Origin of the sequence: Rhodococcus sp. NJ-530, from assembly GCF_003860625.1 — a bacterium.
Taxonomy (GTDB): domain Bacteria; phylum Actinomycetota; class Actinomycetes; order Mycobacteriales; family Mycobacteriaceae; genus Rhodococcus_F; species Rhodococcus_F qingshengii.
The window spans coordinates 1-57671 of sequence record NZ_CP034152.1; the positions used below are offsets into that span (position 1 = coordinate 1).

Consider the following 57671-nt stretch of genomic DNA (forward strand, 5'->3'; position numbering starts at 1 on the left):
GTGAACGACGATCCCAACGCGCTCGCACGGGTCTGGGTCGACGTGGTTGCAGAACTCACGAGTGATGACCCCGGAAGTAATCTTCCGGCTTTGAGCAGCAAGCAGAAGGCATTTGTCCGTCTGGTGAGGCCTCTCACACTTGCTCAGGGTTTTGCACTCCTCTCGGTTCCATCGCCATTTGCTCAAGAGACGATCGAGCGCGATCTACGCGAGCCGATCCTGCAGGCACTCGGACGCCACCTCGGCGGCCAGGTCGAGGGACTCGGTGTCCGCATCGCACTCGAAGACGATGCCGACGCACCCGCCGAACCGGTCGAGGAGCGCACGGGCAGCCGTCAGTTCGAGTCGGTCAACTCATCGGGCGCATACCGTCGGCGCAGATTCACCGAAGGCGACGGCGAACCTTCGGACTCCGAGACTGCCGAGACCGAAGAAGTCGACGACGACCGCGAAGCACTCGCGAGCGTTCACGAATCGTGGCCGTCGTACTTCACGAAGCCGCCCGCTACTCCTTCTGCTTCGGGGTCCGGCGCCAACAGCCTCAACGCGAAGTACACCTTCGACACTTTTGTGATCGGATCGTCCAACCGATTCGCTCATGCCGCTGCCGTCGCGATCGCGGAGGCGCCGGCGCGTGCCTACAACCCCTTGTTCATCTGGGGAGCTTCGGGCCTGGGCAAGACGCACCTTCTTCACGCCGCCGGCCACTACGCACAGCGACTGTTCCCCGGCATGCGGGTCAAGTACGTCTCGACCGAAGAATTCACCAACGACTTCATCAACAGTCTTCGTGACGACCGCAAGGTCGCGTTCAAGCGTCGCTACCGGGAAACGGATGTCCTGCTGGTCGACGACATCCAGTTCATCGAAGGCAAGGAAGGTATTCAGGAGGAGTTCTTCCATACCTTCAACACCTTGCACAACGCGAACAAGCAGATCGTCGTTTCCTCGGACCGTCCGCCCAAACAGTTGGCAACCCTCGAGGAGCGTCTGCGGACGCGCTTCGAATGGGGCCTGATCACCGACGTTCAGCCGCCTGAGCTCGAGACGCGTATCGCGATTCTGAGCAAGAAGGCGAGGATGGATCGCCTCGAGGTCCCGCACGACGTCCTCGAGTTGATCGCCAGCCGTATCGAGCGCAACATTCGTGAACTCGAGGGCGCGTTGATCCGCGTCACCGCTTTTGCCTCGCTCAACCGCCAGCCGTTGGATCTGACGTTGGCCGAGGTGGTCCTGCGCGATCTGATGCCCGATTCGTCGAGCCTCGAGATCAACGCGGCGACGATCATGGCGGTGACGGCCGAATACTTCAACATGTCGATCGACGACCTGTGTGGGCCGGGTAAGGCCCGGCCACTCGCTCAGGCCCGCCAGATCTCGATGTATTTGTGCCGTGAGCTCACTGATTTGTCCTTGCCGAAGATCGGTCAGACGTTCGGCCGTGACCACACGACGGTCATGTACGCCGACAAGAAGATCCGTAAGGAAATGACGGAACGCCGCAAGGTGTACGACCAGGTTCAGGAGTTGACCGCAAGGATCAAGCAGCGCTCCAAGCGTTGACCTGCACTTATTTCGATCGATGCCGCTCGAGGCAGAGGTTCCCTCGAGCGGCATCGGTGTATTCGAAGGGTTCCACGTGCGGTCCCCTCGAGGGCGGTTGTCCACCTCGAGGGACGACACGCCGGAGTCAGACACGCCGATGAGAACAAACTCTTCGTTTCTTGTGAAAAGTATTCACATCTGTGGATAAGTGTGTTGATAACTCCGAAAGTCTGTGGAGTTCTCGAGGAGGAATCCGAAAACTTTCAGAGAGTGCACAGAGGGGGTCGATTGGTCCTCGAGTCTGTCCTCGAGAAGTGCACAGGCCCTCGAGGGGACCTACCAGCGTCGACAACCGTTGCTCCACAGATTGCACAGGACTTATTACTACTACTGAGAATTTCCTAGGAAAAGCTCTTTGAAAATAGTTCTGGGGACAACTCCTGTTGAGAACCTCGCCTCAGGCTGCGCTCGCCGCGGCTTCGGCTTTCCACTTGCGCCCTCGAGGGCATACGGTGGGCATCGCTTGGTCTGTGTCAGACTTCAAGTGAGCTGATGCAGATCCGCAGCAGACGAACATGCCTACCGAGAGGAATAACCCGGCGATGGAGCTTGGAAGCCTGAAGTTTCGCGTTTCCCGGGAAGAGTTCGCTGATTCAGTAGCGTGGGTTGCTCGTAGCCTGCCCTCGAGGCCGCCCGTGCCGGTTCTCGGCGGAGTTCTTCTCGACGCAACCGAAGCCGGCCTCACCGTTTCCGGGTTCGACTACGAGGTATCCGCGCAGGTCCGCGTCTCGGCAGATGTCACAACTGCAGGTCAGGCACTCGTCTCCGGTCGCCTCCTTGCCGATATCACCAAGTCGCTTCCCAACAAGCCGGTCGATGTGACCCTCGAGGGCACTCGCGTGCTCATCTCGTGCGGAAGCGCCAAGTTCTCCCTGCCCACGATGCCGGTCGAGGACTACCCCCAGCTTCCGACGCTTCCGCAGCAGTCCGGGTCCATTCCCGTCGACCTGTTCTCCGAAGCCATCAGCCAGGTAGCTGTTGCAGCCGGCAAGGACGACACCCTTCCGATGCTCACGGGTATCCGTGTCGAGATCGAACAGAATTCGATCGTCCTCGCCGCTACCGACCGCTTCCGTCTCGCCGTACGTGAACTCGAGTGGACTCCGGCCAATCCCGACGTCCAGGCTGCTGTTCTCATCCCGGCCAAGACTTTGTCCGAGTCCGCGAAAACGCTTGCCGGCAATGCAAATTCGCCGGTCGAGTTGGCTCTCGGCTCCGGTACGACCATCGGAAACGACGGACTCCTCGGCATCGTCAACGACGGTCGCCGCACCACGACGCGCCTCCTCGACGCCGAGTTCCCGAAGTTCCGTCAGTTGCTGCCTGCTCAGCACACCGCGATGGCAACGGTCGAGGTCACGCCTCTCATCGAGGCCATCAAGCGTGTAGCACTCGTCGCCGAGCGTGGCGCACAGGTTCGCATGCAGTTCTCCGCTGACGGCCTGCTCCTCTCTGCGGGTGGCGACGACGCCGGCCGCGCGGAAGAGACGCTCAACGCGTCGTTCCAGGGCGAAGCACTCACCATTGCGTTCAACCCCGGTTACCTCATCGACGGGTTGAATTCGCTTCACAGCGAAAATGTTCTGTTCGGCTTCACCACTCCCAGCCGTCCGGCTGTTCTCCGCCCCGCGGCCGAGGAAGAGCCCACGGCAGACGAGTCCGGTAACTTCGCTGCGCCCTCGAGCGAGTACACGTACCTGCTGATGCCGGTTCGCCTTCCGGGCTGAGTGGAACCCCGCACTTCAGTTCGCGCCTGACCAGGGAGAACAGTATGAAGATCGGACTCGTAGGTCTCGGCAAGATGGGCTTCAACATGCGTGAGCGCTTGCGCGCGCATGGCCTCGAGGTGATCGGATACGACCCTCGACCGGAAGTCACCGATGTCGGGTCTCTTGCCGAACTCGCTGCATCCCTCGAGGGACCTCGAGTCGTCTGGGTGATGGTTCCGGCCGGTGAAATCACCCAGAGCACCATTGCCGAACTGGCGGATGCCCTCGAGGGCGGTGATCTGGTCATCGACGGTGGGAACTCGCGTTACACCGACGACGCTGTCCATGCCGAGCTTCTGGGTGCCCGTGGGATCGGTTTCCTCGACTGCGGTGTCTCCGGTGGCATCTGGGGCCGTGAGAACGGCTACGGCCTGATGGTGGGCGGATCCGAGCCCGACGTCGAGAAGGCAATGCCGATCTTCGACGCCCTTCGCCCCGACGGTGAGGCTGCAGACGGCTTTGTCCACGCCGGTCCCGTCGGTGCTGGTCATTACGCGAAGATGGTGCACAACGGCATCGAATACGGCCTGATGCAGGCGTATGCCGAGGGGTACGAGCTCCTCGAGGCGGAAAGCCTGATCGCGGACGTTCCCGGTGTGCTTCGAGCTTGGTCGAAGGGAACCGTCGTACGTTCGTGGTTGCTCGATCTGCTTGTCGACGCCCTCGAGGAGGATCCGGAGCTTGCGCAGATCACGGGCTATACCGAGGATTCCGGTGAGGGCCGCTGGACGGTCGAGGAAGCTATCAAGCACGCGGTCCCCGCTCCCGTCATCTCGGCTGCTCTGTTCGCGAGATTTGCTTCACGACAGGATGATTCACCGGCCATGAAGGCGGTGTCGGCCTTGCGTAATCAGTTCGGTGGTCACGCGGTCAAGAGCGCTTCGCCCAAGAATTCGGCTTCTGGAAGCTAAGTGTTCGTTCGTAGATTTTCGCTGCGGGACTTCCGATCCTGGGATTCGCTGACGCTTGACCTCACGCCGGGAACAACCGTGTTCCTCGGTTCCAACGGGCACGGTAAAACCAACGTGCTCGAGTCGCTCGGGTATCTGTCGACGCTGTCGTCACATCGAGTGTCCGCGGATGCACCGATGATCCGCAGCGGTTCCGCCAGTGCCTTTGCCGGTGCAACGGTGGTCAACAACGGGCGCGAACTGACCATCGACGTCGAACTGATCGAGGGAAAGTCCAACCGCGCCAGGATAAATCAGTCTCCGACGCGTCGTCCGCGGGAAGTGCTGGGGATTCTGCAGTCGGTGATGTTCGCGCCGGAAGATCTGTCGTTGGTTCGCGGAGATCCTGGCGATCGTCGACGCTATCTCGACGAGTTGTTGACGTCCCGGATACCCCGAATGGCTGCTGTCCGTGCGGATTACGACAAAGTTCTGCGTCAGCGCTCAGCCCTACTCAAAACTGCTGGTGCGGCTTTGCGTCGCGGTTCTCGTGGTGGTGAGTCCGACAACGTCCTCTCCACCCTCGAGGTGTGGGACGGGCATCTGGCCGCTCACGGCGCACAATTGTTGGCCGGGCGCCTCGAGTTGGTCCATGATCTGGCGCCCCACCTGGCGGAGTCGTATCGTTCCATTGCACCCGAATCCCGCCCGGCGTCGATTCGATACAAGAGCAGTCTGGGGTCCTCGTTGGATCCCGAATTCACCGATCCTGCAAGGATTTCCGGTATCGACGACGTTGCATACCTCGAGGAGAGATTCCATCTCGAGTTGGCGCAGATGAGGTCGAAGGAAATCGATCGCGGAGTGTGTCTGGTCGGTCCGCATCGGGACGACCTGGAGCTGATTCTCGGCGACAGTCCGGCGAAAGGTTTTGCAAGCCATGGTGAATCGTGGTCTTTTGCGCTTTCGCTGAGACTGGCAGGTTTTGCTCTGTTGCGCGCGGACGGCAGCGACCCGGTCCTGATGCTCGACGATGTCTTCGCGGAATTGGACCGTCGTCGCCGTCGTGCGCTCGCCACCGTTGCCGCCACCGCAGAACAGGTACTGATCACAGCTGCTGTTCCCGAGGACGTACCGGACGAACTCGAGGCGGCCAAGTTCGGCGTCGAAGCCTCCGATACCGGAGACGGTCGGATATCCCGGATAGTGCCCGTAGGCTCGGCAGATCAGGAGGTCGAGTTCGATGACTGAAGACAGCAGCGCGGCCCCGGAGCCCGAGCTCAAGGGGATCGATCTGGCGCGCCGTGCCCTCGAGGAGGCACGCGCGACAGCCAAAGCCAACGGTAAGGCCGTCGGGCAGGGGCGCTCGTCGCCCAAATACGGAAGCGGCCGCCCGCGTCGACGCAGCGGTTGGTCCGGCCCCGGCCCGGATGCGCGGGACCCTCAGCCGTTCGGTGCTCTCACCAGCGCTATCTCCAAATCGCGTGGGTGGTCCCCCAAGGTGTCCGAGGGCACGGTCCTCGGTCGGTGGCCGCAGGTCGTCGGAGAAGACATCTCCGCGCACGCCGAGCCGATTTCTCTGAAAGAAGGTGTTCTCAGCATCTCCGCCGAGTCGACGGCGTGGGCTACCCAGTTGCGCATGATGCAGTCCCAGATTCTGGCCAAGATCGCTGCTGCCGTCGGTGACGGCGTCGTGAAGACACTGCGGATCACCGGTCCGAGTGCGCCTAGCTGGCGCAAGGGAGAAAGGCATGTGAAAGGCCGCGGACCTCGCGATACGTACGGCTGAGGAAAACTCAACCAGGCCCTGGTTCTACCTATTACTTCGTGTTACAGTTAAAACTCGCTAGTGAGTGAACTGTGTCACAAGGCTGTCGTTCCCCACCGATCGGCAGGCATGAAGGAGTAGCTAGATGTCGCAGAAGATATCGACACCCGCTTCGTCGTTCGCCGAGCCGGATCACATCCTGTTGCAGGCTCGCAATGTCGAGTTCGACTGGTCCGATCTGCCCATGCACTGGATTCCGGGCGATCCGTTCAGCACACACGTTCTCAACGTGCTTCACCTTCTCCTCCCCGCCGGTGAGGAATGGTTTGTCGAGACCTTCAAGGAAGCTCTTCCTCTGATCGAGGACGAGAAACTCCGTGAGGACGTCGTCGGATTCATCGGCCAAGAGGCGATGCACTCCAACGCGCACTCGGGTGTCCTCGTCCATCTCAAGGAAAACGGCCTCGATCCGACGCCGTACACCCAGCAGATGGAGTGGGCATTCTCGAAACTGCTCGGACCGCGCCCGATGACGGGTCTGCGCGCCGAGAATCACCTGGTGGAGCGCTTGGCGATCATCGCGGCCATCGAACACATCACTGCTTTCCTCGGCGACTGGGTGCTCAACGCCAAGGGGCTGGACAAAGCCGGCATGCACCCGACCATGCTTGATCTCCTTCGCTGGCACGGCGCCGAAGAAGTCGAACACCGAGCCGTCGCGTACGACGTCATGCGCTACTTCGACAAGCGTGAGACCCGCCGGATCCGTACCCAGATCCTCGTCACGCCCGCAATCGTGTGGCTGTGGATTCGTGGAACCCGGTTCCTGATGCGCAACGATCCCGAACTTGCCGCTCAGGCCCCCAGCCGTCGACGACCCCACCTGTCCGATTTCATCGCGGCCGGAAAGCGTGGCACAGTTCCCACGTCGTTCGAGCTGGTCAAGCGGATGTCGACGTACTTCAGCAAGTCCTATCACCCCAGTAACGAGGGCTCGACCGCCCAGGCGGTGCAGTACCTGGCGTCGTCACCCGCAGCCCAGGCGGCCGCACGGTGATTTCACTCTCGAGGGTCAAGGACGTCATCTCCGGGCACGACGGGTTGCCGCGGTTTCCGGCGCCACCCGATTTGTCCGGAAAGAACCGTCCCGACCGTGCCATGCGCATCACGGAGTTATTGGCGGACAAGTACCTTCGGGTGTTGACGGCCTACGACTACAACCCCGAGATCGCTGGCCACAACCCCGACACGGCCATGAACATGGTGGTCAGTACGCGTGAGGTGGTGGCGACCGACGAGAACGTCGTTCGCCTGCGCTTCGAATCCGCAGACGGCTCACCGATTCCGCCGTGGCATCCGGGTTCGCACCTGGACTTCCATCTACCTTCGGGTCTGCGGCGTCAGTATTCGCTGTGCGGCGACCCTGCCGATCGCACGGGGTACAGCGTCGCGGTGCGCCGGATCCCCGACGGCGGTGGCGGTTCCATCGAGATGCACGCTCTCCAGCCCGGTGAGCACGTCACGGTACGCGGACCACGCAACGGCTTCCCGTTTGTCGGAGAAGGCAGCGCTCTGTTCGTTGCCGGTGGCATCGGCATCACGCCTATCATCGCAATGGTCCGTGCGGCAAGAGAATTGGGGATGGACTGGTACTTCGTGTACTCGGGCCGCTCCCGTGAATCCATGCCGTTCCTCGACGAGATCGCAACCTGGGATCCCGAACGTGTCTTCGTGCGCCCGGACGACGAGTTCGGATTGCCCACCACCACAGACCTTCTCGGACGAGCGCCGGTCGGCGGCGCCGTGTACTGCTGTGGCCCGACGCCGATGCTCGATGCCGTCCGCCGCGGTTTCCGCGATACACCCTCCACCGCTTTGCATTTCGAGCGGTTCGGGGCTCCGCCGGTGATCGACGGCAAGGAATTCGAAGTGCAGCTTGTCAATTCGGGTCAGGTACTCACCGTGCCCGCCGACGAGTCCGCGCTCGACGTCATCAAGAAGACATTGCCCGGTGTCGGGTACTCGTGTCAGCAGGGTTTCTGCGGAACCTGTCGTGTGAAGGTACTCGCGGGTAAACCCGATCACCGCGAAAGGCGTCTGACCGACACCGAACAGGAAACGGAGATGCTCATCTGCGTATCCCGTTCCGACGGTGGACGTCTCGTTCTCGATCTCTAGATATTTCCCGACTCCGAAGGGTTCGACAATGTCGAAGCACTCTCCTGTCCATGCCGTGACCGCGCGTCGCGTGACCAACGGTTCCGTCAGCCTGGCCGTGTTCGAGCAGGGCAAGGCAGACGGCGAGACCATCGTCCTGGTGCATGGTTGGCCCGACACCCATGAATTGTGGAACCTCATCGTGCCTTTGCTGGCAGACGACTTCCGCGTCGTCAGCTACGACAGCCGCGGGGCCGGTGAGAGCACAATCCCCTCGAGGGTGCAGGACTACCAACTGAGCGCACTGGCCGGCGATCTTTTTGCCGTCATCGACGCGGTCAGCCCGGGCAAGCCGGTGCACGTCCTCGCGCACGACTGGGGATCCGTCGAAACGTGGGAAGCGGTCTGCGAGCCGGGTGCCGAAGAGAAGATCGCGTCGTTCTCGTCCATCTCGGGCCCCAATCTCGATCATCTCGGCAAGTGGATCCGGGCGAGCGCGTCCAAGCGTCGTTTCCTCGGCCCGGCGGCGCAGGGAATTGCGTCGGCCTACACCGTTCTGTTCCAGATTCCCGGGCTGTGCACCCTTCCGTTGCGTCTGTGGTTCTCCAAGCACTGGCCGGCGTTTCTGGGCTTCTTCGACGGTCTGGACCCCCGTGTGGTCAACACCGCGCCCACCATTGCCGACGACATGGTGAACGGACTCAAGCTTTATCGCGCGAACATCCGGCCGTCTCTCGGCAAGCCGCGGGATCGGTACACGGACGTGCCTGTTCAGCTCATTCTGAACAAGTACGACAAAGCCGTTCGTCCGGTGGGATACGAAGACACCGAAAAATGGGTCTCCGACCTGCAGCGACGTGAAATTGCCGCGGGACACTGGTCGCCGTTTTCACATCCGGATGAGGTTGCCGAACATGCGCGGGCATTTATCGCGAGCCTGAGAGATCGTCGCTCGGAGAAGCAAAGTTCCTAGCGTTTCACCTTCCGGGGATCGTAAAAATTCGTCTGCGGCGCAGCCAGGGGTGTCATTGGCCGCTTCTAGTCGGTGCTTACCAGTAAGATGGTCAACGGTAACTAGCGGCAACATTCTCGAACCCGCTCCGACGACACCCGCAAGGGCTTGCTGACGGCTGCGCTCGAGTATTGACGGAGAAGGAGAGCTACCCACCCGTGGCTGCCCAGAAGTCAGATACAAGCACTTCCAGCAAGGACTACAACGCGTCGTCCATCACCGTCCTCGAAGGACTCGAGGCGGTACGTAAGCGTCCAGGCATGTACATCGGTTCCACCGGTGAACGCGGTCTGCACCACCTCATTTGGGAGGTCGTCGACAACTCGGTCGACGAGGCGATGGCCGGACACGCCACCAAGGTCGAGGTCACCCTCCTCGAAGACGGCGGAATCCGCGTCATCGACGACGGCCGTGGCATCCCGGTCGGCATGCACGCCTCCGGAGTACCCACCGTCGAGGTCGTGCTGACCCAGCTGCACGCCGGCGGCAAGTTCGACTCCGACTCCTACGCCGTCTCCGGTGGTCTGCACGGCGTCGGCATCTCGGTGGTCAACGCGCTCTCGACCCGGCTCGACGTCGACATCAAGGTCGACGGCTACCGGTGGCAGCAGACGTACACCGATTCCAAGCCGGGAGAGCTCGTACAGGGCGACCCGACGAAGGAGACCGGCACCACCGTCAGTTTCTGGGCTGATCCCGAGATCTTCGAGACCACCCGCTACAACTTCGAGACCGTTGCGCGTCGTCTGCAGGAAATGGCCTTCCTCAACAAGGGCCTGACCATCACGCTGACCGACGAGCGCGCCGAGGTCATCGACGACGAAGCTGCCGAGGTGGCCGAGGCTCCCAAGTCTGCTGCCGAAGAAGCCGAAGAAGCTGCTCAGGCAGCGCCGCGTAAGTCCAAGACCCGTATCTACCACTACCCCGGTGGACTCGAGGACTACGTCCGGCACATCAACAAGAGCAAGACCCCGATCCACAACTCGGTCGTCGGATTCACCGCCAAGGGCACCGGCCACGAGCTCGAGGTCGCAATGCAGTGGAACTCCGGATACTCGGAGTCCGTGCACACCTTCGCCAACACCATCAACACCCACGAGGGTGGTACCCACGAAGAGGGCTTCCGCGCCGCACTGACCGCAACGGTCAACAAGTACGCGCTCGAAAAGAAGCTGCTCAAGGACAAAGATCCCAAGCTCACCGGTGACGACATCCGTGAAGGACTCGCGGCCATCATCTCGGTGAAGGTCGGTGAACCCCAGTTCGAGGGTCAGACCAAGACCAAGCTCGGCAATACCGAGGTCAAGTCCTTCGTGCAGAAGGCGTGCAACGAGCACCTCGCGCACTGGTTCGAGGCGAACCCGGCCGACGCGAAAACCATTGTGAACAAGGCTGTTTCGTCGGCGCAAGCCCGCGTCGCCGCACGTAAGGCGCGTGAGCTGGTCCGCCGTAAGAGCGCGACCGACCTCGGTGGCCTGCCAGGCAAGCTCGCCGATTGCCGCTCCAACGATCCGGAGAAGTCCGAGATCTACATCGTGGAGGGCGACTCCGCAGGCGGCTCGGCCAAGTCCGGCCGAGACTCGATGTACCAGGCGATCCTCCCGCTCCGCGGAAAGATCATCAACGTCGAGAAGGCGCGTATCGATCGCGTCCTCAAGAACACCGAAGTCCAGTCGATCATCACCGCGTTCGGCACGGGCATCCACGACGAGTTCGACATCGCCAAGCTGCGCTATCACAAGATCGTGCTCATGGCCGACGCCGACGTCGACGGTCAGCACATCGCAACGCTGCTGCTCACGCTGCTGTTCCGCTTCATGCGGCCGCTCGTCGAGCACGGCAAGGTCTACCTCGCGCAGCCGCCGCTGTACAAGCTCAAGTGGCAGAAGGGTGCGCAGCCGGAATTCGCGTACTCCGACCGCGAGCGCGACGCGATGGTCAAGGCCGGCCTCGAGTCCGGCAAGAAGATCAACAAGGACGACGGCATCCAGCGCTACAAAGGCCTCGGCGAGATGAACGCCAAGGAGCTGTGGGAAACCACGATGGACCCGACGGTGCGCGTTCTGCGTCTCGTCACGCTCGACGACGCGGCTGCTGCCGACGAGCTGTTCAGCGTGCTGATGGGCGAAGACGTCGAAGCACGACGCAGCTTCATCACCCGCAATGCCCGGGACGTTCGTTTCCTCGACGTGTAGGCCTGCGGCCCTGTGCGTGGTTGAGGAGTCCCCGGGCTCCTTTTCCGCGCACAGGGGCTTGCCCCCTCTTTTAAGAAAGTGAGCTCATGACCGACACCACGTTGCCACCGGACGGTCCGCAACACGACCGGATCGAACCGGTCGACATCCAGCAGGAAATGCAGAACAGCTACATCGACTACGCCATGAGCGTCATCGTCGGTCGCGCTCTGCCGGATGTCCGCGACGGACTCAAGCCGGTGCACCGCCGCGTGCTCTACGCGATGTACGACAACGGATATCGCCCCGACCGCGGATACGTGAAGTCTGCCCGACCGGTCGCCGAGACCATGGGTAACTACCACCCCCACGGCGACTCCTCGATCTACGACACGTTGGTCCGTATGGCCCAGCCTTGGTCGCTGCGTTACCCGCTCGTCGACGGTCAGGGAAACTTCGGATCCCGCGGCAACGACGGCGCAGCCGCCATGCGTTACACCGAGTGCAGGCTCACGCCGCTCGCGATGGAAATGCTGCGCGAAATCGACCATGAGACAGTCGATTTCACACCGAACTACGACGGTAAGACGCAGGAACCGACGGTTCTGCCCAGCCGTATCCCGAACCTTCTGATCAACGGTTCCAACGGCATCGCCGTCGGTATGGCCACCAACATTCCGCCGCACAACCTGCGTGAAGTTGCCGAGGCCATCTACTGGGCGCTCGAGAACTTCGAGGCGGACGAGGAAGCCACCCTCGCGGCCGTCATGGAGCGCATCAAGGGACCCGACTTCCCGACGCACGGGCTCATCGTCGGTGGACAGGGCATCCAGGACGCCTACACCACCGGCCGTGGCTCCGTTCGTATGCGCGGCGTCGTCGAGATCGAAGAAGATGCCAAGGGCCGCACCACGATCGTCATCACCGAGCTGCCCTACCAGGTCAACCCGGACAACCTGATCACTTCCATCGCGGAGCAGGTTCGTGACGCCAAGATCGGTGGCATCTCCGACATCCACGACGAGTCCTCGGACCGCGTCGGCATGCGCATCGTCGTCACCGTCAAGCGTGACGCCGTTGCCAAGGTCGTGCTGAACAACCTTTACAAGCACACCCAGCTGCAGACCAGCTTCGGCTGCAACATGCTCTCCATCGTCGACGGAGTGCCGCGCACGCTGCGCCTCGATCAGATGATCCGTCTGTACACGACGCATCAGCTCGAGGTCATCGTTCGTCGTACCAGGTACCTGCTTCGCAAGGCACAGGAGCGCGCCCACATCCTGCGCGGTCTGGTCAAGGCCCTCGACGCTCTGGACGAGGTCATCGCCTTGATCCGTGCGTCGCAGACCGTCGACATCGCTCGCGCCGGATTGATGGAACTCCTCGACGTCGACGAGATCCAGGCCGACGCCATCCTCGGCATGCAGCTGCGTCGTCTGGCCGCCCTCGAGCGTCAGAAGATCGTCGACGAGTTGGCCGAGATCGAACTCGAAATCGCGGACCTCGAAGACATTCTGGCTCGCCCGGAGCGTCAGCGCGCGATCGTTCGTGACGAGCTCAAGGAAATCGTCGACAAGTACGGCGACGACCGTCGTACCCGCATCATCGCCGCCGACGGAGACGTCAACGACGAGGATCTGATCGCCCGCGAAGACGTCGTCGTCACGATCACCGAGACCGGTTACGCCAAGCGCACCAAGACCGACCTGTACCGCTCGCAGAAGCGCGGCGGCAAGGGTGTTCAGGGTGCCGGCCTCAAGCAGGACGACATCGTCTCGCACTTCTTCGTCACGTCGACGCACGACTGGCTGCTGTTCTTCACCACGAAGGGCCGCGTCTACCGCGCCAAGGCTTACGAACTGCCCGAGGCGAGCCGTACAGCTCGCGGTCAGCACGTTGCCAACCTGCTGGCATTCCAGCCGGACGAACGCATCCAGTCCGTCATCCAGATCAAGACGTACGAAGACGCGCCTTACCTGGTGCTCGCCACTCGCAACGGTCTGGTCAAGAAGTCCAAGCTCACCGACTTCGATTCCAACCGCAGCGGTGGCATCGTCGCCATCAACCTGCGCGGTGAAGACGAACTGGTCGGCGCTGTCCTCTGCTCCGCCGAAGACGACCTCCTTCTCGTCTCGGCACAGGGCCAGTCGATCCGCTTCTCGGCCACCGACGAGGCACTGCGTCCGATGGGCCGCGCCACTTCCGGTGTCCAGGGCATGCGTTTCAACGGTGACGACGAGCTGCTCTCGCTCAACGTCGTTCGTGAAGGAACGTTCCTCCTGGTCGCCACGTCGGGCGGTTACTCCAAGCGAACCGGCATGGAGGACTACCCGGTGCAGGGTCGCGGCGGCAAGGGCGTGCTCACGATTCAGTACGACAAGAAACGTGGCACTCTGGTCGGTGCGCTCATCGTCGACGACGACGACGAGCTGTACGCGATCACCTCGGGCGGCGGCGTCATCAGGACGGCTGCCAAGCAGGTTCGTAAGGCGGGACGCCAGACCAAGGGCGTGCGTCTGATGAACCTCGGCGAAGGCGACACACTGCTCGCGATTGCGCGCAACGCCGACGAGCCCGAAGAGCTCGCTGCAGAGACCACCGACAACGCAGACAATGCCGATGGAGCTAAGGAGTCCTAGTGAGCACTCCCAACCAGCCGGGCAGTGACCAGAAGAGCGAAAGCACTTCAGGTTCGACGCCACCGAAGCCGGAGCAGGCAACTGCTCCGGCGGGGCCGCAGACCTCGAAACCTGCAGCTCCAGCGGACGGCGGACCCAAAGCTTCCGAGGCAGCTCCGGCGCCCAAGGCACCGGAGCCGCCTCGCGGCCCGTCGGCTCAGAAGCCGGCGGGTGGGGCTTCCGACGCCGCGGGTGCGGCCAAGGGTCAAGCTCCTTCCGCTCCTTCTGTGGCTCCGGCTGCGCCGGTAACTCCGGCAAAGGGTGACGGTCAGGCTCCGCCGCAACCGGTTGCCAATCAGGCTCGTGGCAGCCAGGCGCCGCCGTGGCAACGCGGACCCCAGCCGTCGGGTCAGCCGCAGGGGCAGCCAGCTCAGAACCCGGCTGCTCAGAACCCGGCGTCCAAAGCCCCGGCGTCGAAGACTCAGCCACCGCAGAATCAGGCGCCGCAAAGTCAGCCGCAGACCAACATCACGCGCCCAGCCGGCGCTGGTGCTCCTGCGGGTCGACCGGCAGCTCCTGCCGGGGGTAAGCCGCCTGCGGGTCCGCAGCGTCCTGCAGCGGCCGGCCCGGCGCAGGGTGGTCCGGCGCAGGGTGGTCCGGCCAAAAACCCCGCGCAGGGTGGTGCGCCGAAGGGACAGCCGCAATCGGGTCGCCCCGCTGCCGGTGCACCGACGGGTCGTCCTGCCGGCAACCCGTCGGCACGTCCCGTCGTGACGGGAACGGCGGCTGCCGCAGCTACCGGTGGCGTCGCCGGCGCGGCAGCAGCCAAGGCTGTTACACCCTCGGGCGCAAATCCCAAGGCTGGAAACGCCACGGTCGCCAATCCCACGGTCGCTAATCCGAAAGCAAAAGCCGCCGCGATCGACGGGCCGACTCGGCACATCGATCGCAAGGATCTACCGAAGGACATGCCTGACCTCTCCGAGGCCAAGCATCCGTTGCCTGCTGCGGTGAAGGGTGAGAAAACTCACGCCGTATCGGCCTCGGTCGTGGACGGTGCGCCGCTGCGCGCAACGGTCCAGATCCGTCGTATCGACCCGTGGTCCACGCTCAAGATCACATCCGTGATCTCGGTGTCGCTGTTCTTCGTGTGGATGGTGGCCGTCGGACTGCTCTACGTGGTTCTCGACGGCATGGGCGTCTGGGATCGCCTGAACAACGCGTTCACCGACATCGTTGCCGATGGCGGCTCCGACGGTCTGGTGACGGCCGGCCAGGTGTTCGGCTACGCCGCGCTGATCGGCATCGCGAACATGGTGCTTTTCACGGCACTCGTCACGATCGGATCGTTCATCTACAACCTCTGCAGCGACCTGGTTGGCGGCGTAGAGGTAACTCTCGCCGACCGCGACTGACCTGCGAAAACATTGCTCCGCCGGGCCCGTTTTGGTGTCAGCGGCCCGGTGGGGTAATCTTTGGAATCGGTTCAGGGGCCTATAGCTCAGGTGGTTAGAGCGCTTTACTGATAATGAAGAGGTCGGAGGTTCAAGTCCTCCTAGGCCCACTCCCATGTGCCGAAGAAGGGTTGCTGGAATGAAGGTTTTCCTGCTTGTCGGGGCCGGAATTCTGGTAGCTCTCGGGGTCGCCAAGCTGATCAAAAGTCAGCGCGGAGACAAGGTTTGGCACGATTTGGAAACAGGATAGAACCTAGGTACTCTGACTCCGGTCAGAAAACCGAACGGGGCCTTAGCTCAGTTGGTAGAGCGCTGCCTTTGCAAGGCAGATGTCAGGAGTTCGAATCTCCTAGGCTCCACAGTAAGAAAACACCCTCCCGGGATCCGGGAGGGTGTTTTTGTATGCCGATGTACCCGATCTCTGCTCGCCCCGGCCGGTGCCCGACTTGTGTGGTTCCACCCCACCCCTTCTTGAGCGAACGGCACTTTCGGCGCACTGGAGGCGATGAACATGCCGTTCGCTCGGAGTGGGGTGGCCGGAACCGCGCCCACTATGGACCGTTCGTCCCGAATTCTCCGGAAAGTCTAGTGGTCATAACCAGCCGGGCGTAGCGTGAGGAGAACCCAATTTCAGGAGGTTCGTAGTGCTTCACAACGACATTCCCAGCCACGGTGAAATTGCCGCACTCGCGGAGGTGGAGGGGCCCACCTGCATCACCATCGTTACTCCGACTGAAGATGCGCCGCAGGATTACGACAAAGCGCGCATAGCCTTCAAGGACCAGGTCCGCTCGGCACTCGCATCGGTGGAGGATCCGGCCGAGCGCAAGCAGTTCGAGGCCGAATACGCAGAGCTCGACGACGACGACGATTTCTGGCGCTTCCAGTCGCGCTCATTGGTCACGTACGCGACGCCGGAGCGTCTGGTGACCTTCCGCCTCCCCAACCGTCTGCAGGCGCTCGAAACGGTCAGCGATCGGTTTCATCTCAAGCCACTGCTCCGTTCGGTGACGTTCCCCCAGACGGCGTTTGTTCTCGCTCTGGCAGAGGGTTCGGTGCGACTGATCGAGATCGCTGCCGATCAGCCGGCCGACGAGGTCCGTGTTCAGGGAATGCCGAAGAATGCTGCGGATCACGCGGGCAAGTCGTCGATCAACAGCCGAACCGAAGCGGGTCGGTTGTCGGGGTCGGACAGCCGAAAGTTGCGCGTCAATCAGTACGCCCGCGCAGTCGATCACGAGGTCCGCGGTGTGCTCGCCGGCCGTGACGTCCCCTTGATTCTGGCCGCTGCGGAACCCATCGCGTCGGTGTATCGCTCCGTGAATTCGTACCGCCACCTGGTCGACAAAACCGTCGAGGGAAACCCGGAAGCCTTGTCGACGCAGGAAGTGGCGGACGGTTCGCGTCCGGCGCTCGACGACTTCCATGCCGAGCAGCTGGCGGCGGTGCGGGACACCTTCAATGCGCGCACGGAACAGGGACGCACTCAGACGGACGTCGCCGACGTGGCAACAGCCGCGACGTACGGACAGGTCGACACCGTTTTCATCGACATAGATTCCGTCGTACCCGGAAGTCTCGATCCCCAGACGGGCGCTCTCACGACCGGTGAGTCGACTAACGGAAGCACCTACGGGGTCGTCGACGAGATCGCTCGTCGTGCGCTCCTGACGGGTGCGCGGGTGCTCGCTGTTCGCGCGGAGGACATTCCGGGCGGCGGCGCAGTTGCCGCGATTTTGCGCTTCGCCCCGTAAACAGACTGGACGCGTGTGCGCCTCGTGACCTGATTCGGGCACGGGGCGCATACGATTCCGGCATGAAACGTGTGTGGGAACGGCTGCGCCTCTATTGCAAGACGCTGCACCCGGTCGGGCTTGCCTTTGCTCTGGTCTTCTTCACCTGGTCGATGAGTCCGTCCCTGTTGCCGCGCGCGTGGTACCTGCAGGGCGTTGCGACGGGCATCTCGCTCGCCATGGGATACGGCGTCGGCGTGACGGTTGCCTGGATGATCCGCAAGTGCGGCGTCGAACCGCAGTGGTCGGATCGCACCAAGAAGATCGGCTGGCGAATCCTGTTGGTCGCGGCCGTCATTCTGGTGCCGACGTTCTTGGTCCTCGGTTCGTGGTGGCAGCAGATCGTTCGCGATCTCGTGGAAGCTCCACGCACCAATCAAGCGAATTATCTTCTGGTGCTGATGATTTCGCTCGGAATCTGGTTCATCCTGCTCGAGGCAGGCCGTGGTCTTCGGTTCACCACCAACAAGCTCACCGCCGTCGCACTACGGTTCGTTCCCCTCGAGGCGGCGAAGGTCGGCAGCTTGATCGTCATCTTCGCCCTCGGCATCTTCATCGTGAACGGTGCGCTGTACAACGGGCTGATCGCCTTCGCGAACTGGAGTTTCTCCGGTGCGGATCACGAAACACCGGACGGCATCGAACAGCCCATGATTGCAGAGCGGAGCGGTTCGCCGATGTCCGCCGAGGCTTGGGATTCTCTCGGTCAGGAGGGGCGCACCTTCATGGGTAGCGGTCCCACTGCAGCCGAGATCTCTGCATTGACCGGACGTGAAGCGAAGCAACCGATCCGGGTGTATGCCGGACGTGAATCCTCGGACTCGATCAACGGTGTCGCACAGCGGGTCGTCGACGAGTTGGAGCGCACCGGCGGATTCGACCGCGGAACTCTCGCAGTTGTCACGACCACCGGTCGCGGTTGGGTGAACGAGGACGTCGCGTCGGCGTTCGAGTACGTCGAGGGCGGGGACACGGCGATCGCGTCGATGCAGTACTCGTTCCTTCCGAGTCCGTTGGCCTTCATCGCCGACCGTGAGACGCCGATGATCGCCGGCCGCGCGCTGTTCAACGCGGTGTACGCCAAGTGGATCGACTTGCCCGTTGAGACGCGACCCGAACTGGTTGTCTTCGGTGAGAGCCTCGGCTCCTACGGTGGCCAGGCCGCATTCGCCGGCGCCCAGGACATGATGACGCGCGTCGACGGCGCACTGTGGGTCGGAACCCCCAACTTCACTGCTCAGTGGCAGGAAATCACGGACAGTCGTGACTCGGGCTCACCGGAGATTCTGCCGGTGATCGACGGTGGCCAGGCAATTCGGTTTGCCGGTGATCCGGAAGATCTGGAGCTGAAGTCGGACTGGGACGACGATCGCATCGTGTACTGGCAGCACGCCAGCGACCCGATCACGTGGTGGTCCTTCGACCTGCTGCTCAACAAGCCGGATTGGCTCAAAGAACCGCTGGGTCGCGACGTGGATCCGGGAATGACATGGGTTCCTCTCGTGACCTTCTGGCAGGTAACCCTCGACATGGTCTTCTCGGCTGATGTCCCGTCCGGGCACGGTCACAATTACGGCGAGGATGCAGCGGACATGTGGGCCAAGATCCTGCACCCCGAGGCCTGGACCTCGGCTGATACCGACAAGCTTCGTGCGCTGCTGACCACCAATCTGGAGCCCACGAAGTAGTCGTAAACGGTTGTATTTCAGCCTGTTAAGGCGAAAACCTCACGAAAAAGTGTTACGTGAGGTATGTGTTACTCTGCGTTCGCTGTGTGCCAAGCCACAGCGCAGGCGAACGTGGGGAGATCGAAACGTGAAGAGCAGAGCATGGTGGGCGGCCGGGGTCTCCGTCGCGGCACTGGTCATGGGTGCTGTGACGGCCCCTGCCGCAACGGCGGAGCCGGCGGATTTCTACACGCCGCCGGTCGAGCTTCCGGCAGGTGCCAACGGAGATCTCATCAAGAGTGAGCCGTCACCACTGCTGCTGAGCGTGCCCGGATCGAACGGTGCGTGGCCGGCAACCGCCACCAAGATCATGTACCGAAGCGAGGACGCCAAGGGCGCCCCCGTTGCCGTGACGGGCACCTATCTCGAACCGTCGAACCCGTGGACCGGGCAGGGGGCGCGTCCACTGGTTGCCGCAGCGGTAGGAACGCATGGGCAGGGCGATCAATGCGCACCATCCAAGCTGTTCAACACCGGTATCGAGTACCAGTTCCCGACGGACGTCATGGTCGGCTACGAGTCCATCTGGGTGAACACGTTGCTGCTCAACGGCATTGCCGTCGTCGTCACCGATTACGAGGGCCTCGGAACTCCGGGCGATCACACCTACGTCAACCGTGAAGCCGAAGCACACGCGGTTCTGGACTCGGTGCGAGCCGCTCAGCAACTCCCGAACACGAGCATTCCCGCCGACGGCCCCATCGGACTGTGGGGTTACTCGCAAGGTGGTGGAGCTGCCGCTGCCGCAACGGAATTGAAGCCGTCGTATGCTCCCGAGCTTGATCTCAAGGGCACGTATGCAGGCGCTCCGCCCGCCGATCTGGCGGCGACGCTGCAGCAGGTCGACGGCACGTTCCTCACCGGAGTGATCGGATACGCGCTCAACGGGATCCTTGCCCAGTACCCCGAGGTTCAGCCGCTGCTCGACGCCGAGATCAACGATCGCGGCCGACAGATGTTGGCCGCCACCAAGAACCAGTGCGTCGCCGAAAGTGGATTGCAGTTCGGCTTCCAGCAGTCGTCGAGCTTCACCAATTCCGGTGAATCACTCTCCGCAGTTCTGGCGCGTCTCCCCATGGCGCAGGCGATCCTCGACGAGCAGAAGATCGGCAAGCTGACGCCGGAGTCGCCCGTGCTCATTCAGCATGGCCGCTCCGATGACATCGTTCCGTTCGGCCAGGGACAGCAACTGGCGCGAGACTGGTGCGGCAAGGGTGCAACGGTGCAGTTCTCCGTCAACGAACTGCCCCCGATCATTCCGGGACTGGCAATCAATCACGCGACGCCGTACCTGGTGGGTACCCCCGAATCCATCGGATACATGATCGATCGCTTCAACAACGTCCCGGCACCGTCCAACTGCTGAATGTGAACATCGAAAAGCCCCGGAACACAATCTGTTCCGGGGCTTTTCGTATGTCGACTAAGCGGTCTTCTCGGCCGAGTTCTCCTCGAGGCGAGGGGGTGCGGAAGCGACCGGCGGATGCTCGCGTCGGCGGCTCTTGAAGAACACCGCGCCACCGATCACCGCAACACCGGCGATGACGAACACCGTGACGCGCTTGCGGCCGCGAGGCTTCTCGGTGCGTTCTGCGGACTTCGTGGGGATAGCCTTTGCGCGCTCGACGCCCTTCTTGGCGAGGACTTTGCCCTGACGACCCAGGAACAACCCGACCTGCCCGGCGCCGCGAGCGACCGACGTCGCGACCACCGCGGCGATACGGCGAGCGTTGTCGGCTGCCTCGGACTCCTTGATGCGAGCCGCTGTCTCTTCGAGGTAGGCGGCAGTCTCGTCGAAGGTGTCCTCGACGCGGGCGCGCGCGTGATCGAAGGTGTCGGGCAACTGCGTGCTGAGGGACTCGGTCACTCGTGTCATGACTTCACTTTGCCACAAGGGCTGTGCCGGGGTAGGTCGGTCGCAGATCGGACTTACGATGGATGAATGTCGACCTCCCCTGCACGGTCCCGTCGAAGCCCAGGCCGACCTGCGATTACGTCGACAGACGAGATTCTCGATGCAGCGGAACGGGTGGGTTTGGACCGCCTGACGCGGGCGGAGGTCGCACAGGTCCTGGGCGTTTCCGCTGCGACGATTCGCCATCACGTCGACTCGACCGATCGTCTGTACTCGTTGGCGTGTGCGAGAGCTTTCGGACGTCTGCAGTTGGATTCGGATTCGAAGTCCTGGCAGGACTACCTTCGGACGTTAGGTCAGCGGTTCGCTGAACTCGTGACTGCCACGCCTGGGCTCGAGGACTACGTGCTTCGAGGGCCTTACGAAGAGCGCACTCTGGAGCAGTTCGAGCGAATCATGAATGAGGTACTTCTACGGAAGCCTGAATTCGACCGTGCAACAGCACATTTGCTCGGCTCTCGGACACTGATCATTTCGGCGGCACTGCATACACCGGCGCGCAATCGTTACCCGGATTCGCAGTATCCGAAGCCGGACATTCTCTCGGCTGTTGTTTCCTGGACGCTCGACGCCTTCCTTGTCGGTGCCGAAACGATGATCGATTCCGGCCTCGTTCCTGCGGTCGTTCCAACTCCTGACGCGTCTTGGACTCACATTTCGGATCACTGATGCCCTTCCGGGATAGGAAGGTTAGGCAACCCACATTAATTATTGCTACTGTGGCAATTATGAATAGACACAGGTGGAGGCCAAGATTCCTCGGCGCGGCCGGGGCCGCGTTAGTGCTCGCCCTCGCTGGATGTTCGTCATCGAACACGAACCCGGACGCTGACGGAAGTCCCGCAGCGAGCGGAAGCTATCCGGTGACCGTGAGCACGGAATCCGGAGACGTGATCATCGAGTCGGCACCTGAACGGATCGTGACCTTGGGGAACCCGGCGTTCGAGAACGTCGTGGCGCTGGGATCGCACCCCGTGGCCGCGAGCGTGACCAACATCGACAAGCTTCCCTATCTGGCGGACTACGTGGGAAACGAGGCGCTCGACGAGTCCTTGGCTGACATCTATGCAGGGCAAGTGAATTTCGAGCGGATGCTTGCGGTCGAACCGGATCTCATCATCGCGCCTGCCTGGCCGGTTTTCACCGAGCCCGCCACGTTGGAGCGGCTCCGAACGATCGCTCCAACTTTGATATTCGACATGCAGGACGCAGACAACGATTGGAGAGTCGGCGTTCAGCAGGTCGCGGATGCGTTGGGCAAATCCGAGCAGGGTGGCGAGTTGATCACCTCGGCAGTCGACGAATTTACGGGTGTGGCTGAGTCGAACCCAGGACTTGCGAAGCGGCCGTACTCATTCGGGCTCTACTACAAGGAGCAGATTTCGTTGGGATCGGGCGGAAACATACTGCGCCTCTTCGGAATGAAGCCGGCGGAGGACCAAGCCGCGGTGGAATCGACGGGAACTCCGGTGACGTATTCGGGTGAGACCGCGGGTGACGTCGACGGTGAAGCGGTACTTCTGATGCCGTCACCACGGGATTCCATCGCGAACCTCGAACAATCGCCTTTCTGGGAGTTGAATCTGAAATCCCGCGTCGTATGGCTCAGTGATGCGCAGGGTGAGGCGATCAACAATGCGGGTGTACTTGGAAAGACGTGGCTGCCGGGAAACCTGGGTACCGCGTTGGGACAGTTGGGTTAGTCGAGCGTGGACAGGGCGAGAGAATCCCGGTTACCTGTGGGCATGGTCATGACCGTTGCCTCGATTGCCGAGGTTGAACAGCGAACGGACGACACCGTTCGAGTTGTGTTGCAGTCGAGCGAGTTCGGAAACCTGAGCGTTCGTGGGGCGGCGCCGGTGTTCAAGTTGTTCGTGCCTCGGGAGCCGGCGGACGAGATGATGCTCCCCACCTTGGGGTCGGACAAACTCGCGGTTCCCAGTTGGGAGGCCGACCCCCGGCGTCCGATCGGGCGTTCCTACACAGCAATCGATTTCAATCCTGGCGATCGAAGGATCACGTTCGATGTCATGGATCTTGGGAAGCCGGGTTGGTGGCTCAACCGGACGGGCGTAGGCAGTCGCGTTGGGGTGATCGGATTCAAACACGAACTCGTCCTTGTTCCGGGCGTCACTGACGTCGTTGCAGTCGGCGACAGATCTGCGCGCCCTGCTGTCGGATCCTTGACGAATCTCGCCGAACAAGCCCGAATACACAGTTTCACGGGTCCGTCAGGAGAGCACGGATTCCCTGATATCGAGTGGGTGGACATAGTCGATCGGACCAAGGCGCAGACAGAATCGACAATGTTGTGGATCGGCGGAGAGAAAAGCTGTGTCGCCCGCTTGCGCAACCAAGCGATCGAAAACGGCCTACCGCCGTCCCGGATTGTCGCATTGCCGTACTGGTCGGCGGGGCGAACGCGCGACGAGTTCGATCATGCTCTGTACCGGCTGTACCAACGCGCAGCTGCGGACGGAATCGACATTTCCGATCCGGTCGTTGCCGCCGACATCGAACTGCAGTGACGCTTGCCCCGTCGCACGGAATTGGCAGGCTCACATCCACGAGAACGCCGGCAATGGCACGATGGTGGTGTGACTTCAACTCATCAGACCGCAACCGCAACGCTGCACACGAACCGCGGCGACATCAAGATCGCTCTGTTCGGCAACCATGCGCCGAAGACCGTCGAAAACTTCGTCGGCCTCGCCGACGGCTCGAAGGAGTACACCACCGCAAACGCCGCCGGCACCAAGACCGGCCCGTTCTACGACGGTGCCATCTTCCACCGCGTCATCGACGGCTTCATGATCCAGGGTGGCGACCCCACCGGAACCGGCACCGGCGGCCCGGGCTACAAGTTCGGTGACGAGTTCCACCCGGAACTGCAGTTCGACCGTTCCTACCTGCTGGCCATGGCCAACGCAGGCCCGGGAACCAACGGCTCGCAGTTCTTCATCACCACCGGCCCGACGCCGCACCTGAACCGTCGCCACACCATCTTCGGTGAGGTTCTCGACGACGATTCCAAGAAGGTTGTCGACGCTATCTCCTCCACCGCCGTCGATCGTGGCGATCGTCCGGTCGAGCCCGTCGTGATCAACAGCATCACCATCTCCTGAACAGGTAAAACAAGCAGATGACGAACCCCGGTTGGGGCGGCGGTGCGAGTGAGGGCATCCCGCCCCAACCGCGGTGCGTCCGCCATCCAGATCGACCTACCGCACTTTCCTGCAATCGTTGTGGACGACCGGCGTGCCCGGACTGTCTCCGCGAGGCGGCGGTGGGATACCAATGTGTTGACTGTGTAGCTGCCGGTCAGCGTGACGTCCGCCCCGTTCGGGGCGTCGCCGGAAACACCGTGAGCCCCACCCGTGCGGTCCCGGTCGTGACGTACACCTTGATGGGGCTCAACGTCCTGGCGTTCCTCGCCACCTTCGCGCAGTCGCGAAGCATCATGAACAATCAGGTCGGCTCGTCGATCTTCGCGAACTGGGCACTCAATCCGGGTCTGGTCGCCAGCGGTGACTGGTTCCGGCTCATCGGCTCCGGGTTCCTGCACTTCGGAATCCTGCACCTCGCGGTCAATATGTACGCCCTCTACATCCTGGGCCGCGACACCGAAATCGTGATGGGCCGCTCGAGGTACATCGGCATCTACCTGGTTTCGCTTCTCGGCGGTTCCGCCTCGGTGATGGCATTCCAGCCGGTGTTCTCTTCGCTCACGGCCCTGTCCTGGACTGCTGGGGCGTCGGGTGCGATCTTCGGCATCATGGGCGCACAGGCCGTCCTTCTATTGCGTTTGCGTCGAAGCCCGGTCCCGATCATCTCGGTGATCGCGATCAATGTGATCATCAGCATTTCGCTGCCCGGGATCTCGTTCTGGGGTCACGCGGGAGGTCTGGTGGCAGGTGCTGCAACGGCCGCTGCCTTCCTGTACGCCCCACAGTGGTTGGGCGCCGGTGAGAACCGCGTGAAGGCGGTGCGGATCGGCTGGATCGCTTTTGGTGCCGTCACAGTGGTGACGTTGGGAGTCATCGTGCTCCGCGTCGTCCAACTGCGCGAACAGCTGGGAATCAGCTAGCAAGAATCCTAGGGCCCAGCCGTTCTATGGATCAGCCGCCGATGATGGACTCGCAGGCGAATGTGATCTCGAAGCTCGACGTCGCCGTCGGGTTGCCCTTGTCCCGGGCGCCGATTCCCTCGCCCGTCACCACGAAGGTACTGCCGTCCTGCTTGGCACTGGCAGATCCGCCGGGCAGGCCTGGTGCGTATCCGGCGGTGTACGGCAGACCGTTCGATCCACCCTCGCTTCCGGCGATTCCAGCAGTCTGAACCGTGCCGGATTCATCGACGATGGCCGAGACGGTCAACATGCCGTAGGTGGCATTTTCCGCGTCGAGCAGTGTCATAACTGTCGTGCCGCCGTCCTTTGCGCACTTCGTCTCGAATTTGGCGTCGAGTGTCTTCCCGCCGACGGTGGCCGAGGATGTAGCGGACGAGGCGCCGGCAGCGCTCTTGTCGGAGTTGGTCTTGTCGGAGTCGCTGCCGCAGGCGGAGGCGAATAGAGCGACCGCCGCGATGGTGGCAGCGACTGCGGTGGAGGACCGGCGGGTCATCGTGGTCCGAACCAACTTCGTCATGTTCTGTCCTTCAAGTCACGCGGTGCGTCCGCACTTGCTCTGGCTGTTTCGCCGACAACACTAGCCAGTGACTTGGTGCTCGTAGCTCTAAAACCCCAGCTCAGACGGGTTTGTCGCCTTCGACTGTTCAGGGACGTTCGTCGGGCTGCCCGGGATCATCTGTCGGATCTTTGGGAGCAATCGCACATGCAGAGACGGCTTCTGTAGAGATTGTCCACATAGGTTGGGCTCGGTCGTGCTTCTACTGTGGCTTGAGTCACTTCGTAGATAGCAACGCTGACCTTTTCCGAGGAGTACCCCTGCAATGACCTCCACCGATAGCACCACCACTGACGGTGGGGTTGCGCCGAGCGAGATCGAAACTCGCGTGGTGAAGAAGGTAGCGCGCCGGCTGATTCCCTTCCTGATCCTGCTCTATTTCGTGAACTATCTGGATCGTACGAACATCGCTTTCGCCAAGCTCACCATGAGCGCCGACCTCGGTATGACCGAGACGATGTTCGGGCTCGCATCCGGACTCTTCTTCGTCGGCTATCTGTTGTTCGAGGTGCCGAGCAACCTGGCCCTGCACCGCTTCGGCGCCCGGCTGTGGATCGCGCGGATCATGCTCACCTGGGGCATCCTCGCCGCTGCGCTGGCATTCGTGCCCAACGTGGGTAGCCTCTATTTCCTCCGCATTCTGCTGGGAATCGCCGAGGCCGGCTTCTTCCCCGGAGTTCTTCTCTACCTGACCTTCTGGTTCCCGAAGAAGTACCGCGTACGCCTGATGGGCTTGTTCCTGCTGACACTTCCGCTCTCGTCGGCGCTCGGTGCCCCGCTCTCGGCGGCCATCATCCAGTACGGCGACGGCCTGTTCGGCCTCGCCGGATGGCGCGTGATGTACCTGATCGAGGGTCTGCCCGCCGTGATCTTGGCGTTTGTCGTCTGGTTCTACCTCACCGACCGTCCCGCCGACGCGAAGTGGTTGACCCTCGAGGAGCGCACCTGGCTGATGAAGTCGATGGCCGACGAGGAGAAAGAACTCGGCGACGCCGGTCACCAGTCGGCCGGCAAAACCCTGCGTGATCCCCGCGTCATCGGTTTCGGTCTGGTCTACTTCGGAATCACGTACGGCCTTTACGCTTTGAGCTTCTTCCTGCCCAGCATCGTCGCGGGATTCAAGCAGACGTTCAACACCGATTTCTCGCTCGTCGAGACAGGCCTGATCGTGGCCGTCCCCTACGCGATCGGCGCTGTCGCGATGGTGCTGTGGAGCCGCCATTCCGACAAGACCGGTGAACGAATGTGGCACGTTGCAGCCCCGACGCTCCTGGGCGCGGTATCCATTCCGATTGCGCTGTACCTGGATTCACCGTTCACCGTCATGATCGCGGTCTCGCTCACCGCCGTCGGCGTGCTGTGTGCACTCCCCGTATTCTGGTACCTTCCCACCACGTTCCTGACGGGTGCCAGCGCGGCCGCGGGCATCGCCATGATCAACTCGATCGGCAACGCGTCGGGCTTCGGTGCTCCGTACATCACCGGCTGGCTCACCGATGTGACCGGAAATGCCAAGGCAGGACTGTGGGTGGTGGGCGCCGTGATGCTCTGTGCCGCAATCCTTGTGGTGGCACTGGCAAAGCGATCGAGCAAGCCCGCTCAGATCTGACCGAGTTTCCCGGCACTGGCACGCAGCCGAATCAGGAGCGCAAGATCGAGCGCCTGGTCCGGCTGACGCCACTGTGTACCGATCAACCTGTCGATCGACTCGAGCCGTTGGTACAGAGTGTTGGCGTGAATCGCGAGCGCGGCGGCGGTCGCGGAGTGCTTGCAATTGTGTGACAGGTACGACGCGAGGGTGTCCAATAGCGGAACGCCGCGTCGTTGCTCCTCCTCGAGGAGAGGACCGAGGGAACGCTCTGTCAGGGCTTCCAGTTCTTCGCGGCCGGTGCGGCTGAGGAGAATTCGGTAGATGCCGAGTGAACTTGCCGGTTCCACGTGGGAGGCCCGCCCGAGAGTCTCGAGGACGTCGACGGTGTGCTGCGCCTCGACATACGCTCGCGCCAGACCTTCCGCTCCCACCGCCGGATCGGCGATTCCGACGGTCGGGTTCTCCGCCGGCTGCACCCACGCCGCCGCAACTGCTGCCGGTGACATTCCGGGAATCAGTGTGATGACTCGTGAACCATGTTCGGCAACAACGGTTCCTGACGGGAATGCAATTTCCTCGATACTGCGACGCGTACGGTCGACGGCGTCGGCCGGGCGGGCCACCACGACGGTGTACGAGCGGTCAGGATTGAGCCCGGCCAGGCGGAACTGACCGGTGACCTCGGCTGGCGTCGGCGCAGGCCTGGTGATCAGATCGACCAGAAATGCGTCGCGTGCCCGACGGGTAGCTTCCCTGGCCGCCCGTTCGCCGACCAGTGCCAGCGCAATGGCGGGAGCTGACCTTTCGAGTGCCAATCTCATGGCGGCGGTGGGTTCCTGGCGCGAGAGTAGGAACAGAACTCCGAGTTGGTCACCGGCACTGCGTACTTCGGTGGCGAACAGGAACTGCTCACCGACGATCAGCGTCACCTCCTGCTCGCGTCGGTCGGCGGCAAAGATGTCGAAGACCCGATGCACGCTCTCGCTCACCCGTTGCAGTCCCGGTGGAATCTCGGATGTTCCGGTCACGAAGAACACCGGCGAACCCGTCGACGCCGAGGTTTCCTCCACGAGTTCACGGACTCCACCGCCGCGCAGGACAACTTGTGTGAGCGATCGGTCCCAGGTCAGTGTCTGTTCGAGAAGTGCTGTGCGCTTGGCAAGTTCGGTGTTCGCGGCGTTCACTTCCGCAACCGTCGCGCGATAGCGTTCGAGAGAACGGGCATTCTCGATGGCCACCGAGGCATGGGCTGCGAGGGCGGACAGCAACGCAACTTCTTCGTTGCCGAATCGACGCTCCTGACGTTTGCACGCGCACAGGGCACCCAGGATCTTGCCGTTCAAAGTCAGCGGCACAGCCAGCAGGCCGCGCATGTTCTCGGCTCGCGCTGCGTCGTCGGCCGGTCCGATGTGTGCAAACGAGGGATCGTTTCGGTAGTCGGGAGACCAAGCAGGAGAAGAGTTCTCGACCACGCGACCGATCAGACCTTCGCGGAAGGGAACCGTGAGGCCGAGCAATTGGGAGGTGTACGCACCGCTCGTGACTTCGATGATCAAGATGTCGTCGTGAATGAGAGCAAGGTACGAAAGGTCGACGCCGAGTAGTCGTTTGGCCTGATCCACGATCTCCTGCAGGAGGGCGTGGTGATCGTGCATCGTGGTCAGCAGCGACGCGATGTCGTTGAGTGCCCCGAGTTCGGTGGCGCGCTGTCGGCGCTGAGCCAGGAGACTTCGTAGTTGAAGTGCCGATCGGGCTTCTCGCTCGATTTCGGCGGCGACCTCGGGGCCTGACCCAGCGGCCAACTGATCGCGGTGTTCGATCAGTTCCTCGGTGGATGCCTCGGCCAGGAGAAGCTGTAGCCAGTTCTCGTGCATCCGCGCTCCCTTGTCAGACCAACTCGTTAGACCAACTTGTCAGGCCAACGATGAGTATGGAGAGAATGTCCATACGGTTTCCGGTTTCTCGGAGTAAATCTACATGGGGTGGTGTAGCGGCCGTCACTATCGTGGAGACATGACACTCCTCGAGGCGCTCGGCTCGCAGATCGATGCGGATCGACTGATCACCGACCCCGACATCATGGCGAGCTACATCCACGACGACGCCGAGTGGGCTCCCTACGAGATGCCTGTCGCAGTGGTCCGCCCGCGCACAGCCGAGCAGGTACAGACAGTTGTGCAGGCGTGCATCGCCCACGGTGCGCCCGTCGTCACGCGCGGCGCCGGAACCGGTCTGTCGGGCGGAGCCAACGCAGTCGCCGGCGGCGTCGTGATCGCCTTCGACGCGATGAACGCCATCAAGGAGATCAACACCCTCGAGCGTTTGGCCGTGGTCGAACCCGGAGTGGTCAACGATCACCTCCGCGACGCCTGCGCCGAGCACGGCCTCTGGTATCCACCCGATCCGGCGAGCGCACCCTGGTCGACGATCGGCGGCAACGTCGCGACCAATGCCGGCGGCCTGTGTTGCGTCAAGTACGGCGTCACCAAGGACTACGTACTGGGCATGCAGGTGGTCACCGGAACCGGTGAGCTGGTTCGGCTCGGGCGTCGAACTGCCAAGGGAGTGGCTGGGTTTGATCTCTCGGCACTCATGGTCGGCTCCGAAGGCACTCTCGGGGTGATCACCGAGGTGACCGTCAAGCTTCGTCCTCAGCGCGATCCCGAACGCACCATCGTCGGATACTTCGACTCCATCGTTGCTGCGGGCAAGGCCGTCGAAGCCGTCGCCGCAGACGGTCTCACGCCGTCGGCCCTCGAGTTGATCGATCGGCAGTGCCTGCTTGCCGTCGATGCCTGGAAGAACATGGGCCTCTCGGCCGATGCCGAGGTGGTCCTGCTCGGCCGAATCGACACACCGGGCGAGATCGGCGACGCCGAAGCCGAGCGAATGTTGGCCTGTTTCAACCGTTCCGGGGCTACCTGGAGCGCGAGATCCACCGACCAGGAGGAAGCCGACGCCCTGTTCTCCGCCCGGCGTCTGGCATACCCCGCCCTCGAGCGGCTCGGCCCGGTGCTCACCGAGGACATCTGTGTCCCCAAGGCGGCGGTTCCGGAGATGTTGGCGCGCATCGAGGCCATCTCGGCCCGGCACGACACGCACATCGCGAACATCGCGCACGCGGGTGACGGCAACCTGCACCCGCTGCTGATCACGCCACACGACGACGAAGCGGCGCGGAGGCGCGCTCAGGCCGCTTTTGCCGAGATCATCGACAACGCCCTCGAGTTGGGCGGAACCGTCACCGGTGAGCACGGCGTCGGCCTACTGAAGATGGGTGGCCTGGCACAGGAACTGTCACCGGCCGTCGTCGCGATGCATCATGCAATCAAGGGCGCACTCGACCCTCACGGAATCATGAACCCCGGCAAGGTGATCTGAAAGGCCGGGTGATCTGAAGGCCGGCTCCGTAACCGAATCGGTTTCCGGAGTTACGCCGTCGAAATGACGAGTTCCTACGCTCGAGTTGAACCGTTTGGCCAACTCGACGTATGGAGTCATGAATGTTCTCTTCCGATTTGACGCTGGCAAGTGTTGTTCCGCGGCGCGTGGACACGGTCGAGGCCGTCCGGGCGGCAATCGCTCTCGACGGGGCCGCGGTCTTCGGTGGCCTGCACACCGAGGAAGATGCCATTGCCTTCGCGTCGAATTTGCTCGGTGAGAAGTGCATTCGCGTCGGCCGTCAGTTCGAGGCGAGTGCCAAGAGTCAGGATGCCGAAGCAGCTGTCGTCGACACCCAACCGGTGGACGAACGCGGCAGGAAGCGCTCGTTCGGCATCTCCGGCGAGCGGATGACCGCCCACAACGACGGTTTTGCGTTCGGTGACTACGCGCCCGACTATCTGTTTCTGTGGTGCAAGCGTCCGGCGTATCCGAGTGGCGGCGACTCGTTTCTCATCGATGCGCTCAAACTGACGCGGTTGCTCGCCTTCGATCCCGCAACCGCTGAATTGGCCGAATTCTGTTGGAGCACAGACATCGACCATTCGGAACCGAACTTCCCGCAGAACACATTTGCGCCGATCGCCAGGACGGTGCCGAGTGGACGCAACCAGGTTCGCTATCACCCGTACCTCGCGCCGATCGCCGGTGAATCGGAAGTAGCGCAGTGGCCGCTGGTGAAGCAGTGGAGTGAGGCTGTGATTCACGTGCGCGACAGCGGTCCGATGTTCCGCGCCGAAGCCGGCGAGATGATCTGCATCGACAACTACCGGGTACTGCACGGCCGCGACGGATACACCGACCCCGGCCGTGAGCTGTACTCGATCTGGGGATGGTCGAGCGACGCAGTCGCGGTGCCGCAGCAGGCTCTCGACATCGTGCAGCCGGACCTCGCGGCACTGGCCATGTAACCCGCGCCTATTTCTCGGGCGGTACCAATCCGTGGACAGCGAGCACGTCGAGGACGTCCTCCGGCGACGTGCCGAGATCCCAGCGTCCGAAGATCAACAGCTTCTCCGTGTCGGTGGGACGGTCGACGATGTCGATCTCGAGCATCGGGACGCGTCGACCCAGACGCGGGTAGCGGACGAGACGCACGCGGTCGATCTGTTCGCGGGTGAACTCGTGGCGGGCGCGCAGTCGCTGCACCGCGATCGACTTGGTTCCCGCGTCTTCGATCACAGCCAGGCGGGGACGCTGACGCAGGGCGAGTCCGCCCATCACGAACAGCCCGATCACCGCGAGGGCGAGCAGGAAGCGTCCGGCAGGCTCCGTGGGCGCGATTATCGAGGCGATCGCGAGGGCAATTCCGCCGCCGAACATCGCGTAGACAACACCCATCGGAGTGGCCCACGAGATCACCTCCGTGACGTTGTCACGAGGCTGTGGATGAAATTCATCCTCGAGCATGTGGATAACTTCCTAGGTTGTCCACAGGAGTTATCCACAATGGGGATGAATGACACCCATGTAATTGAATGACGGTCACGATCCGGGTCGAATCAGATACTCGCTGGTCAGCGCCATCTCATGGTCATGACAAGGCCGACAACCATGAAACCGAAGCCGACGAGGAAGTTATAGTTTCCCAAGTCGTTCATCCACGTGATCGAATCCGCGGCCAAGTAGTACACAATCAGCCACGCCAGGCCGACAAGCATGAATCCGAGCATCACCGAGACGTACAACGTGCTCGACGGACCCATCTTCACCTTCACCGGAGTGCGGTTTGCCGGGTTGACTGTGTAGTCGTTCTTCTTACGGACCTTCGACTTGGGCATGACGTCCTCGCTCTACGGTGTGACCTGCATGTGTTACCTACACGCTAACGTAGCTGTGTCCAGTTGGTCACCGGCCGACCTGCACAATCCGGGAGGAGCCACGTGTCTTCGGGTGAATCTTCACGAACCGTCTGGCACATCGGTGTACTTGCCGTCTGCCTGGTAGCCGGTCTGATGGTCGCCACGGCGCAACGATCCGCCGAGGAGAACCAGCTCCAGGTCACCGAAAGCACCAGGCTCTCCGATCTGGTTCGCAGCGCCCAGGCCAATGCCGAAAAAGTCTCGGCCGACCGGGACGAACTTGCCGCCCAGCTCGATTCGCTGCAGCAAGACGCCGCTCGGTCCGACGCCGGAGTGGCCGCCGCGCTCGGTGACATCAAGAACATCTCCGCCGACGCGGGACTGACGGAGATGACCGGCCCGGGTGTTGTCGTCACGATGACGGACGCTCCGCGCAACGCCGACGGCAAGTATCCGGTCGACGCCACCCCGGACGACCTCGTCGTGCATCAGCAGGACGTTCAGAGCGTCCTGAACGCACTGTGGGCCGGCGGGGCCGAAGCGGTGGGCATGCAGGACCAACGGATCATCAGTACGTCGGCGCCGCGGTGCATCGGAAACACTCTTCTTCTTCACGGACGTACCTACAGCCCGCCCTACGTGATGAGCGCCATCGGTGACGTTGCGCGCCTCGAGGCGGCCCTCGCCGCCGAACCGGGCATTCGGATCTACAAGCAGTACGCGACCCGCTTCGGCCTCGGGTACACGCAGGCAACGCCGTCGCAGATCACGGTCCCCGCCTATACCGGCGGATAGCACGGGCGTTTACCCTGCTCTCATGAGGATTCTCGTCGTCGACAACTACGACAGCTTTGTGTTCAACCTGGTGCAGTACCTCGGCCAGCTCGGAACCGAAGCCGTGGTCTGGCGCAACGACGATCCACAACTGACGGCAGACCTCGAGGGTGCAGTAGCGCAGTTCGACGGCATTCTCCTGAGCCCGGGCCCCGGAACTCCGCAGCGCGCGGGAGCGACGATGGATCTGGTGAAGGTCTGCGCCGACACCAAGACCCCGCTGCTTGGCGTCTGCCTCGGACATCAGGCGATCGGTGCGGCTTTCGGCGGAACCGTCGACCGCGCGCCCGAACTGCTTCACGGCAAGACGAGTCTGGTTCACCACAAGGACGTCGGCGTCCTGGCCGGACTGCCCGATCCGTTCACCGCTACCCGCTACCACTCGCTGACGGTTCTCGAGGACACCATTCCCGAGGAACTCGAGGTGACCGCCCACACCGAGAGCGGCGTCGTGATGGCGATGCGCCACCGCGAACTGCCGATTCACGGCGTCCAGTTCCACCCCGAGTCCGTACTCACCCAGGGTGGACACCGGATGCTCGCGAACTGGCTCGCAGTCTGCGGTGAGGCGCCGCCGGAAGGGCTCGTCGCAGCCCTCGAGGCCGAGGTCGCGTCGGCGCTCGGTGGCGCATTGCCCGCAATTCTCTGACACCTGTCCACAAAAAAGTGCCTCCCGGAAATCTCCGGGAGGCACTTTTTCACTTTGCTAGCGGCCGGGGATTCCGAGCGCTCCGACGCTGACGGTGATGACCGCGTCCTTGGAGATCTCCGAGCCCGGAGGCTGCGTCTGCGAGACGATCTTGCCCACCATTTCCGGGGTGAGCGTCGTGCTCTGGTTCTGCACCAGCTGCGATGCAGTTCCCGCCCAACCGGCTGCGCGAAGCGTGCTCAACGCCTCCGACACCGTCTTGTTGGTCAGATCAGGCATCGCGACCTGGTTGCCGTTGGAAACCCGCAGCGTCACGGTCGAACCCTTGGTGGCCGACGTGCCACCGGTCGGGTCGGTCGAAACGACCTGTCCCTTCGGCAGTCCCGAATCGATCTCGGTGATCTGGACGACGAACCCGGCACCTTCGATGTTGGGCCTCGCCACCTCTTCACGCTGACCGGTGACATCCGGGACACGAACCTGCTCCGGTCCGGTGCCGACGGTGATCGAGACCGCGGAATCGAGAACAACCGACACTCCGACGGCCGGGTCCTGATTGACGATCTTGTCGACCTCGGCGACGGTCGATGCCGCCTTGCCGATGGTCGGATCAAGTCGGAGTCCGACGGAGTTGAGCTTCTTCTCCGCGTCGTCCTGGCTCAGCCCGGTCAGGCGTGGGATCGCGACCTGCTCGGGTCCGGTGGACACGTCGATGGTGACGGTGCTGCCCTTCTCGATACGCACCCCGGCAACCGGACGCGTCGTGATGACGTTTCCGGCGGCGATCACCTTGTCCGTCTTCTGCTGACGCTCCACCTGGAATCCGGCGTTGGTCAGCGTCGCCTCGGCGACGTCGGCGGGCTGGTTGGTCAGGTCACCCGGAACGGTCACCATCTCGACCTTCGGCGAGTTCACCCGAATGAGGAAGAACGTCACCAGACCGATCACCAGAAGCGCCGCGATGCCCATCAGGGCGTAGCGTCCGCCCTTCTTCTTGGCAGGCGGCTCGGCGGCGCGAGTTGTCCTCGCAGGAACCGGCTCGACCGGATCGGGAGCGGTGCGGTAGTTCCCGGTGTCGGAGCCGACGGCGCCGAGGATGGTGGTGCGGTCCTCGTCGTTCATCACCATCGGCGCACTCGGACGCTGACCGCCCAGGACACGCACCAAGTCGCTGCGCATGTCGCCGGCGCTCTGGTAGCGGTTGGCCGGGTTCTTGCTCATTGCCTTGAGAATGATCGAATCTAGCTCGCGCGGAATGTCGGGATTGATCTCCGACGGCGTCTGCGGATCTTCACGAACATGCTGGTACGCCACGGCGACCGGTGAATCACCCTTGAAGGGCGGCTCGCCCGTCAGAATCTCGAACAGCACGCAACCGAGTGAGTAGACGTCCGAACGCGCGTCCACCTGCTCACCTCGCGCCTGCTCCGGCGAGAGGTACTGAGCGGTGCCGATCACGGCGGCCGTCTGCGTCATCGGGCTCGACGCGTCGGAAATGGCACGGGCGATACCGAAGTCCATCACCTTCACGGCGCCGGCACGGTTGATCATGATGTTGGCGGGCTTGACGTCGCGGTGCACGATGCCGTTGCGGTGGCTGAAGTCCAAAGCCGCACAGACGTCCGCGATCACTTCCATCGCCTTGCGCGGAGCCATCGGCCCGGTGCTGCGCACGATGTCACGCAACGTGTCGCCGTCGACGTACTCCATGACGATGTACGGCAGCGGCCCGGCGTCGGTCTCGGCTTCACCGGTGTCGTAGACGGCCACGATCGCCGGATGGTTCAGCGCGGCAGCGTTCTGCGCCTCACGACGGAACCGCAAGTAGAACGTGGGATCGCGCGCGAGGTCTGCACGCAGCACCTTGATTGCGACGTCGCGGCTGAGTCGGAGGTCGCGCGCCAGGTGAACCTCGGACATTCCGCCGAAGCCGAGAATCTCACCCAGCTCGTAGCGGGAGGAGAGATTGCGGGGTGTCGTCATTGGTCTTGTCCTAGCGGTTCTTCAGCGTCTCCGGGATCCGCCAACGGCTCAGTGGTCGTTGTGGTCGTCGTTGTCGTCGTGATGGTGGTTGTGGTCGTCGGAGTTGTTGTGGTCGTGGTCGGCGTTGTCGTGGTGGTTGTCGGCTCGGTCGTGGTTGTCGTCGGCCGAGTCGTCGTTGTTGTCGGCTCGGTGGTCGTCGTCGTCGGCCGAGTCGTCGTGGTGGTGGGCTTGGTCGTCGTGGTGGTCGGCAACGTCGTGGACGTGACGACGGGTGGCGTCGGGTCGCTCGGACCGTCGGTTGCGATCCAGACTCCGCCGATGATCAACGCCAACAAGATCAATCCGCCGCCGGCCCATGCCACGGCCTTCTGCCCACTGGTCATTCCGCCGGCTGCCGCGTCGTCCGCAACAGCTGCGCCCGTCACCGGGCCCGCGTACGTCGGCGGCATGACCTGCGTGGCACCCGTTGCCGGCAACGCGCTCGCGGCACCGGTAGCGAGCAGACCGGGCGGCGGTGGACGCCTCCCTGCCCGAACGGCTGCAACGGCGTCGGCGAACTCACCGCCACTGGCGTAGCGGCCGGCCGGATCCTTGGTCAACGTGATGTCGATGAGCTCGCGGATGTTCGGCGGCAGGTCGGCCGGCATCGGCGCCGGGGTTTCCTGCACGTGCTTCATCGCGACGGTCAGCGCGCCGTCACCCGTGAACGGACGTCGACCCGAAAGTGCTTCGTATCCGACGATTCCCAGCGAGTACACGTCGCTCGCCGCGGTCGCGTCCTGACCGAGGGCCTGCTCGGGCGCGATGTACTGGGCGGTGCCCATCACCATTCCCGTGCGCGTGACAGGAGAGTTCTCGACGGCCTTGGCGATGCCGAAGTCCGTGATCTTCACCTGGCCAGTAGGCGTGATGAGGATATTGCCCGGCTTCACGTCGCGGTGCACGACACCGGCGTCGTGTGCGACCTGCAGGGCGCGGCCGGTCTGCTCGAGCATGTCGAGGGCATGCGGAACCGCCAGGCGGCCGACGCGTGCCAGGACGGCGTTGAGCGGCTCGCCGTTGACGAGTTCCATCACCAGGTACGCCGTGGAATCACCCGAGCTGTCACGGGTCTCGCCGTAGTCGTAGATTCCGGCGATACCGGGATGGTTGAGCTGTGCGGTGGTGCGGGCCTCGAAGCGGAAGCGCTCCAAGAACTCCGGATCGGAAGAGAACTCGGACTTGAGTACCTTGACGGCGACGCGACGGTTGAGCCGGGAGTCGGTGGCTTCCCACACCTGACCCATCCCACCGGTGGCGATGAGACGGATCAATCGGTAACGATCGGCGATCAAAGCGCCGTTGTTCAACGCCACGGTTCAGCCCCCTTGGATTCCGGCTGCGATGACTGCACGACCGATCGGCGCAGCAACCGAGCCACCGGTAGCGGCGAGTCCGCGGTCACCACCGTTCTCGACGATGACGGCCACGGCGACCGTCGGATTCTGCGCCGGTGCAAAAGCGATGTACCAGGCGTGCGGCGGAGTTTCCCGCGGGTTCACGCCGTGCTCGGCGGTACCGGTCTTGGACGCGATCTGAACGCCGGGGATCTTGCCGTCGCCGCCGGTGAAGTTCTCCGAGCCGATCATCAGATCAGTCAGCGTTGCGGCCACTGCCGGCGAGATCGCCTGACCCATCGACACCGGTGACGGCGTACTGAGATCGGTCAGATCGGGTGCCTGCAACTGGGAGATCAGGTTGGGCTGCATCCGCACACCGCCGTTGGCGACGGTCGCGGCGATCACTGCATTCTCGAGCGGGGTCACCGCGACGTCGCGCTGGCCGATGCTGGTCTGGCCGAGAGCCGCGTCGTCGGAGATGTCGCCGACGGTGCTGTCTGCGACCGGCAGCGGGATCGCGGGAGTGTTGGGTCCGATGCCGAAGGCGCTGGCCTCGTCCTTGATGGCGTCGGCGCCGTCCTTGATGCCCAGTTCGACGAACGCCGTGTTGCACGAGCGCGCAAACGCGTCGCGCAACGACGCCGTCGGGTTGGGGCCGCAGGTGCTGCCGTTGTAGTTCTCGAGGGTCGTGCTGGTGCCGGGCAGCGTGATCTGCGGAGCCGCGGTCAGCTGGTCGTCCGGCGTCGCACCGTTGCCCAGAGCTGCGGCCGTGGTGAGCACCTTGAACGTCGAGCCTGGCGGGTAGGTCTGCGAGATCGCGCGGTTGACCAACGGATCGTTGGGATCGGCATTGAGCTCGTCCCACGCCTTCGTGGTTTCGGCGCCGTCGTGGCTGGCAAGCAGGTTCGGGTCGTAGCTCGGGGTGCTGACCATCGTCAGGATGCGTCCGGTGCTCGGCTCGATGGCGACGACGGAACCGGTGTAGCCCTTGCTGGTCAGCTGGTCGTACGCCACCTGCTGCATCGCCGGATTGAGCGTCGTGACGACGTTGCCGCCGCGCGGATCGCGTCCGGACACCAGGTCGAAGAAGCGCTGACTGAACAACCGGTTGTCCGAGCCGTTCAGAATCGGATCCTCGGTGCGCTCGAGGCCGGCGCTGCCGTACTGCATCGAGTAGAAGCCCGTGACCGGTGCGTACGGGTACGGATTCGGATACTCGCGCAGGTACTTGTACCGGTCGTCGGTGGCGCGGGAGGCGGCAAGCACCTGACCGGAAGCCGAGATCTGACCTCGCTGGCGTGAGTACTCGTCGAGCAGCACCCGCGAGTTGCGCGGGTCTGCTCGCAGGTCGTCAGCCTTGATGACCTGTACGTACGTGGCGTTGGCGAGGAGCGCGACGACCATCACCATGACGGCCATCGCGACGCGGCGCAGTGGAGTGTTCATACGCGCGGCATCATCTCGGTATTGGCGTCAGCGATTGGGGGCGGACCTTTCTTCTTCGTCACTACCGGCGCACGAGCCGCGTCCGAGATCCGGATGAGGATGGCCAGCAGTAGGTAGTTCGCGAGCAGCGACGAGCCGCCGTACGACATGAACGGTGTTGTCAGACCCGTCAGCGGGATCAGCTTGGTGACGCCGCCGACGACGACAAAGATCTGGATCGCGATGGTGAACGACAGACCGGCGGCGAGCAGTTTGCCGAAGCTGTCGCGCACTGCCAACGCCGTACGCAGGCCGCGCACGATGAGAAGCAGGAACAGCATCAGCACAGCGGCCAGGCCGATCAAGCCGAGCTCTTCGCCGATGGTCGCGATGATGAAGTCCGTCTTCGCGAACGGCACCTGATTGGGCCGGCCACTGCCCAGACCTGTTCCGGCGATACCACCGGTGGCCAGGCCGAACAGCGATTGCGAGATCTGATAACCGGTATTGGCGTAGTCGCCGAGCGGGTCCAGCCAGGTGTCGACGCGGACGCGTACGTGTCCGAACATCTTGTAGGCGAAGAAGAATCCGATGGCGAGCAGTCCGCCGCCGATCACCAGCCAGCCCACACGTTCGGTCGCGATGTAGAGCATCACCAGCACGGTGCTGAAGAGCAGCAACGACGTACCGAGGTCGGTTTCGAAGACGAGAACGCCCACCGAGACGATCCAGGCGAGCAGGATCGGACCGAGGTCGCGGGCACGCGGAAAATCCATGCCCAGGAAGTGTTTACCGGCCGAGGTGAACAGGTCGCGCTTGGCGACGAGCACTGACGCGAAGAAGATGATGAGCAGGATCTTCGCGAACTCACCTGGCTGAATGCTGAATCCGGGCAGGCGAATCCAGATTTTTGCGCCGTTCACGCTCGAGAACTTCGCCGGCAGGATCGCGGGAATCGCCAGGAACACCAGGCCCGCGAGGCCGAGCGTGTAGCTGAACCGCGCCATCAGGCGGTAGTCCTTCAAGAACACCAGCAACAGCACGAATCCGGTGATCGCCAGCGCAGTCCACATGACCTGCTGGTTCGCATCCGGAGACGGTGCCTCGACGCCGTTGTAGAGCGCAGTCTGTTCGTCGGCGAGGTCGAGTCGGTGGATGAGCACCAACCCGAGGCCGTTGAGCAGGGCGACGATCGGCAGCAACAGCGGATCGGCGTACGGCGCATACCGCCGAATTGCCAAGTGCGCGATCAGGAACAAGCCCGTGTACGCAAGCGCGTACTTGGCCAGATCGAGAGTGATCTTCTGTTCCTGGCTCGCCTCGACGAGCAGAAGCGAGACCGTCGTGATGATGACGGCAAAGCCCAGGAGCAGCAGCTCCACGTTTCGGCGGGTCGACTGGACCGGCGCCGGGGCAAAACCTCCGGGCGGACTCGGAAAAGCCGTCCCCGCAGCTGCGTTGGACGACATCAGTTGACCGTCCTGCAAGTCTGACCGGGAATGTCGGTCGGCGTAGGCGTAGTCGTGGGTGCTGCCGTCGTCGGCGTGGCCGGCTCAGCGGGCGGCGCAGGAGCCGGAGTGGTCTCCGGTGCCGGCGGGGGAGTGGGCGCGGCCGTCGTCGTCGGAACCGGCTCACAACGAGGAAGCAGATCGCCGCCGATGAGACGGATCATCTGGCTCTGCGCATCTTCACGCTTGCCGGACGGCAGCCCGGCGCGCACCTGCTCCTGCGCCGACGGCTGCAGATCCGTCACCTCGAGAATGTTGCAGTTGCTGGGAATCGCGTCGGGGGAGACGAGGGTCAGGACGTCGTCGTCGCCGACGCAACCCACCAGATCCGCGTCTTGCAGCGAGTAGCCGAGCACCGAACCGGGGATTCCGCGCAGCACCGTCACGCGGCCGTTGTCTTCGCCGACGTAGTAGTTGTTGCGGATGACGGCGCGGCCGATCACGGCGCCGACGCCGACCAGTGCGATCAGCACCACGGCAAGGACCACCCACCACAACCGGTTCCGCTTCTTCTTCGGTTCCGGTTCGGGTTGGGAGACAACTCGCTTGGGCGTCGCGCGCGGCGGACGCATGGCAGCGGCGCGGCCGGCAGCCGTGTTGGGGGGAGGGGCGTCCTCTTCCTCTTCCGTCGACGCGGCGCCCGCGACGATGGGATGAGACTGGCCGTAGTCGAGGTCGATGACATCGGCGACGACGACGGTGACGTTGTCGGGACCGCCGCTGCGCAGCGCCAATTCGATGAGACGATCGGCGCACTGCTCCTGCGAGCCCTCGCGCATCGTGTTCTCGATGGTCTCGTCGCTGACCACGTCGGAGAGGCCGTCGGAGCAGAGCAGGTAGCGATCGCCGGCGCGGGCTTCGCGCACGGTGAGCGTCGGCTCGATCTCGTTGCCTGTCAACGCCCGCATGATCAGGGATCGCTGCGGGTGAGTGTGTGCCTGTTCGGCGGTGATCCTGCCCTCGTCGACCAGCGACTGAACGAACGTGTCGTCGCGGGTGATCTGCGTCAGGTGGTCGTCGCGCAGCAGGTAGGCGCGCGAGTCGCCGATGTGCACGAGACCGAGCTTGCTGCCGGAGAAGAGGATCGCGGTGAGCGTGGTGCCCATGCCGTCGAGTTCGGGTTCTTCCTCGACGTGATCGGCGATGGAATCGTTGCCCTCGCGGGTGGCTGCCTCGAGCTTGCCGAGCAGATCCTCGCCGGGCTCGTCGTCGTCGAGATGCGCCAGAGCGGCAATCATCAACTGCGACGCGACCTCACCGGCCGCGTGTCCGCCCATACCGTCGGCCAAGGCCAGCAGGCGTGCACCGGCGTAGACGGAATCTTCGTTGTTGGAGCGCACGAGACCGCGGTCGCTGCGCGCCGCGTAGCGGAGAACAAGGGTCACGGGCGTAGCTCGATTACCGTCTTGCCGACGCGAACCGGAGTGCCCAGCGGCACGCGCACCGCAGTGGTGACCTTGGCGCGGTCCAGATAGGTGCCGTTGGTCGAACCGAGATCCTCGACGTACCAATCAGCTCCGCGCTGCGAGAGCCTCGCATGGCGCGTCGACGCGTAATCGTCGGTGAGAACGAGCGTCGAATCGTCGGCGCGGCCGATCATCACCGGCTGTGAGCCCAGCGTGATGCGGGTACCGGCGAGGGCGCCCTGCGTGACCACCAGGTACCGAGGCACCTTCGCCTTGCCCAGCGAGGGCAGGACCTTTCCGGCGCGGGTGTACCGCGGCGGAACCCTGACCCCGGAGCCGGCATAGATGTCGGAACGGAGAGTGCGGAGGACTGCCCAGACGAACAGCCACAGTAGGAGCAGGAAGCCCGCCCGTGTGAGTTGCAGAATCAGGCCCTGCACGGCTGTCCACCTCCTTCTATGGCTCGAGCCCCGCCGCAGCGGGGTTCGAGCATTGTCGACTGGCAGCATCATAGGGGGCTCTGGGCCCCGAAGATCACGATACTGACAGCCGCGTGACGGCGGCGCGCCGACGGACCGCCGAATGTTCGATTGTTATCGGAAAAATCCTGGCGTCCGTTTCTCAGCTCAGAGAATGCGAACCAGAATCTCCGAGTGACCTGCACGAATGATGTCGCCGTCTGCCAGCTGCCAGTCCTGGACCGGTGCTCCGTTGACGGTGGTGCCGTTCGTGGATCCCAAATCGGACAGCATCGCGGTGCGGCCGTCCCAACGGATGTCGATGTGCCGACGTGAGACGCCGGTGTCCGGGAGGCGGAACTGAGCTTCCTGGCCGCGGCCGATGACATTGCTGCCGTCGCGAAGCTGGAAGTGGCGTCCGCTGCCGTCCTCGAGCTGCAGGGTTGCCGTCAGGCTCTGGGCCGTCGGTGCGTAACCGCCCTGCGGCTGGGCGTAGCCCTGCTGCGGGTAGGCCTGCGTCTGCTCGAAGTTGCCGCCCTGCTCGTAGCCGGCCTGCTCGTACGGCTGCTGTGTGTACGCCTGCTGGTCGTAGCCGCCCTGCTGGTAGCTCTGCTGGTCGTAGCCCGGCTGATCGTAGGACTGGCCGTTGTACGGCTGCTGGTAACCCTGCTGGTCGTAGCCGCCCTGCTGGTAGCCCTGCTGGTCGTACCCACCCTGGTACGCCTGCTGGCCGTAGCCCTGCTGGTCGTACGGCTGCTGCTGGTAACCCTGCTGGTCGTAGCCGCCGCCCTGCTGGTCATAGCTCTGCTGGTCGTAACCGGCCTGCTCGTACGGCTGCTGCTGGTTCGGGTACGCCTGCTGGTCGTAGCCACCCTGCTGCTGGTTGTAGCCCTGCTGGTCGTCGCCTGTTCGGTAACCGTCGCCGCGGTCGTAACCGTTCTGGTACGGCGCTTCCTGGCCCTGCGGAGCGGCGTAACCGCCGTCGTCGTGGGAGTACCCGTTCCGTGCCGGCTGCTGCGGTTCGGGCTGGCGACCCGCCGGTTCGCGGCTTGGTTCGTAGCCTGAGTTCTGCGTCATGGGGCCGGCTCCTGGTTGTGACGGGACTGGATTGGAAACAGGGGAACAATCGGTGCGGGTCGCTGAGGCGGCCGTTGTGGAGGCCGCGACGAAACCTGCGGAACATGCGACGGCGGTGATGCCTGCTCGGCGTCACCATCCGGGTCGACGGTTCCGCGGGTGCGGAACTGACCGGTGTGGAGCGTAGGCGAAGGCTCGAAAGTGACCGAGATGTCGCCGTACGTCTGCCAACCCTGATCGCGGATGAAATCCTGCAGGTGTCGGCTGAAAGCTTTGGTCGTCAGTTCGCGATCTGCTGCCAACTCTTCGTGATCGGAGTTGTTGATGGTGATCACGTAGTTGTTGGGGGCGAGAAGGATTCCGCCGCCGAGGTGCTCGACGCGGTCACGAGCCTCCTGCTGGAGCGCCGCCTCTACTTCCTGCGGCACAACACCACCACCGAAGACCCGCGCGAATGCGTCGCCGACAGCTCCTTGGAGCTTTCGTTCGAAACGCTGCACGATGCCCATCGGGCCCTCCTCTCGCCTCGCATCTACGACAGCAAAATGCTCGGCAAGTAGCGCCGGCACCGCCTTGTCGCGTGTCGTCCAAACTGCTGTACAGGTTCCACGGTACTGTCAAATGTCGCTTCGGCAGTACCTGGCCGCTGTTTCAGCATGGTATCGGTTCTGGGCTTTCGGGTGCTCGGTGTTCATCGATTCGTGCCCTGAACTGCACGAATAGAACTTTCAAAGTTTGTCGTGATAATGTTTCGGCGTTGCTCGGGCGAGTGGCGGAATGGCAGACGCGCTGGCTTCAGGTGCCAGTGTCCTTCGGGACGTGGGGGTTCAAGTCCCCCTTCGCCCACCACAAGACGAGGCCACGAACTCACAAGAGTTGGTGGCCTCGTTTTTTGTTGTCGGCTATCTGGCCGCAGCCTGAATGAAGCTCAGAACGAAGTCCAATGCGGTGCCCGCAAACGGGTTGCCGACTGGTTGAGTGGCCGCGGCGGGCGCAGTGATCTGAGGGTTCATCATCCCTGGCGGCAGTGTGCCGGGTGGGAGATTGATGATTGCGTTGATGTCGTAGATGGTGTTGTCGGGGCCGTTGGTCACCGAGAACGAGATACTGCCGAAGTCGACGATCGGAGTGTCGGCTGATGCAGTACCAACTGCGCTGCCGAAGGTGATCGCGGCAGCGAGCGCGCCGACACCGAGGGCCGCGGTGGTCCGGCATAAACGAGTGGGCGTTTCGGGTCCATTCACAGATGTGCTCCCTTTCGTGGTGACAGCGTCCCTGCACGGGACGCCAAGCAGCCAGGAGATTGCAACCACTATCGAGGAAGATAACGGACATTCACCCCATGGCGGGGTGGTTCGCACGAAGTGCTCCGTCGTTCTGGAGTTGTCGGGATGGAGGTTTTCGACGGAGCGTCCAGACTTAACACAATCACTTGGTTCTTGTAATCACAGCTTGGATCGTGGGGCGACCACCCGCAGCACGCCGGCTATGAGAGCTATGGCAGCGGCGGCAGACTGAAGAATCATCAAAGATGCGATCGACACCATCGCGAGGCCGTCTTTCATCGAGAAAGTCGGTTTGCCGGACTGTTTCTCCTCTCTTTCCCTTTGACGATCCGGTGGTCTTCCTTGTCAGACCACTTCTGCCGCAATTGAATTCGCGTGGCGCGATGGGCGGTGCTGTAGTGCCTTAACCGGGCGGACCAGACTGACTCTTCCTGCCGCTTGAGCTCAGAGTCTGTTCGGGCGTATGCGCGTGCGTTGCGTCGCCGGCGCTCTGAACGTCGAGATTGAGGGTGCAACAAGATTAACTTTCCACTTCGAATAAGACGCTTTGAATACCTCTGTCGTGTAAGCGAAGGAGATCACTTTTCGACACAGTCTATGACGTCGATTTCCTCGCTAAATCTTGCAACTCGGGTTCCTGTCGGTAGCCCGTGCAATGGTGACATAAAGCATCCTCGTAAAGAAAGGAATACTCATGACCACCGTTACCGCGATCTTGGCGATTGCGACCGCGTTGCTCACGATTCTCGACTCGGCGCGTCGCTATATGGGAGGGTTCTTCTCCGACCGCTATGTCATGAAGCGTGTGGCCGATCGAATCGATTTTGAAGACGATCACCTCGCTGCCGCACAGCGGGTAGAGGCGGCGGGTTATCCCGACTTCGCTAATGAACTGCGGGAAGCGGGGCGCAAGGCGATCCCCCGACTGGTCGAGACATACCGTGATCGCCGCTCGCATAAGTCTACTTTTCTATTCGGCTATATTGCTGGCCTCCTCTTCGCAGTTGCCCTTATTGGTGGTGTCCTCACGAATTTAGCTGTAGATCGCTTTGAAAAGCCGACACTCCATATGTGGCTGGCGAACGCAATCGCAGTCGGGTTTCTCCTATCGATTTTGGCTTATGGTGGAGCCTTCATCTGCTGGTTTCGGTCGCTGAATAGGGTGCAAGCACGCGTGGAATTACTGACGCGGTAACGCATTGGCGCCGCCCCGCCAGTTCTATGTGACAACGCACCTGGGGCATACGCTACTTGTCAATTGTGTTCGGCAAGTGAAACGCGGGCACTCGCAACATCTTGGTTCGCGCCGTCAAGGGCGCTATGTCGCGCGGTGTCGGCATTGCCACTTGAGTCGATTTGCATAACAAGCCAGCTGTTCGCGCACGAGCGTTTTTCGCGGTAGCCCTGCTTTGAGGGATTCTTGAATTTCGTGACTCCGTGGATAGCATAAGCAAGCCGACGTCAATGCCTAACGACCACACTGCTCGACCCTTGCCGGAGTGACGGCTACGCGCAAATCCGAAGTCGACGATCATCCTTGGTGGGGTGACTCGCGAGTGAATGTTTGTCCGAAATGTCGTCCCCATCGGGGACGCTTCAACCCCGCGCCTTCAGCGCCGCCCGCGCGGCATTGAACCCACCCATCCCGTGGACTCCGCCGCCCGGGGGAGTTGCGGACGAGCAGAGGTAGACGCCCGGGGCCCCGGTGGCATAGGGGTCCAGCCCGAACCGGGGGCGCGCGATGATCTGTCGCGCAGTGTTCGCCCCCGCGGAGATGTCGCCACCCACGTAGTTGGGGTTGTACGCCTGCATCTGGGGCACATTGCGCACGTGGACGCCCACGATCCGGTCCCGGAACCCCGGCGCAAAGCGCTCGATCTGACGCGTGACCGCATCGGTCGCGTCGCCCGGATATCCGTGCGGCACATGCGCATACGCCCACACGGGATGGATGTCTCCCACAGATCGGGAGGGGTCGGCCAAGAATTGCTGGCCCAACAGAATGAAGGGCTTGTCCGGCATCTGACCCCGCACGGTCTGGCGTTCGACAGCAGCAGTTTGCGAAATCGTCCCGGACAGATGCAGGGTGCCGGCCTTGCGGGCATGCGGATTCGTCCACGGCACGACGCTCCCGTCGGAATCACCGCGCACGGCGTAGTCGACCTTGTAGGCGGCGGTGCCGTAGCGGAATTTGCGGTAGGCCCGTGCACTGCGGTCGGGCTGCCGGCCGTCGAGCAGACGACCGGCCGCATCGGGGGCGATGTCGAGCATGACGATGTCGTAACCGGCGATCTGGGAGTAGTTGGTGACCCAGTTCCCGGTTTCGATGGTGCCACCGAGGCTGCGCAGAATCGACGCGAGCGCCGCAGCAATTGATCCTGAACCACCCTGCGCCACAGGCCAACCGTGAGCATGAGCGGCCGCAGTGAGCATCGAGCCGACAGCACTGGAGAGTGGAAGGGTCAGCGTCCCGAACATGTGCGCCGCGACGCCACCGAACAGCGCCCGCGCCTGTGGGGTCTTGAACATCCGCGCGAAACCCGTCGCGGGAAGCAGAGCGCCCGTCCCGAAACGCGCGAGCATCAGCGGGTGCTTCGGAACGTGCACGATCGGCTGGAAGACGTCCTGCACCAACTCGTCGAAGTTCTCGGAGAGGTATCCGAAGACGTCGAGCCACCTCTTACCGTCGACACCCAGTCCCTCAGCGGTCCGGTTGATGTCGCGCCACAGAACCCCGGCGGTGCCGTCGTCGAGTGGATGGACCAGATCGATCTCGGGCCACAGCCACGCGAGGCCATGCTTGGCGAGCCCGAATTCGCGGTCGAGGGCCTTGAAGTAAGGAGAAGCCAAAGCGGTGGGATGGAAGGCGGAGCAATCGTCGTGGACGAGTCCATCGACGATGTATTCGCTACTGCGGGTGCCACCGCCGATCTTGTCCGCACCCTCGATGACATGGACGTCGATTCCGGCGCGGGCGAGTTCGATCGCCGCCGCGAGACCGTTGGGACCACTGCCCACCACTACTGCTGTTGTCATTTGCTCTTCGCCACCCGTCTTCTCAGGTGTGAGCCTACGGAAATTACAGCGATGGCATTCTGCGAGCAAACAATTCAGGCCTGGACCTTGGTTGATCGATCAACTTTTGTTACAGTTCGAGGCGCACTGGCCGCAGCTGATTCTTATCGCTGCGGCCAGTTGTTGCATTCATCGCCCATCGCGCCTGTTTCCTGCGGATTCGGTATCCTGTGAATCGGAACTTCTCTGCACAGACGCAGCTCCGAAATCTGTCGAGGGGCCTTCTGGCTCCCTGCATCGCCGCAGTTCAGAGCAATTATAGGGCTACCTTAGTTGCGCCCGTGCCGGGGTTCTGAATTATCGTTTTCGTTACACGGTTGACTCACAAAAGTTTCAACCGACCGAAGACTCACGTCGCCGGGTGCCAGAACGCACACCATCGCGTCTGCGCAGGGCGGCTACTTCGGTGGTACCGAACACATCGTCGTGTCGGTGCTTTGAAGGACTTGCATTGCAAGTTGATGGCCATCAGCGCTGCTGGTCGTCGGTGCATCTTTATGGCATACGAAGGCTGGGTATGAAGCAACTTCCAGGCCCCCAGGGCCTCTATCACCCGTCCAATGAGCACGACTCCTGTGGAGTCGCATTTGTTGTCGACATGCATGGTCGCCGCAGCAGGGACATCGTCGAAAAGGCGATCACCGCTCTGGTCAACCTCGAGCATCGCGGCGCTGCCGGATCAGAACCCAACACGGGTGACGGTGCGGGCATTCTGCTGCAGGTTCCCGACAAGTTCTTCCGAGCTGTCGTGGACTTCGCGCTGCCCGCCGAAGGCGCGTACGCAACCGGTATCGCATTCCTCCCGCAGGGCGACGCCGATGCGCACGAGGCTGCTGCTGCAGTCGAGAAGATCGTCGTCGAAGAGGGCCTGAAGGTTCTCGGCTGGCGCGAGGTCGGAACCGACGACTCCTCGCTGGGCGCACTGGCGCGCGACGCGATGCCGACGTTCCGTCAGATCTTCATCGGCTCTGAAGGTGACAAGTACACCGGCATGGATCTCGAGCGTCGTGCATACGTGGTGCGTAAGCGCACCGAGCACGAACTCGGCTCCGAAGGTGCCGGCAAGGGTGGCCCGGGTAGCGAGACCGTGTACTTCCCCAGCCTGTCCGGCCAGACGTTCGTCTACAAGGGCATGCTCACCACCCCGCAGCTCAAGGGTTTCTACCTCGACCTGCAGGACGATCGTGTCGAGAGCGCACTGGGCCTGGTCCACTCGCGCTTCTCCACCAACACGTTCCCGTCGTGGCCGCTGGCGCACCCGTTCCGCCGGGTCGCTCACAACGGTGAGATCAACACCGTCACCGGCAACGAGAACTGGATGCGCGCTCGCGAGTCCCTGATCGACAGCGACGTCTTCGGTGGCCGCGAGAACCTGGACAAGATCTTCCCGATCTGCACCCAGGGCGCCAGTGACACCGCTCGTTTCGACGAGGTGCTCGAGATGCTGCACCTCGCCGGCCGCAGCCTGCCGCACGCAGTTCTGATGATGATCCCGGAAGCCTGGGAGAAGCACGAGAGCATGGACCCCGCTCGTCGGGCGTTCTACGAGTACCACTCGGCTCTCATGGAGCCCTGGGACGGACCGGCGTCGGTGTGCTTCACGGACGGCACCGTCATCGGCGCCGTGCTGGACCGCAACGGTCTGCGTCCGTCGCGTCTGTGGATCACCGAAGACGGCCTCGTCGTCATGGCGTCGGAGGTCGGCGTCCTGCCGATCGATCCGTCCACCGTGGTCCGCAAGGTCCGCCTCCAGCCCGGCCGCATGTTCCTCGTGGACACCGCGCAGGGCCGGGTCATCAGCGACGAGGAACTGAAGAACGAACTCGCTGCCGAGCACCCGTACCAGCAGTGGATCGACGAAGGTCTGATCCACATGGACGACCTGCCGGACCGTCCGTACACGTACATGTCGCACGAGCGCGTCGTCCTGCGTCAGCAGCTCTTCGGTTTCACCAACGAAGAGGTCAACCTGCTGGTCAAGCCGATGGCTCTCTCCGGTGCCGAGGCACTGGGCTCGATGGGTACCGACACTCCGATCGCCGTGCTCTCGTCACGTCCCCGGATGCTGTTCGACTACTTCTCGCAGCTCTTCGCTCAGGTCACCAACCCGCCTCTCGACGCGATCCGTGAAGAGGTTGTCACCAGCCTCGGCGCGACCATCGGCCCCGAGGGTGACCTGCTGCACCCGAATGCGGACTCCTGCAAGCAGATTGCGCTCCCGCAGCCGATCCTGCACAACGACGACCTGTCGAAGCTCGTTCACGTCAACGACGACGGCGAATTCCCGGGCTTCCGCAGCGTCGTGATCCGCGGCCTGTACCCCGTCAAGGAAGGCGGCGACGGTATCCGTCGTGCGCTCGAGGGCATCAAGTACCAGGTCTCGCAGGCAATCGAGGGTGGCGCACGCATCGTCGTGCTCTCGGACCGCGAGTCCACCGAGGACTACGCACCGATCCCGTCGCTGCTCCTCACCTCGGCTGTGCACCACCACCTGGTTCGTGAGAAGTCGCGCACCAAGGTCGGTCTCATCGTCGAGGCCGGCGACGCCCGCGAGGTGCACCACATGGCGCTCCTCATCGGCTTCGGTGCCGCAGCGGTCAACCCGTACATGGCTTTCGAGACCATCGACGAGTTCCTGCAGAACGGCGAGCTCGAGGGTCTGACCCTCGAGAAGGGCATCGCGAACTACATCAAGGCAGCCGGCAAGGGTGTCCTGAAGGTGATGTCCAAGATGGGCATCTCGACGCTCGCGTCGTACACCGGTGCTCAGTTGTTCCAGGTCATCGGCCTCTCGCAGGAGCTGACGGACGAGTACTTCACCGGTCTGCAGTCGCAGCTCGGTGGCATCGGCCTCGACCAGATCGCAGCCGACGTCCAGGCACGTCACGCCGTCGCATACCTCGATCGCCCCGAAGAGCGCGCTCACCGCGAGCTCGAGGTCGGCGGCGAGTACCAGTGGCGTCGTGAAGGCGAGTACCACCTGTTCAACCCGGACACGGTCTTCAAGCTCCAGCACGCAACTCGCACAGGTCAGTACGAGGTTTTCAAGGAGTACACGACCATGGTCAACGACCAGTCGGAGCGCCTTGCCGCTCTGCGTGGTCTGTTCGACTTCAACATCGGCAAGCGGCCGTCGATCTCGATCGACGAGGTCGAGCCGGCCAGCGAGATCGTCAAGCGTTTCTCGACGGGTGCGATGAGCTACGGCTCCATCTCCGCCGAGGCTCACGAGACTCTCGCCATCGCGATGAACCGTCTGGGCGCCCGCTCCAATTCCGGTGAGGGCGGCGAACATCCGTCGCGCTTCACGCCCGACGAGAACGGCGATCTGCGACGCAGTGCCATCAAGCAGGTCGCGTCGGGACGCTTCGGTGTCACCTCGCACTACCTGAGCAACTGCACCGACATCCAGATCAAGATGGCGCAGGGAGCCAAGCCCGGTGAGGGCGGCCAGCTTCCGGCTCACAAGGTGTACCCGTGGGTGGCCGAGGTTCGGCACTCCACGCCTGGCGTCGGCCTGATTTCGCCGCCGCCGCACCACGACATCTACTCGATCGAGGATCTCGCTCAGCTGATCCACGACCTGAAGAACGCCAACCCGCAGGCCCGCATCCACGTGAAGCTGGTCTCCGAGGTCGGCGTCGGAACCGTCGCGGCCGGTGTCTCCAAGGCACATGCCGACGTCGTTCTGATCTCCGGTCACGACGGTGGCACCGGTGCCACCCCGCTGACCTCCGTCAAGCACGCGGGCGCACCGTGGGAACTCGGCCTCGCCGAGACCCAGCAGACGTTGCTGCTCAACGGTCTCCGTGACCGCATCGTCGTGCAGGTCGACGGCCAGCTCAAGACGGGTCGCGACGTCGTCGTCGCTGCCCTGCTCGGCGGCGAGGAGTTCGGTTTCGCCACCGCACCGCTGGTGGTCTCGGGCTGCATCATGATGCGCGTCTGCCACCTCGACACCTGCCCCGTCGGTGTCGCGACGCAGAACCCGTTGCTGCGTCAGCGTTTCAGTGGCAAGCCGGAATTTGTCGAGAACTTCTTCATGTTCATCGCCGAAGAGGTTCGCGAGCTTCTCGCGGAACTCGGCTTCCGCACGCTGCTCGAAGCAGTCGGCCAGGTCGACATGCTGGACACCACGCGCGCTCTCGATCACTGGAAGGGAAGCAAGGCAGGCAATCTCGATCTGTCGCCGATCCTCACCCAGGTCGAGTCCGCGTTCATGGACCAGGACGTCCACTGCACCGGCACGCAGGATCACGGTCTCGACAAGGCACTCGATCAGCAGCTGATCGTCTCGGCCCGCAACGCACTCGACAAGGGTGAGGCGGTCTCCTTCGAGTCCGCGATCACCAACGTCAACCGCACGGTCGGCACCATGCTCGGCCACGAGGTCACCAAGGCGTTCGGTGGAGAGGGCTTGCCCGAGGGCACCATCGACATCACGTTCACCGGTTCCGCCGGTAACAGCTTCGGTGCTTTCGTGCCCAGCGGTATGACCCTGCGCCTGCACGGCGACGCCAACGACTTCGTCGGCAAGGGTCTCTCGGGTGGACGCATCGTCGTACGCCCGCCGCTCGATGCAGCGGAAGGCTTTGTCGCCGAGGACAACATCATCGGTGGCAACGTCATCCTGTTCGGCGCCACCAGCGGCGAGGCTCTGCTTCGCGGTGTCGTCGGCGAACGCTTCGCAGTCCGTAACTCCGGCGCCGCTGCCGTCGTCGAGGGTGTGGGCGATCATGGTTGCGAGTACATGACGGGTGGAAAGGTGGTCATCCTCGGAGCCACCGGACGTAACTTCGGCGCCGGCATGTCCGGTGGCGTCGCGTACATCTACAACCCCGACAAGGCATTCGAAAAGAACCTCAACACCGAACTGGTGGACCTCGAGGATCTTTCGGGCGACGACTTCACCTGGTTGAAGGGCGCCATCGAACGTCATCGCGACGAAACCGGCTCCGAGGTTGCCACGCGCATCCTCGCTGACTGGTCGCAGCAGGTGGGTCACTTCGCAAAGGTGATGCCCCGCGACTACAAGAAGGTTCTTTTGGCCATCGCGGCCGCAGAGAAGGATGGCAAGAACGTGGACGAGGCAGTTATGGAGGCAGCTCGTGGGTGATCCAAGCGGCTTCCTGAAGCACACGTCGCGCGAACTTCCGGTTCGCCGGCCGGTGCCGTTGCGCCTGCTCGACTGGAAAGAGGTCTACGAGGAGTTCCCGAAGGAAACCCTCAAGACCCAGGCCAGCCGTTGCATGGACTGCGGAATTCCTTTCTGCCACAACGGTTGCCCTCTCGGAAACTTGATTCCCGAGTGGAACGACCTGGTCTACAAGGACCACTGGCACGACGCCATCGAGCGTCTGCACGCGACCAACAACTTCCCGGAGTTCACCGGTCGTCTGTGCCCCGCACCCTGTGAGGCGTCCTGTGTCCTGGGCATCAACCAGGATCCGGTCACCATCAAGCAGGTCGAGGTCGAGATCATCGACAAGGCCTTCGACGAAGGGTGGGTCAAGCCGGTTCGCGCCGCGCACGCCACCAACAAGAAGGTTGCGGTTGTCGGCAGTGGTCCGGCCGGTCTGGCTGCAGCGCAGCAGCTGACCCGCGCCGGTCACGCAGTGACGGTCTTCGAGCGGGCAGACCGCATCGGCGGCCTGCTGCGCTACGGCATCCCCGAGTTCAAGATGGAGAAGCGGCACATCGACCGCCGTCTCGAGCAGATGGAAGCCGAAGGCACCGTCTTCAAGACCAACGTCAATGTCGGCGTGGACATCACCGCGGACGAGCTGCGTGAGCAGTTCGACGCAGTGGTTCTGGCCGGCGGCGCCACGGCAGCTCGCGATCTTCCGATCCCGGGCCGCGAACTGGACGGCATCCACCAGGCGATGGAGTTCCTGCCGATCGCCAACCGCGTGCAGTTGGGTGACCTCGACGCTCCCACCATCACCGCTGAGGGCAAGAAGGTTGTCATCATCGGCGGCGGCGACACCGGAGCGGACTGCCTCGGCACCTCGCACCGTCAGGGTGCGGCCAGCGTCCACCAGTTCGAGATCATGCCGCGTCCGCCGGAGACTCGCGCCGAGCAGACTCCGTGGCCGACGTACCCGCTCATGTTCCGCGTGGCTTCGGCTCACGAGGAGGGCGGCGAGCGTCTGTTCTCCGTCAACACCGAGAACTTCGTCGGTGAAAACGGCAAGGTCACCGGTCTCAAGGCTCACGAGGTCGAGATGAAGTCGGGTCGCTTCGAGAAGGTCGAGGGCTCGGACTTCGAGCTCGAAGCCGATCTCGTGCTCCTGGCCATGGGCTTCGTCGGTCCCGAGAAGCCGGGTCTGCTCACCGATCTCGGTGTCGACTTGAACGAGCGTGGCAACGTCGCCCGCACGTCGAAGTGGAACACCAACGTCGACGGCGTGTTCGTGGCCGGCGACATGGGCCGCGGTCAGTCCCTGATCGTCTGGGCCATCGCCGAGGGACGTTCCGCAGCAGCCGCTGTGGACACCTACCTCGAGGGTGTCACGGCCCTTCCGTCACCGATCCACCCGACAGCGGCTCCGCAGCGCTAGAGGCTCTCACAAAGCCGCACCCCACCGCATTCGGTGGGGTGCGGCTTTGTTTGTGCAAGTAATTCGCGCGATCTGTAACAAACCTTCATCGATCGTGCATCGGACAGACACAACGCCCAGACAGTATGATTCCGGAGCACCGATAGTGGTGTATGGGTTGCTGAAGGTAAAACAGGGGAGTTTCATGCGTGCGAGGCGTCTCGTTGCGGTGTTGTCGGCACTTGCTGCGGCAGTAGTGGTACCGGTTGTCAGTGCTCCCGTGGCGTCGGCTGATCCCTGCCCCAGCCTGTACGTCGTGGCCATCCCGGGAACGTGGGAGCCCTCGGGCACCAGGCCCGGCGCCGGCATGCTCGCCCCGGTGACCAACGGGCTTCCGGGCTCCGTACGCACCGATTACGTCACCTATTCGGCGACGGCCTTCCCCTGGGAATCCAACGTCTACGCCAAGTCGAAGCAGCAGGCTGTCGACAATGCCCGCGGCATGATCGGCGCCATGGCCGCCTCGTGCGGTGACACTCGCTTCGCCATCGTCGGGTACAGCCAGGGCGCCGACGCGGCAGGCGATCTCGCCGCCGAGATCGGAACTGGCATCGGCGTTGTCCCCCGACTCGCGTCGAGGGCGTCGGCTTGTTGTCCGATCCCCGTCGTTCCGAGTCCGACGTCCTGATCGGCCCCGCTGTTGGCGGTAACGGTGCCAGCGGCCCTCGCATCGGTGGATTCGGTTGGCTGTCAGGCAAAACGGTGACGCTGTGCGCGGTCGGTGACCTGTACTGCTCGACGCCGAAGGACGATTTCGTGATGCGTCTGGCCGGATTCATGGCTCAGGCGTCCGATCCCACTCCGGCCAGTGCGCTCGCTCTGCGCGACGAGGCCGCCGTGATCGTCAATGATCTGATCACCGCAGGCGGTCTCCCCGCTTTGATGGCCCAGCTCGATCCGGGCGCGAACTCGCGGCGCATCGATCAACTGGTCGACTTCTACGGCTCGCAGGTCCACACCGACTACACGCGTTACGTCGTTGACGGCGCAGGCAATTCGGCTACATCCTGGCTGCACGGCTGGTTGGCCGGCAAGGCCTGATCAGCAGTACGTCTGCTCCGCCGTGTCGACGTAGATCTCGGCAATGCGCTGCGAGGACATCGGCGTGATCTGTGAGTACACCTCGCCGACGGAGTTGAACTCCGCCAGCACTTCGGACCGAGGCATACCGTCAGCGAGCGCCTTGCAGGTGCCGTCGGCGTAGAGGATCTCTGCGGAATCCATTCCGGCGGGCGGGATCCCGGCCAGACGAAGGGCGGCGATGTACCGCTGCCCCTTCTCGCCGGCGTTCGCGACGATCTCTTCCGGTGAGCGGGCGTCGATCGGTGCATTGGCCGCTGGCGCTACCGGTAGCGACACCGGCGGGGGCGTCGATTCGACGACGCTCGGCGCGGCTTCCGGAGTTGTTGCGGCGAGCGGGCTGGTCGGCAGCTCGGAAAGCGTACTGGGGGCAGTCGAACTCGACGTCGCCGCGATCGACGTGCTGGTGGCAGCAGATGTGGATTCCGCTGCGTCGCTGTCGGATTGGCTGCTGCAGCCGCTGAGGATTAGGCCCGCTGCCGCGACGCAGAGGACCAGTCTGTTCGTGTTCATCACCCGTGAGTGTTACATACCGTACCGCTTATTTTGTCCGTTTTAAGGAAACTCCCTTTTGCCCTGTTTTTAAGTCGAAGTCCTGTGATATACATCTGTTCAGTTGTTACTTGTGAGTAGGAGCACACCGCGAAGACCTTGTCGGCGGCGGTCGAAACACAAGCAATGACTGCGAGTTTCGTCCCCCATCACATAAACGGCAGGGAGAAATCAGTGCAGAAATCTCACAAGAACGGCAACCGACGTCTCGGCACGCGCGTGGCCGTCATTGCAGGTACCGCAGGTGCGGTCCTCGCGTTCGCGGCGCCGATGGCCTCGGCTCAGGATCCGGTCGACAATTCGATACCCGGTGCCGCAGTGTGTCCGGCTACTGCCGAATCCTGTGTGTCGGTTGTGGTTCAGAGCGGAACCTTCGACAACAACGGCTTCAACCTCCCGATCGGAAAAGGCGACATGATCATCGCCGCCGAGGCCGGCTCCGGTGAAGGTGAGTCCACCGTTCTTCTCCCGCGCGACGACGGACACCACGGTGTCTACTCCAAGCCGTTGACCGTTCCGGGTGGAGTCCTCGGAATCGACCTGCCGTTCGGCAATCTGTTCGGCCTCGCCGCAGTCACCGCCGAGGTGGAGGCGACCGCTGCCCCGACCCTCAACGGCATCATCACCGACATGGATCTGAGCATCCCGGTGCGGATGAAGATCAACAACGCGTTCCTCGGTGACAACTGCTACCTGGGCTCCGCGGCTGCGCCGGTGAATCTTCGTCTCGCGCCTGACCCGTCGGTGGTACCGACCTACACGGTGCTCCCGGACAATGCACTGAAGGTGAGCCCGGTCGGGAACCAGGCCACCGGCTTCGCGCTGCCCGCCGCCAGTGGTTGCGGACCGTTCGGAGTGCTGAACCCGATCGTCAACTGGCGAGCAAAGGTACCGGCCACGTCGGGAACCTCGCTCAGCACGATCTCCGACGCCTACCTGTACCCGGGCGGCCTCACCGGTAGCGATCCTCTCGACGATCTCGGTGGCGGAACAGGATCCAGCGGTTCCAGTGGCTCGAGCGGTTCGTCCGGAAGCTCCGGTTCCTGAAAACTCGGATGCCTTGAAGCAGCGGTGGTGACGGAATGTCACCACCGCTGCGGCGTCCGACCTGTAATAACCTGTGCCTCAGGGTGGGCGAAGGCGGACTCCATCAGGAGGACCTGCGCGGCCACGAAATCACAGGGGAGTCCTCAAACATGTTTCGAGACAGCGTTCTTGCGAGTCCGGTCCTGCGCCGGGGTGTGACAGCACTGGCAGTTGCGGCCGCGGCCACGATGTTTGTCGGTACTGCGGCAACGGCGGAGCCGGCGGCAGTCGTCGGTGAGGTGTCCGCGGACTCCATCGCGGCAGCCCGTGCGCAGGCCATCGGAACGACGGTCACCGTCGTGGGAACCGCGACTACGCCGTCGGGAGTCTTCGAATCCAGCTTCTACGACAAGGGCTTTGGTCTCCAGAGCGGAAATTCGGGCATCTACATCAGCGATCCGAACAACTCCGGGATTGCTCTCGGCGATCAGGTTCAGGTCACCGGAGTCCTCGCGGATCAGGAAGGCCTGCTCGTCGTCCGCCCGACTGCCGTCGAGGTAATCGGCACGACCTCCCAGATCAGCCCGGCGCGACTGCCCCTCAATGCGATCGGTGAGGGTAGCGAAGGTCGTCTCGTGACGGTGTCCGGAATCGTGAGCGGACCCGTCGTCGACGATCTGCCGTACGGTCACAAGATCCTGGTCTCGGGTGCCGAGGGAAACACCGTCATCTTCGTCAACACCCAGACCGGAATCGACGTCGACGTCATTGCAGTGGGACGCCCGATCACCGTCACCGGTTTCAGTGGCCAGTACGCCAGCACATACGAGGTTCTTCCCCGCTCGGAAGCCGATGTGCAGCAGGGTTTCACGGGCAGCCTGAGTTTCGGAAGCTGACCTAGATCTCGAACCGAGCTCCGACGCGCATCGACCC

The 57671-nt window shown here is 63.1% G+C and carries 44 protein-coding genes, 3 tRNA genes and 2 pseudogenes (1 of these 49 running past the window's edge); 33 read left to right on the forward strand and 16 right to left on the reverse strand.

The genetic code is table 11. The annotated features are described in order from the left end of the window. The 16 genes from dnaA (at position 1) to EHW12_RS00080 (ending at position 20333) form a co-directional block, all read left to right on the forward strand. Positions 1-1563 (forward strand): chromosomal replication initiator protein DnaA, encoded by a 1563-nt coding sequence (gene dnaA / locus EHW12_RS00005; protein ID WP_003942491.1) that lies wholly within the window; start codon positions 1-3, stop codon positions 1561-1563. Between the two features lie 584 nt (positions 1564-2147). Then, on the forward strand, positions 2148-3332 hold the full coding sequence (gene dnaN, locus EHW12_RS00010; RefSeq protein ID WP_007729165.1) for a DNA polymerase III subunit beta: 1185 nt from the start codon (positions 2148-2150) through the stop codon (positions 3330-3332). A gap of 44 nt (positions 3333-3376) precedes the next feature. Continuing rightward, complete coding sequence (gene gnd, locus EHW12_RS00015) at positions 3377-4285, forward strand: phosphogluconate dehydrogenase (NAD(+)-dependent, decarboxylating) (RefSeq protein WP_047272670.1); 909 nt, start codon at positions 3377-3379, stop codon at positions 4283-4285. Beyond that, on the forward strand, positions 4286-5515 hold the full coding sequence (recF, locus tag EHW12_RS00020; RefSeq protein WP_125050130.1) for a DNA replication/repair protein RecF: 1230 nt from the start codon (positions 4286-4288) through the stop codon (positions 5513-5515). After that, entirely contained in the window at positions 5508-6053 is a 546-nt protein-coding gene (locus EHW12_RS00025) for a DUF721 family protein (protein ID WP_003942471.1), read from the forward strand. Before recF ends, EHW12_RS00025 begins: the two co-directional genes overlap by 8 nt. Before the next feature lie 124 nt (positions 6054-6177). Next, on the forward strand, positions 6178-7089 hold the full coding sequence (locus tag EHW12_RS00030; RefSeq protein WP_007729174.1) for a metal-dependent hydrolase: 912 nt from the start codon (positions 6178-6180) through the stop codon (positions 7087-7089). Then, positions 7089-8210: a PDR/VanB family oxidoreductase gene (locus EHW12_RS00035; protein WP_039973074.1), complete on the forward strand. Its 1122-nt coding sequence runs from the start codon at positions 7089-7091 to the stop codon at positions 8208-8210. Before EHW12_RS00030 ends, EHW12_RS00035 begins: the two co-directional genes overlap by 1 nt. A gap of 28 nt (positions 8211-8238) precedes the next feature. Further along, on the forward strand, positions 8239-9162 hold the full coding sequence (locus EHW12_RS00040) for an alpha/beta fold hydrolase (protein WP_125050131.1): 924 nt from the start codon (positions 8239-8241) through the stop codon (positions 9160-9162). A gap of 197 nt (positions 9163-9359) precedes the next feature. Next, positions 9360-11396: a DNA topoisomerase (ATP-hydrolyzing) subunit B gene (gene gyrB / locus EHW12_RS00045; RefSeq protein WP_003942515.1), complete on the forward strand. Its 2037-nt coding sequence runs from the start codon at positions 9360-9362 to the stop codon at positions 11394-11396. 86 nt (positions 11397-11482) lie between these two features. Beyond that, positions 11483-14014, forward strand: a complete 2532-nt coding sequence (gene gyrA / locus EHW12_RS00050) for a DNA gyrase subunit A (RefSeq protein WP_003942463.1) — start codon at positions 11483-11485, stop codon at positions 14012-14014. Beyond that, the gene (locus EHW12_RS00055; RefSeq protein WP_125050132.1) at positions 14014-15408 is read left to right on the forward strand and encodes a DUF3566 domain-containing protein; all 1395 of its coding nucleotides are present in this window, start codon (positions 14014-14016) and stop codon (positions 15406-15408) included. Before gyrA ends, EHW12_RS00055 begins: the two co-directional genes overlap by 1 nt. A 75-nt stretch (positions 15409-15483) precedes the next feature. Then, a tRNA-Ile gene (locus EHW12_RS00060) sits at positions 15484-15557 on the forward strand. Between the two features lie 176 nt (positions 15558-15733). Then, positions 15734-15806, forward strand: a tRNA-Ala gene (locus EHW12_RS00065). Positions 15807-16091: 285 nt separating this feature from the next. Then, positions 16092-17201, forward strand: a complete 1110-nt coding sequence (locus EHW12_RS00070) for a hypothetical protein (RefSeq protein ID WP_125050133.1) — start codon at positions 16092-16094, stop codon at positions 17199-17201. A 62-nt stretch (positions 17202-17263) separates the two neighbouring features. Continuing rightward, complete coding sequence (locus EHW12_RS00075; protein WP_007729186.1) at positions 17264-18928, forward strand: alpha/beta-hydrolase family protein; 1665 nt, start codon at positions 17264-17266, stop codon at positions 18926-18928. A 127-nt stretch (positions 18929-19055) separates the two neighbouring features. Next, positions 19056-20333 (forward strand): lipase family protein, encoded by a 1278-nt coding sequence (locus EHW12_RS00080; RefSeq protein WP_063315337.1) that lies wholly within the window; start codon positions 19056-19058, stop codon positions 20331-20333. Positions 20334-20390: 57 nt separating this feature from the next. Here the strand turns inward: EHW12_RS00080 and EHW12_RS00085 are convergent, their stop codons facing one another. Continuing rightward, a complete protein-coding gene (locus EHW12_RS00085; RefSeq protein ID WP_042453366.1) occupies positions 20391-20843 on the reverse strand; it encodes a hypothetical protein in 453 nt (150 codons plus the stop codon). Positions 20844-20909: 66 nt separating this feature from the next. Between EHW12_RS00085 and EHW12_RS00090 the strand changes: the two genes are divergently transcribed. From EHW12_RS00090 to EHW12_RS00110, 5 genes are all read left to right on the forward strand, one after another. Further along, the gene (locus EHW12_RS00090; protein ID WP_125050134.1) at positions 20910-21551 is read left to right on the forward strand and encodes a TetR/AcrR family transcriptional regulator; all 642 of its coding nucleotides are present in this window, start codon (positions 20910-20912) and stop codon (positions 21549-21551) included. Between the two features lie 59 nt (positions 21552-21610). After that, the gene (locus EHW12_RS00095; RefSeq protein ID WP_164490541.1) at positions 21611-22585 is read left to right on the forward strand and encodes an ABC transporter substrate-binding protein; all 975 of its coding nucleotides are present in this window, start codon (positions 21611-21613) and stop codon (positions 22583-22585) included. Positions 22586-22627: 42 nt separating this feature from the next. Then, positions 22628-23410, forward strand: coding sequence for an SIP domain-containing protein (locus EHW12_RS00100; protein ID WP_058227420.1), 783 nt, complete (start codon positions 22628-22630; stop codon positions 23408-23410). A gap of 69 nt (positions 23411-23479) precedes the next feature. Further along, a complete protein-coding gene (locus EHW12_RS00105) occupies positions 23480-24007 on the forward strand; it encodes a peptidylprolyl isomerase (RefSeq protein WP_007729190.1) in 528 nt (175 codons plus the stop codon). A 17-nt stretch (positions 24008-24024) separates the two neighbouring features. Then, the gene (locus EHW12_RS00110) at positions 24025-24969 is read left to right on the forward strand and encodes a rhomboid family intramembrane serine protease (protein ID WP_065351693.1); all 945 of its coding nucleotides are present in this window, start codon (positions 24025-24027) and stop codon (positions 24967-24969) included. Positions 24970-25000: 31 nt separating this feature from the next. On the opposite strand, the gene EHW12_RS00115 is transcribed toward EHW12_RS00110, so the two are convergent. Then, positions 25001-25528: a lipoprotein LpqH gene (locus EHW12_RS00115; RefSeq protein WP_125050136.1), complete on the reverse strand. Its 528-nt coding sequence runs from the start codon at positions 25526-25528 to the stop codon at positions 25001-25003. Between the two features lie 304 nt (positions 25529-25832). Here EHW12_RS00115 and EHW12_RS00120 point away from each other — a divergent pair, with 304 nt between their 5' ends. Continuing rightward, a complete protein-coding gene (locus tag EHW12_RS00120; protein ID WP_007729201.1) occupies positions 25833-27176 on the forward strand; it encodes an MFS transporter in 1344 nt (447 codons plus the stop codon). Here the strand turns inward: EHW12_RS00120 and EHW12_RS00125 are convergent. Continuing rightward, positions 27167-29032, reverse strand: coding sequence for a GAF domain-containing protein (locus EHW12_RS00125; protein WP_125050137.1), 1866 nt, complete (start codon positions 29030-29032; stop codon positions 27167-27169). The two genes, EHW12_RS00120 and EHW12_RS00125, sit on opposite strands and share 10 nt — an antisense overlap. A 139-nt stretch (positions 29033-29171) precedes the next feature. Between EHW12_RS00125 and EHW12_RS00130 the strand changes: the two genes are divergently transcribed. Both EHW12_RS00130 and EHW12_RS00135 read left to right on the forward strand, forming a co-directional pair. Further along, a complete protein-coding gene (locus EHW12_RS00130; protein WP_024487653.1) occupies positions 29172-30539 on the forward strand; it encodes an FAD-linked oxidase C-terminal domain-containing protein in 1368 nt (455 codons plus the stop codon). A 122-nt stretch (positions 30540-30661) separates the two neighbouring features. After that, positions 30662-31510: a TauD/TfdA family dioxygenase gene (locus EHW12_RS00135; protein ID WP_042453359.1), complete on the forward strand. Its 849-nt coding sequence runs from the start codon at positions 30662-30664 to the stop codon at positions 31508-31510. Positions 31511-31517: 7 nt separating this feature from the next. Here EHW12_RS00135 and EHW12_RS00140 read toward each other — a convergent pair whose 3' ends face one another. Together EHW12_RS00140 and crgA are read right to left on the reverse strand one after the other, a co-directional pair. Continuing rightward, entirely contained in the window at positions 31518-32009 is a 492-nt protein-coding gene (locus tag EHW12_RS00140; protein WP_003942511.1) for a PH domain-containing protein, read from the reverse strand. A gap of 107 nt (positions 32010-32116) precedes the next feature. Then, positions 32117-32380 carry a cell division protein CrgA gene (crgA, locus tag EHW12_RS00145; RefSeq protein WP_003942576.1) on the reverse strand — a complete coding sequence of 88 codons (264 nt, stop codon included), beginning with the start codon at positions 32378-32380 and terminating at the stop codon, positions 32117-32119. A 174-nt stretch (positions 32381-32554) separates the two neighbouring features. Between crgA and EHW12_RS00150 the strand changes: the two genes are divergently transcribed. Both EHW12_RS00150 and EHW12_RS00155 read left to right on the forward strand, forming a co-directional pair. After that, positions 32555-33196, forward strand: a complete 642-nt coding sequence (locus EHW12_RS00150; protein WP_223304399.1) for a DUF881 domain-containing protein — start codon at positions 32555-32557, stop codon at positions 33194-33196. A gap of 22 nt (positions 33197-33218) precedes the next feature. Further along, positions 33219-33884, forward strand: a complete 666-nt coding sequence (locus EHW12_RS00155) for an aminodeoxychorismate/anthranilate synthase component II (protein ID WP_003942537.1) — start codon at positions 33219-33221, stop codon at positions 33882-33884. 57 nt (positions 33885-33941) lie between these two features. Here EHW12_RS00155 and pknB read toward each other — a convergent pair whose 3' ends face one another. The 7 genes and pseudogenes from pknB to EHW12_RS00190 form a co-directional block, all read right to left on the reverse strand. Then, entirely contained in the window at positions 33942-35867 is a 1926-nt protein-coding gene (gene pknB, locus EHW12_RS00160) for a Stk1 family PASTA domain-containing Ser/Thr kinase (RefSeq protein ID WP_042453355.1), read from the reverse strand. Beyond that, a complete protein-coding gene (locus tag EHW12_RS00165; RefSeq protein WP_030536702.1) occupies positions 35864-37222 on the reverse strand; it encodes a protein kinase in 1359 nt (452 codons plus the stop codon). Before EHW12_RS00165 ends, pknB begins: the two co-directional genes overlap by 4 nt. A 3-nt stretch (positions 37223-37225) precedes the next feature. After that, on the reverse strand, positions 37226-38692 hold the full coding sequence (locus EHW12_RS00170) for a penicillin-binding protein 2 (protein ID WP_007735774.1): 1467 nt from the start codon (positions 38690-38692) through the stop codon (positions 37226-37228). Beyond that, the gene (locus tag EHW12_RS00175; RefSeq protein ID WP_125050139.1) at positions 38689-40140 is read right to left on the reverse strand and encodes an FtsW/RodA/SpoVE family cell cycle protein; all 1452 of its coding nucleotides are present in this window, start codon (positions 40138-40140) and stop codon (positions 38689-38691) included. The genes EHW12_RS00170 and EHW12_RS00175 overlap by 4 nt, the downstream gene beginning before the upstream one ends. Further along, the gene (locus tag EHW12_RS00180; protein WP_003943416.1) at positions 40140-41564 is read right to left on the reverse strand and encodes a PP2C family serine/threonine-protein phosphatase; all 1425 of its coding nucleotides are present in this window, start codon (positions 41562-41564) and stop codon (positions 40140-40142) included. The genes EHW12_RS00175 and EHW12_RS00180 overlap by 1 nt, the downstream gene beginning before the upstream one ends. Then, a complete protein-coding gene (locus tag EHW12_RS00185; RefSeq protein WP_003943418.1) occupies positions 41561-42025 on the reverse strand; it encodes an FHA domain-containing protein in 465 nt (154 codons plus the stop codon). Before EHW12_RS00185 ends, EHW12_RS00180 begins: the two co-directional genes overlap by 4 nt. 186 nt (positions 42026-42211) lie before the next feature. Then, positions 42212-43629, reverse strand: a pseudogene (locus EHW12_RS00190) (FhaA domain-containing protein). Between the two features lie 254 nt (positions 43630-43883). Between EHW12_RS00190 and EHW12_RS00195 the strand changes: the two are divergent. Beyond that, positions 43884-43969, forward strand: a tRNA-Leu gene (locus EHW12_RS00195). A gap of 53 nt (positions 43970-44022) precedes the next feature. On the opposite strand, the gene EHW12_RS00200 is transcribed toward EHW12_RS00195, so the two are convergent. Then, positions 44023-44364 carry a hypothetical protein gene (locus tag EHW12_RS00200; RefSeq protein WP_125050140.1) on the reverse strand — a complete coding sequence of 114 codons (342 nt, stop codon included), beginning with the start codon at positions 44362-44364 and terminating at the stop codon, positions 44023-44025. Between the two features lie 736 nt (positions 44365-45100). Between EHW12_RS00200 and EHW12_RS00205 the strand changes: the two genes are divergently transcribed. Further along, positions 45101-45601: a hypothetical protein gene (locus tag EHW12_RS00205; RefSeq protein WP_125050141.1), complete on the forward strand. Its 501-nt coding sequence runs from the start codon at positions 45101-45103 to the stop codon at positions 45599-45601. Positions 45602-46002: 401 nt separating this feature from the next. On the opposite strand, the gene EHW12_RS00210 is transcribed toward EHW12_RS00205, so the two are convergent. After that, the gene (locus EHW12_RS00210) at positions 46003-47442 is read right to left on the reverse strand and encodes an NAD(P)/FAD-dependent oxidoreductase (protein ID WP_125050142.1); all 1440 of its coding nucleotides are present in this window, start codon (positions 47440-47442) and stop codon (positions 46003-46005) included. A gap of 556 nt (positions 47443-47998) precedes the next feature. On the opposite strand from EHW12_RS00210, the gene gltB reads away from it, so the two are divergent. The 3 genes and pseudogenes from gltB (at position 47999) to EHW12_RS00225 (ending at position 55121) form a co-directional block, all read left to right on the forward strand. Beyond that, on the forward strand, positions 47999-52597 hold the full coding sequence (gene gltB, locus EHW12_RS00215; protein ID WP_125050143.1) for a glutamate synthase large subunit: 4599 nt from the start codon (positions 47999-48001) through the stop codon (positions 52595-52597). Further along, positions 52590-54041 carry a glutamate synthase subunit beta gene (locus tag EHW12_RS00220; RefSeq protein WP_003943594.1) on the forward strand — a complete coding sequence of 484 codons (1452 nt, stop codon included), beginning with the start codon at positions 52590-52592 and terminating at the stop codon, positions 54039-54041. Before gltB ends, EHW12_RS00220 begins: the two co-directional genes overlap by 8 nt. 184 nt (positions 54042-54225) lie before the next feature. Then, a pseudogene (locus EHW12_RS00225) lies at positions 54226-55121 on the forward strand (cutinase family protein). On the opposite strand, the gene EHW12_RS00230 reads toward EHW12_RS00225, so the two are convergent. Next, positions 55122-55673 carry a DUF732 domain-containing protein gene (locus tag EHW12_RS00230; RefSeq protein ID WP_125050144.1) on the reverse strand — a complete coding sequence of 184 codons (552 nt, stop codon included), beginning with the start codon at positions 55671-55673 and terminating at the stop codon, positions 55122-55124. It abuts the pseudogene before it with no gap. A gap of 213 nt (positions 55674-55886) precedes the next feature. On the opposite strand from EHW12_RS00230, the gene EHW12_RS00235 reads away from it, so the two are divergent. Then, positions 55887-56759 (forward strand): hypothetical protein, encoded by an 873-nt coding sequence (locus tag EHW12_RS00235; protein WP_003943530.1) that lies wholly within the window; start codon positions 55887-55889, stop codon positions 56757-56759. A gap of 149 nt (positions 56760-56908) precedes the next feature. Continuing rightward, the gene (locus EHW12_RS00240; protein ID WP_125050145.1) at positions 56909-57634 is read left to right on the forward strand and encodes a hypothetical protein; all 726 of its coding nucleotides are present in this window, start codon (positions 56909-56911) and stop codon (positions 57632-57634) included. A 1-nt stretch (position 57635) separates the two neighbouring features. On the opposite strand, the gene EHW12_RS00245 is transcribed toward EHW12_RS00240, so the two are convergent. Next, positions 57636-57671: the 3' end of an SDR family NAD(P)-dependent oxidoreductase gene (locus EHW12_RS00245; RefSeq protein WP_003943614.1), read on the reverse strand. Its footprint extends 867 nt past the window's final position; the window shows 36 of its 903 coding nt (coding positions 868-903); its start codon lies off the right edge, out of view; it ends in the stop codon at positions 57636-57638.

Excerpts from the sequence above, each read along its gene's own strand:
- EHW12_RS00025 (WP_003942471.1), top strand. The coding sequence starts at position 5,508 with ATGACTGAAGACAGCAGCGCGGCCCCGGAGCCCGAGCTCAAGGGGATC.
- EHW12_RS00075 (WP_007729186.1), top strand. The coding sequence starts at position 17,264 with ATGAAACGTGTGTGGGAACGGCTGCGCCTCTATTGCAAGACGCTGCAC.
- EHW12_RS00090 (WP_125050134.1), top strand. The coding sequence starts at position 20,910 with ATGTCGACCTCCCCTGCACGGTCCCGTCGAAGCCCAGGCCGACCTGCG.
- EHW12_RS00155 (WP_003942537.1), top strand. The coding sequence starts at position 33,219 with ATGAGGATTCTCGTCGTCGACAACTACGACAGCTTTGTGTTCAACCTG.
- dnaN (WP_007729165.1), top strand. The coding sequence starts at position 2,148 with ATGGAGCTTGGAAGCCTGAAGTTTCGCGTTTCCCGGGAAGAGTTCGCT.
- EHW12_RS00140 (WP_003942511.1), bottom strand. The coding sequence starts at position 32,009 with ATGCTCGAGGATGAATTTCATCCACAGCCTCGTGACAACGTCACGGAG.
- EHW12_RS00095 (WP_164490541.1), top strand. The coding sequence starts at position 21,611 with ATGAATAGACACAGGTGGAGGCCAAGATTCCTCGGCGCGGCCGGGGCC.
- gltB (WP_125050143.1), top strand. The coding sequence starts at position 47,999 with ATGAAGCAACTTCCAGGCCCCCAGGGCCTCTATCACCCGTCCAATGAG.
- EHW12_RS00120 (WP_007729201.1), top strand. The coding sequence starts at position 25,833 with ATGACCTCCACCGATAGCACCACCACTGACGGTGGGGTTGCGCCGAGC.
- gyrA (WP_003942463.1), top strand. The coding sequence starts at position 11,483 with ATGACCGACACCACGTTGCCACCGGACGGTCCGCAACACGACCGGATC.
- EHW12_RS00110 (WP_065351693.1), top strand. The coding sequence starts at position 24,025 with ATGACGAACCCCGGTTGGGGCGGCGGTGCGAGTGAGGGCATCCCGCCC.
- crgA (WP_003942576.1), bottom strand. The coding sequence starts at position 32,380 with ATGCCCAAGTCGAAGGTCCGTAAGAAGAACGACTACACAGTCAACCCG.
- EHW12_RS00125 (WP_125050137.1), bottom strand. The coding sequence starts at position 29,032 with ATGCACGAGAACTGGCTACAGCTTCTCCTGGCCGAGGCATCCACCGAG.
- EHW12_RS00030 (WP_007729174.1), top strand. The coding sequence starts at position 6,178 with ATGTCGCAGAAGATATCGACACCCGCTTCGTCGTTCGCCGAGCCGGAT.
- pknB (WP_042453355.1), bottom strand. The coding sequence starts at position 35,867 with ATGACGACACCCCGCAATCTCTCCTCCCGCTACGAGCTGGGTGAGATT.
- EHW12_RS00205 (WP_125050141.1), top strand. The coding sequence starts at position 45,101 with ATGACCACCGTTACCGCGATCTTGGCGATTGCGACCGCGTTGCTCACG.
- EHW12_RS00240 (WP_125050145.1), top strand. The coding sequence starts at position 56,909 with ATGTTTCGAGACAGCGTTCTTGCGAGTCCGGTCCTGCGCCGGGGTGTG.
- EHW12_RS00210 (WP_125050142.1), bottom strand. The coding sequence starts at position 47,442 with ATGACAACAGCAGTAGTGGTGGGCAGTGGTCCCAACGGTCTCGCGGCG.
- EHW12_RS00100 (WP_058227420.1), top strand. The coding sequence starts at position 22,628 with ATGGTCATGACCGTTGCCTCGATTGCCGAGGTTGAACAGCGAACGGAC.
- EHW12_RS00115 (WP_125050136.1), bottom strand. The coding sequence starts at position 25,528 with ATGACGAAGTTGGTTCGGACCACGATGACCCGCCGGTCCTCCACCGCA.
- EHW12_RS00175 (WP_125050139.1), bottom strand. The coding sequence starts at position 40,140 with ATGTCGTCCAACGCAGCTGCGGGGACGGCTTTTCCGAGTCCGCCCGGA.
- EHW12_RS00130 (WP_024487653.1), top strand. The coding sequence starts at position 29,172 with ATGACACTCCTCGAGGCGCTCGGCTCGCAGATCGATGCGGATCGACTG.
- EHW12_RS00230 (WP_125050144.1), bottom strand. The coding sequence starts at position 55,673 with ATGAACACGAACAGACTGGTCCTCTGCGTCGCGGCAGCGGGCCTAATC.
- EHW12_RS00085 (WP_042453366.1), bottom strand. The coding sequence starts at position 20,843 with ATGACACGAGTGACCGAGTCCCTCAGCACGCAGTTGCCCGACACCTTC.
- EHW12_RS00040 (WP_125050131.1), top strand. The coding sequence starts at position 8,239 with ATGTCGAAGCACTCTCCTGTCCATGCCGTGACCGCGCGTCGCGTGACC.
- EHW12_RS00150 (WP_223304399.1), top strand. The coding sequence starts at position 32,555 with ATGGTCGCCACGGCGCAACGATCCGCCGAGGAGAACCAGCTCCAGGTC.
- EHW12_RS00135 (WP_042453359.1), top strand. The coding sequence starts at position 30,662 with ATGTTCTCTTCCGATTTGACGCTGGCAAGTGTTGTTCCGCGGCGCGTG.
- EHW12_RS00170 (WP_007735774.1), bottom strand. The coding sequence starts at position 38,692 with ATGAACACTCCACTGCGCCGCGTCGCGATGGCCGTCATGGTGATGGTC.
- gnd (WP_047272670.1), top strand. The coding sequence starts at position 3,377 with ATGAAGATCGGACTCGTAGGTCTCGGCAAGATGGGCTTCAACATGCGT.